Below are 49,379 nucleotides of genomic sequence, written 5' to 3'. Positions count from 1 at the left end.
ATAGTTATAAATTCAGAGTCCTCATTAATTTGCTATATCTAAAAATTCCTAAGAAATAATGCGATATGGCGATATTTGCTAGATATCGATAAAGGTTTACAATAGCGACAATTTTTGTTTTAATATTTATTAAATGGAACTTTGTTTCGCATAGCAAAACATACGTATATGTTAGCTAATTAATGAATGCCCTATATTTTCTCTGATAGCTTTAAATATAAGGTATTGAAAGAAAAAGAGAAAGTAAGCTAAGGTTTATTTATTGACAGAATTACTATATTATTACTCGTCTGTAACGTATTTATGTATAAATACGGATATTGTTAAACGTACAAAATCGACCACTTCAAGGATGAATTCAATGCTTAATTCTTTAAAATCCCCATTACTTTTGTCAGCTATGTTGAGTGCTGCCTTAGGTCTAACTGCATGCTCATCTCCAAGCTCAGAGGGCAGTGATACTGCATCTGCAGATAGTGCGGCAACAGATACTGCAGTAGATAAGCTTGATACTAAGTTTTTGACCATTGCTACTGGCGGTGCGTCTGGCCCTTACAACATCATCGGCACCTCATTGTCTGAAGTCTATGTCAAAACCTTTGGCGTAAACTCAAAAACACAAACCACTGGCGCATCAGTCGAAAACGTCAATCTATTGACCCAAGGCAAGGTCGATATGGTCTTGGCACTAAGTGACGTAGTGACAGATGCTGTCGAAGGTAAAAACAACTTTGAGCAGCCAATCACTAACATTCAGCAGATTGCTGTTTTGTACCTAATGTCGTGCAAATCGTAACCTCAAAAAAATCTGGTATCAAAAACATTGAAGATTTACGAGGCAAGCGCATTGCGGTAGGGGATCAAGGTTCTGGTACAGAAGTAAATGCTCGTACTTTACTAGAAGGGTTTGGTATCACATATGATGATGTCACCGTTGATTATCTAGGCTTTGCTGAAGCTGCTGATGGTATGAAAGCAGGTAAGATCGAAGCGGCATTCTTTAGTAGCGGCCTACCAAACTCATCTTTGATGGAGTTAGAACAAGGCTTAGATTTGCAGATTGTCACTATCAACCAAGACAAGCTAAAAGAAATCATCGCGACCAAGCCTTACTTCAAAACCTTTGAGATTCCTGCTGGCACTTATGGCAACGAAACAGCCGTACCAACTGCCGCAATCATGAATGCACTATTGGTTAGCTCTGATCTATCTGAAGCGGATGGTTATAAACTAACCAAAGCATTGTTTGATAATTTAGATGGTCTAAAAACAGCTCACCAAGCGGCCAATGATATCAGTCTAGAAACCGCTCGTGATGGCATGGTAGCCCAATCCATCCTGGAGCTAAAAAAATACTATGACGAACAAGCAGCCAAGTAATTCATTATGGTTATCAACTGGCGCGGCATTTATTGCAGCGCTGGTTTTTTTTACGCTATGGTTAGGCTCTACGCTTCAGTCTGTCGTTGAAGTGCGAGTCGCAGGCGTAGACGGTGCTGATGATAAGGTTTGTTATTTCACTGAGCCTGATTTTCAGCTACGTTGGATACATTCTGTAGAAAAACAGTGGTGGGAAGAACAGTATCAACGCATAGACGGCAGCAGTACAGCAGGTGCGGAGCTGTTACTGACCACGACCTATTTTGAAGCGTTCGGTGCAGGGACGCCCTCAACTGAACCGCTCGCTCCCATACAAAAGCCTGGCTATCTGGGTTATCAAATTAACGAAAAACTGCCTCGCCTTAATTGGGTCGTATCTAGACTGACCAAAGGTGAAATGGATTATGGTGATCATCGTTTCTTGATTCACCAGTGGGTGCCAGACTATTCTGAAGTGGTGATCATGCCTAAGACGTATGATTTAATTGATAGATTTAAAAAGGACTTTTGTCATGAACTCCCAAGTGACGGATCAAGGTAGTGTGACTACCATGCCAGATGCTCAAGTTGATAACGATGCTGAGGCGGATGCGGTCAACCGAGCAGTATTGGAAAAATATGACCGAGAGTCAATCACGCGTCATATCACTCAAGGACCAGTAAAATATTTCATTGCTGGCATTTGTATACTCTATTCACTGTTTCATTTATATATCACTTTTAATCCAATGCCAGCACTGTTACAGCGCTCTGTACACGTGGGTGTTGGTTTTGCATTGATATTCCTAATTTTTCCAGCCAGCAAAAAAAGCAGTCGCAAGCGAGTGGCATGGTATGACTGGATTTGGTTTGCCTTGTCTCTATCCGGTATGGGCTATCTCATTTATGAGTATCAAGATATCGTTACCTCGCGTGGCGGTATGGCCAATCAGGTCGATGTGATATTTTCTTTGATTACGGTAGTCTGCGTGTTAGAAGGCAGTCGCCGTATTACTGGTTGGATTTTGCCAATCTTGGCCGGCATATTTTTGGCTATCCATTTGTTAGTCATTTAGACTTTATGCCTGACAGACTTTTGACTCGCCCTTATGATATGGGTGATATCTTTGGTCAATTATTCTTAAAAACAGAGGGTTTGTACTCTGTTGCGATTGGTGCATCGGTCACCTTTATCTTCTTGTTCATTCTGTTCGGTGCGTTTTTAGCACGTTCAGGAATGGGGCAGTTATTTAATGATTTGGCATTGGCTATCGCTGGTCATAAAAAGGGCGGACCTGCAAAAGTAGCAGTCATCTCTAGTGGCTTTATGGGCAGTATCAATGGCTCAGCTTTATCAAATGTGGTTAGTACGGGTGCCTTTACTATTCCGTTAATGAAGAAGGTCGGCTATCACAAAGATTTCGCAGGTGCAGTTGAAGCCAGTGCCTCGGTTGGTGGACAGATTTTGCCTCCGATTATGGGTGCCAGTGCTTTCATTATGGCTGAGACAACAGGCTTGCCGTATAGCACGATTGCCTTAGCAGCATTATTGCCAGCGATATTATACTATTTAGGCGTCATTGCGCAGGTGCATTTCCGTGCTGGACGTCGAGATCTAAAAGGTATTGCTAAAGAAAATTTACCAGCGGTAAAAGAAGTATTAAAAGCCCGCGGTCACATGCTATTGCCCATTGTCTTTTTGATTTTCTTATTGATCAGAAACGTACCTGTGGGATATGCAGCAGCTTATACCATTGGCTTTACCGTTGTGATCAGTATGCTACGTGCCGAAACTCGCATGAGCTTTTCTGATATTTTGGGTGCATTAGAAGATGGTGCGCGCCAGTCATTAGCGGTCATGGCTGCTTGTGCGGTCGTTGGTATTATCATTGGGGTTGTGAGTCTGACCAGTTTTGGTACGGTAATGACGTCCTCTATCGTCACGCTAGGCGCAGGATCACTATTCTTTACGCTTATCTTAACGATGTTGGCATCAATGGTTTTGGGCATGGGATTACCCTCTATTCCTGCTATATCATTACGGCGACGATGGCTGCGCCAGCATTGGCCGGTTTTGATATTCCAATCTTGTCAGCGCACATGTTTGTTTTCTATTTTGGTATCTTTGCCAATATTACACCGCCTGTGTGTCTCGCAGCCTTTGCGGGTGCAGGTATATCCGGTGGAGATCCGATGAAGACAGGGTTCTTGTCCCTCAAACTTGCTCTCGCGGGATTCATCGTGCCGTTTATGTTTATTTATAATCCAACGATGTTGATGATAGATCCAACCGGCCTAGCAGTCACGGCAAAAGATTTCCCGCTGCCACCTATTGTAGATATCATTACAGTAGTAGTGACTTCGGTGACGGGTGTTATTGCGCTAAGCTCAGCACTTGAAGGGTACTTCAGAGGCAGTATGAATACGGTAACTCGTGTCATCTTAGCTATTGGTGCTTTGCTATTGATTTATCCTGAGATTACGACTGGTATCGCAGGTGGTATTATTGTCCTTGGTATTGCTGCATTCAATATAAAAACAGCTGGAAAGCCAACGCCAACTTTAACCGTGTAAAGCGTTAGGTTTAATCCTTTGACAATTTATTAAAGCTAAAAAAAAGGGTGAATAACAAATTTGTTATTCACCCTTTTTAATATTCTCGAGATGTCGTAATAACTGTCTTAGCTACTGTTCTTAGCGGCTGTTGTTCACATCACTTTATTGCTAAATTAGCAGCCAAGTTTGCCTTCAGCTTCTAATGCTTTTTTTGCTACGGATAGGTGCTGGGCAGTCTTCGCCATAGTACTGACGATCTGCAAAGTAGCTTGAGCGTACCATTGGACCTGCCCAAATGCTAAAGAAGCCAATCTTTTTACCGTAGTCCATATAGCGTTGGAACTCGTCTGGATGGACATAACGATCGACAGGCGCATGGTTTTTACTAGGCTGTAGATACTGACCGATAGTGATCATATCTACATCATGAGCTTTTAAGTCATCGAGTAGGGCATAGATCTCTTCTTCTGTCTCACCAAGACCAACCATAAAGCCGCACTTGGTGGCGATATCAGGACGACGCTCTTTATAAATCTTAAGCAAATCTAGCGAATGCTGATAGTCAGAACCTGGACGGAAAGCTTTGTATAGACGTGGCACGGTTTCGATGTTGTGGTTAAACACATCTGGTGCAGTCTCTGTCAATAAATCCAACGCAATATCCATACGACCACGGAAATCGGGCACTAGGATTTCAATCAAGCAGTTTGGGCTAAGCGCTCTTGATTCGTTTAGCACTTCTACAAAATGTCCCGCACCGCCGTCTTTTAGATCATCACGATCGACAGAGGTGATTACGGCATATTTGAGCTGTAGACCTTGAATGGTTTCAGCGGTATGACGCGGCTCATCCTTGTCTAGCTCATTAGGACGACCATGACCGACATCACAGAACGGGCAGCGACGCGTACAGATATCACCCATGATCATAAAGGTGGCTGTACCATCAGCAAAGCACTGTGGCAGGTTAGGGCAGGCCGCTTCTTCACAAACGGTATAAAGCTTTTGCTCACGCAAGGTTGCTTTGATACGAGCAACTTCAGCAGGCGAGGACATTTTTACCCGAATCCAATCAGGCTTTTTCTTTGCCTCGACAGTCGGGATCACCTTAATTGGGATACGGGCAACTTTGTCATAGCCTCGTAGCTTTTCGCCTTGGATGGCTTTTTTTGGTTTGGCTTTAGCAGCAGGTACATGCGTTTGTACGGCAGTTGTCATAATGGAATTATCTCTTAACCCTTTATACTATAAGGTTTATGGAATTATCAGAATGTTTTATAAGTGGCGATATTATAGCAGAAATTTGGCAGTCAATTTTGGAACAATATCGTTAAGATTACTACGATTGCTCTGACAACCATAGTTTTAAATATCTATGTTAATCTCTAACTCATTCAGTACATCTATAGCGGCGCGAAACGCTTCTTGGGTGGCGGGTGCACCGCAGTAGGGCAAGCTATGCATTAATACTTCTCGAATCTCAGCGACACTGGCACCATTATTGATCGCGCCTCGAATATGGCCTTTTAACTCAGTTGGGCTTTTTTGGGCAATCAAAAAAAGCAATCGTGATTAATGAGCGATATTTGCGCGGCAGTACTGAGTCATCTTGCCATGTGCTGCCCCAAGCGTGTTCAATTATCCAGTCTTGTAGCGGCTGGGTAAATCCTGTGGCAGCATCAAGTGAGCGTTTGACATGTTGCTCACCCATGACCTCAGTGCGTACTTTTAGCCCATTGTCATAGTTGGTGCTATCGTCCATATCGGCATCCTTAGTATTTATTGAAGGTATCTCTTACAGAGTTGCATAACAGTCATATGGCGACTGCGCGTGCATAAAGCAAGTAATCATTATTAACAATAATCAATGGGACATCACTGATAATGGGGCATGCAACGCTATTGTAGAGAGCACTATTTTTATAATAAATGTTCGATATGGCCTTACTATCCGCCTTTTACTGGCTGAGCCATTAACATTTAGAGCGTTTTAAGCTATGATTGCACCAATAATTATTCCCTATAGTATATCGACGCAGGCAGTCATGCTGACTACCCACGTAATGTGCTAAACCCCAACTAACGAGGACGACTATTGTGTTAGAAGCTTATCGTAAACATGTCGAAGAACGTGCTGAGCTAGGAACGGTTCCGCTACCACTGAACGAAAAACAAGTAGTAGAGTTGGTTGAACTCCTAAAAACGCCACCTACAGGTGAAGATGCGTTTTTGATGAACCTGCTAGAAAATCGTATCCCTGCTGGTGTTGACCAAGCAGCATATGTTAAAGCAGCATTTTTGGCCGCTATCTTAAAAGGTGAAACCTCATCACCACTTATCAGCAAGCAAAAAGCGGTTCAAATCTTAGGCACCATGCAAGGTGGCTACAACGTTCAGCCATTGGTTGCAGCACTAGATGACGCGGAAGTGGCACAAGATGCAGCTGAAGCATTGAAAAAGACTTTGCTAGTATTTGACGCGTTCAATGACGTGACTGAAAAAGCAGAAGCGGGCAACACCATCGCAAAAGAAGTGGTTCAGTCTTGGGCTGACGCAGAATGGTTCTTGAATCGCCCTGAAGTACCAAAGAAAACCACTTACACGACGTTCAAAGTCACTGGTGAAACCAACACGGATGACTTGTCACCTGCGCAAGACGCATGGAGCCGTCCTGATATCCCATTGCATTCACTAGCCATGCACAAAAACTCTCGCGACGGCATCAATGCTGACGAAGAGGGTGTTGTTGGTCCAATGAAGCAAATCGAAGAATTGAAAGAAAAAGGCCATCCGTTAGCTACGTGGGTGACGTCGTTGGTACTGGTTCTAGCCGTAAGTCTGCAACTAACTCAGTATTGTGGTTGATGGGTGAAGATATCCCTAACGTGCCAAACAAACGTGGCGGCGGTCTCGTACTTGGTAACAATATCGCTCCTATCTTCTTTAACACGATGGAAGATTCTGGCGCATTGCCAATTGAAAAAGTGGCAGTTGATAACCTAAACATGGGTGATGTATTTGACATCTATCCGTACGAAGGCAAAATCACTAAGCATGATTCTGACGAAGTATTGTCAACGTTTGAATTGAACTCACCAACATTGCTTGATGAAGTACGTGCTGGCGGCCGTATTCCATTGATCGTTGGTCGTGGTTTGACTAACCGTGCTCGTGAATACATGGGTCTTGGTCATTCTGACGTATTTGCTAAGCCAGAAGAGCCAGCTGATACTGGTAAAGGCTTTACGCTAGCCCAGAAAATGGTTGGTAAAGCTTGTGGTCTGGCGGGCGTACGTCCAGGTATGTACTGTGAGCCTAAGATGACTACGGTCGGTTCTCAGGATACGACTGGTCCGATGACGCGTGATGAGCTAAAAGACTTGGCATGTTTGGGTTTCCAAGCGGATCTCGTGATGCAGTCATTCTGTCATACTGCCGCTTATCCAAAGCCAGTTGACGTTGAGACTCAGCACACACTACCTGACTTTATCATGAACCGTGGCGGCGTAAGCTTACGTCCAGGTGATGGTATCATTCACTCATGGTTGAACCGTATGCTACTTCCAGATACCGTTGGTACTGGTGGTGATTCGCATACTCGTTTCCCAATGGGTATCTCGTTCCCAGCGGGTTCTGGTCTAGTTGCATTCGCAGCGGCAACTGGTGTGATGCCACTTGATATGCCTGAATCTGTTCGTGTTCGTTTTGTTGGTGAGCGTCAAGCTGGTATCACCCTACGTGACCTAGTACATGCTATCCCTTATCAAGCGATCAAAGAAGGTTACTTGACGGTTGATAAGAAAGGTAAAATCAACGAGTTCAACGGCCGTATTCTTGAAATCGAAGGTCTAGAAGATTTGACTGCTGAGCAAGCGTTTGAATTGTCTGATGCCTCAGCTGAGCGTAGTGCTGCTGGTTGTACCATCACTTTATCTGAAGCATCAGTGACTGAGTACCTAAATTCAAACATCACGCTGCTTAAGTGGATGATTTCAGAAGGCTATGGCGATGCACGTACGATCAGCCGCCGTGTTGAGCAAATGCAAGAGTGGTTGGCTAACCCAAGCCTCATGCGTGCTGACGACGATGCTGAATACGCGATCGACATCACTATCGATATGAGCGAAATCAAAGAGCCTATCCTTTGCTGCCCGAACGATCCAGATGATGCAAAAACGCTAGCAGACGTGGCTGGTGATACCATTGATGAAGTATTCATTGGTTCATGTATGACCAACATCGGTCACTTCCGTGCCGCTGGTAAATTGCTACAAGACGTACCAGCAGGAAGCCTGAAGACTCGTCTATGGATTGCACCACCTACTAAGATGGATGCACGCCAGTTGATGGAAGAGGGTTACTACAACATCTATGCACAAGCCGGCGCTCGTACTGAAATGCCAGGTTGTTCACTATGTATGGGTAACCAAGCACGTATCGCACCGAAATCTACTGCGGTATCGACCTCAACTCGTAACTTCCCGAACCGTCTAGGTCAAGGCGCTAACGTATACCTAGCTTCTGCAGAGCTTGCAGCAGTCGCAGCGGTACTTGGTAAATTGCCGACTAACGATGAGTATCAGCAGTATGCTGGCATGCTAAACAGCATGGGTGATGAAGTCTATCAATACATGAACTTCGATCGTATGGAAGACTATACTGAAGAAGCAGACAAGATCAACGTTGCTCAGTTGACCTAATCTTGGTTGCAGCTTAAGCAAAACGTTTTTAAGCTTTAATAATAGAATAACCCCGTATCGTCATGATGCGGGGTTTTTTATTGATGACTCTAAGAAAACTAGTATTTATTTACAAACTTTTATTGAGTATCTATAATCAAAGCTAATTGTTGATAATTTTCACTAACGATTTCTACTTTTCACGACTGAGATAAAAAGCCCTATGGAAAATAATATTAAGCTTGATAAAGCGACTCCGCCGCCACTGCCCAGATCTACGATGGCTAACAATCATAATGCTGAAGCAAATTATGGAATCATTGATTGGTTCAAAAAGTGCATGAGAAATTATGTCAATTTCTCTGGTCGGGCACGCCGTAAAGAGTTTTGGTATTTTTCTTTGGTATATATGATCTTGGCAATTTTTGCGATGATAATAGATGCAATTATTTTTGACGCAGAAACAGGGCCTGTTATATAGTTGTAGCGCTTGGTCTTGCTTTACCCAGTATTGCTGTTGGTATTCGCAGGTTACATGATACGGGTCGCTCAGGATGGTGGTTTTTAATATCCTTAATACCACTGATAGGCGGCATTGTGTTTCTTGTATTTTGTGCTAATGATACTAAGCCTGAAACCAATCAATGGGGCCCGCCAGCAAAATAGTCTGGCCTAGGATAAAGTCGGTTTTTGATAAATCTGTTTACGTCTGTATAAATGTACTGGCTGATTTTCTACGCTATGTTATGTATAATATAGGGGCAGGCGGAAACCGTGGCTCTGCACTTTATTTATCTTTTCTAACTCGGGACGGACCGATACTTTGACATGCACCTTGCTGTTTAAATACAGGTGCTTTGGAGTCTTGGTTGATGACCTTATCACCGCTTAAACGTCGCTTAATTTATGTGACCGCCTTCGAAATTATCGCGATTATCTTATCTACCCTTATATTGATGAAACTCAGTCACAGTGATGCATCAGAATCCTTACCAATCGCCGTAATGATGTCGGTAGCAGCCGTCGTTTGGAACTTTATATATAATACCGCTTTTGAAGCGTGGGAACGTCGCAAGCGCATTGTACGTCGCACGTTATGGATACGCAGTGTTCATGCTTTTGGTTTTGAGGGTGGGCTGGTGTTAATCTGCTTGCCACTTTATATGATTTGGTACGATGTTGGTCTAGTAAAAGCCTTTATGATGGAAGTAGCGCTACTGCTATTTTTCTTAGTTTATACGTTTACGTTTACTCTGATCTTTGACAAGATATTTACGTTACCTCATCATTCTAAACCCGCTACCGCTTCTTAATTAAAGGCATTGACAAAAAAAGGGCTACCATATTGGCAGCCCTTTTTTGATGGCATTATTGTTTATCTTGTTATTTACCTTGATATACCGGCTTACGCTTTGCGATAAAGGCGCTAACCCCTTCGATAAAGTCATCAGTTTTTGCCATTACTGTCTGTTGCTCTACTTCCGTATCTAACGCTGCGCTCAAACCAGCGAAGGCGTGTACGTTGAAGCTCTCTTTCATAGCGGCCAACGCTTTGCCTGGTAGTTGGCTCAATCGTAGCGCCAATGCTTGGACGGTGGCTTCTAGCTCGTCAGCACTAACCACGTTGTTTACCAGATTTAAGCGCGCCATATCTTCTGCTTTTAGCTTATCACCTAGCATTACAAGCTCAGTGGCTTTTGCGGCACCAACCAATTGGTTTAATAAGTAAATACCACCTGCATCTGGAACTAGGCCAATATTAACGAACGCTTGTACAAACTTTGCATTGTCTGCGGCAATTCGAAAGTCACAAGTAAGCGCCAAGTTCATGCCAGCACCTGCCACAGCGCCTTCTAATTTAGCAATAATCGGCTTATGGATATGACGTAACTTTAAGCTGACTTCGCCTGCGCCTTCTACCATACCTCTCAATTTGTTTGAAACAACATTCTTGTCTAATCCTTCAGACAACATCTCTTTAATATCGCCGCCGCTTGAGAAGTTACCACCAGCCCCTTGCAAAATAATCACCCGTACTTGATCATCTGCAGCCGCTTTATCTAGCGCTATCAAGACTTGGTTTTTTAAAGGTGTGCCAAAAGCGTTTAAGCTTTTTGGATCGTTAAAGGTAATGGTAGCAATGTGCTCTGCAACTTGATAATCGACGAGAGACTGTGACATTTGAGATTTCCTTATTTTAAATGGCGGTTTTAATATTTTGTATCAATGACAATACTTTGAGATAAAGGTAAAAATGGTTCAATGCTGATTACTATAGCAGCTTGCTATGATTATAAAAGCGTGTTTTGTGGGCGCTTAAGACACATCTACATACTGGTAAACTTTCCTATTCTATCGTAAAAGCTGATGCTAGCTAATGAGACAAAACGACTGGCTCGTAAAAAGGCTATGACCTAAGGGGCTAATGGATTATGCTAATATGCTAGGTTGAGCGTAAAAGAGTCGTAAAAGACACAAGGGTACGCTCGAAATTTTCATTGATCAAACAAGGATGTGGTTATGCCAACTATCACTGTAAATAACGCTGATATTTATTACGAAGACAGCGCACCGAACGACACAACAAAGCCCGTTATCGTATTTGCTCACGGTCTACTGTGGAGCTCGCAGATGTATGACAAGCAAGTGGAGCATTTTCAAACAGACTATCGCTGTATTGCTTTTGATTTTCGCGGGCAAGGTCAGTCGCAGGTTACTAAGTCTGGCTATGATATGGAGACGCTGACTGACGATACGCTTGGCTTGCTTGCAGCGCTTGGTATTGATAAGTGTCACTTTGTTGGGCTATCTATGGGCGGGTTCGTGGCTCAACGTATCGCGCTCAAACGCCTGAGCTGCTATTGTCATTAACGCTGTTAGAAACCTCTGCTGACCCTGAAGATCCAAAAAATATCCCTCAGTATCGCAAGCTAGTGAAAGCGATTCGCTGGTTAGGTATGAAGCGTGTGAGTAATAAAGTGATGCCAATCATGTTTGGCAGTACGTTCTTGGCAGATAAGCTGCGTAAATCTGACCGTAAGCAGTGGCTAACGATGCTACAAAGCAATCGCAAGGGCGGCGTGGTCAAAGCAACAATGGGCGTGATTGAGCGTACAGGTACTTATGAGCAGCTGGGTGAGATTACAACGCCAACACTAATTGTGGTAGGTGATGAAGATGCCGCCACGCCTTATGCCAAATCTGAACGCATGCATTTTGCTATCGCTGGATCCAAGCTTGCTATTATCAAAGGTGCCGGTCATACATCGACAGTAGAAGAGCCTGATCAAGTGAACCAAGTACTTCGTCAGTTTTTGGAAAGTTGTGCTTAATATAGATATTGTTCGAGAGCTTTGAAGCCTTATATCTATAGAAGTCCTAAGCAAATCTCTATATAAAAAAAAGCCGCTACCTGTATTTGATAGCGGCTTTTTGTATGGTGTAAGTTGTTAAATGGCAGTCAGCCATCATCAGAGATGAAAGCTACATTCGTGAGCTGTATTGGCTATGTCCGTCATCAATGGTACCAAAGGCTTCTGCACGATTAACAATTTCAGTCGCCCAAGCACGGTGCGTCGCAGGCTCTAGCATCGTATTATTGTACTTGAATACCGCTTTGGCCTCAGAGTGAAGGATCGCTTGTGCTTCATCTAATGTACTCAATGGCACACAGTAAGCTTGCTGTACTAGGGCGATTTGGCTTGGATGAATGACAGTTTTGCCTACCATCCTAAGCTGACATCTCGATTCAGCTCTTGCATAAACAGCGTCGGCTGATCTAAATACTCAAATACTGGCGCGGTAAGATAAAAACCATGCGGCACAAAACAGCCCAGCATTTGATAAGCCAACGTACCGATAGGCGAGTCATAGACAATACTGTTTTTTGGGCGGCGTAAGCGCAATGCTGCGAACAAGTCATTACCGCCGATACGCAATGCAAAAACTGGTTGGCTAAACGCTTCTTTAAAAGCGATGGCAAGCTCCTGATTGTGATGCGGATTAAACAGCGCTGCGGTTTCGAGCGTCGGCATAAGTAGTTGATCTACTTTTAGGTTCTGACAAGCCATGCGCCAGTTAGATAAGCTATACATATCAACTTTTGGCATAACGAAACCATCGATGAGGTCAATATGGGTATAGTCAGCCAGTTGCTGTAGCATCATCGGGCTACGTGGACGTATAAAAACCAGTGGACGCGTCGGATGCTGAGCATGAATCTTTGCTGATTTAGATGGCGCATTAATGCTATTCACATGCTCAGCCCAAGTATCCAGCAGGGTGCGCAAACGCTCAAGCGCCAACTCTACATCCTGCTGACTGACCGCATCCTCTAGACAGATAATAATACTATTAATCGTCGGTAGTTTGTCCCGCTTGATGACTTGCCAAATATCTTGGCGAGTCGCAGGCATGTATAAGCTAGCACCGAGCTGATATGGATGGTGCGTGTGCGGTTTGACCATCGCATGACGCTCAGTGATCAGATGCGCATAAGATTGGGTATCATTGTAAAGTTCTGACTCGGTTTTTAGCATATCTGACATAATTGGCATCATAAGTAGAGGGTATAAGAGAACGGAAAAGAAAGTATTTAATACCGTTAAATGTATTAAGTGTCTTGGGAGCGCTGCTTGATAAGCGTGATGGCTTGATAAGGCAGTATTTTATCACCTAATACACTGATAGTGATATTTCGTTGTGCACATAAATGGCGTAGCAATATGGTATCAGGGTGCTCAGCAGTGGCGAGCAATATACGTTCGGGATCACGGCGTAATATGGCACGTGTTGCCTCGGCAATAGTCGGCTTAATACGGTTGCGATTAACGATATGATAATCTGCTGCCAGCGTCTCTATCAATGCAGCCGTCTGGTAGCGTGGCTGCTGGTAAGTCGGTAAACGCGTTGGAGTTGCAACCAATGATCGTCTCACGGCATCGATACGCTCGATAAATGCCAAGCTATGATCTACCTCAATTAAATCATCATAAAAGACACTGCGATGCAGGCCTGATAACGGCTCCGTGTATAAGCTACGCGAAATTAATCCTGATACGGTGCTGTTTAACAAACCCGATGGATTAACCAATCTTCTTCGCTAGCCGCCAGCCAAGCAACGCCAGCCGGATCGGCAAGAGTCAGTAGCGGAATGACGTCAGCGCCTTGATGAAAAATGTTGGCAAAATTAACATGAGTAGAATCGCTAAACGTCTCTAGACTACGAGCCAACTCTTGATAAATAGCGCCTTTACCTGTCCAACCATCGACGAATACGATTGGACTGTTTGGATAAGCATCCAGTAGCATTTGCAAAGCCACTGGATCAAGACCACGATCGCGAATGATACTGATGCCATAATGTACACTTGGCAAGCGATAGCTACTGTCTGTATCCGACAGCGCACGCTGCAATAACACACCAATTGGCAGACCAGCTCGCACCAAACTGACCAAAACCAGTGGATGCTCATCACTCACATTCTGCTGAAAAACATGATGTAGCGTATGAGACAAATGAGCGATATCAGTCGCGGTCCTTGTTGACCCTTGCTCTAACGCCTGTATGTATAGCTGCTCATGCATTGCAGTAGGTGCTTGCTCTAAGGTCAGCATGTCAGAGTAATGGCGTTGTCCGCTTTGAATAAGCGCTTCTTTTTGACTGACTGGCACATCGGCAACCGCGTCCTTATCCACCATATCGAGTAGGACGGTGACATCGCTTGCAAGATAGCTGCCTGAGCCATAGTTTTGCAGAGTAGCTCTTTTTATCTGTATATTAGGTAAAGTCATAGTATGAATAATAGCACTCGGAATGATAACAATGGGATTGTGTGGCTGTTGTTGAAACTGATGGTTTAGCCTGATGGCTTAGACTGACGATTTAGACTGATATTGCTCATGCAGTTGGCCATGATTGGGCATACCGTACCAGTCCAATAACTGCAAGAAAGGCAAATCAGCTAAGCTATCACCAAAGCCAAAACTGGGACGCTGATGGTCTAAATGATGCTCTAATAAAAACTGTACCGCATGACGCTTATGAACCGCATGGGGCAATATCGCTAGGTATTGGCATTCACATGAACATAGAAATCTTGATCAAAATCACGTATCAGAGTGGGCAGTTTCTCAGCTAAATCTACGAGCGCTTGATGATCTTTCTGCGCATGTTTGACAGCCAGATAAATGGTTAGCTCTTCATCAACAGAACCATTGTTAAAGCTATCGATATGCGGTGTGAATACTAAATGACTTTGCTCGCTTTGACTATGACTGGCAAATAATTCGCTTAACTTATTAAGCTTATTTTGCAATGGCGCGAGCTTACTATACATATGCTGCTGCCAACTGCTCAGCAGCGCTCCATCAGACGTTAAAATAATCGCCCCATGAGTTAATACTTGCCAACTATCAAAGGGCAGCTTAACGCGTTTTATTTCACTACGATCCCGTGCCGTCACTACAACTAATTCAGTACTAGCAAGTAACCAATTAAAAAAAGGTTGCTTGGCGCTGGCTCATAAAGCTTAAAGGTTCGTCTTGCTTATTGACCGTCGCACATACCAAAGATTCAGGCTCAGTAGTGGGTAAGTCCCATGTATCAATTTTGCGCTGGGTTTGGAATAGTGTGTCGTCCAAATCCATCAAGGCATAAGCTTAATAACGCCTGGGTTAGCTTTAAAAAATGAGGTAGTCATGGTGTCGTCCGTAAATAATAGGTTTGAAAGTTAGAGAGCAATTTAAAGACTAGGGCTCACCACCAGCACGTTATCCAAACCTCGCCACATAGCATCCACACTATCAGCTGATGTTTCTATACACAACACAATCAAATCCCAATCACTAGGCTCAACGTTATAAGCAAAATTGGTCATACCAAGCCCGTAATTATCGCTAAAGCTCAGCATCGTGTTAATCGCTCCACCAAGCGCAATCGGTGAACGGGTTAATGCGCTAAAATTAACCATGGACTTTGTATCTCCGCTCAGTTTTTTAGACTCTATTTCAAGCCATTCAGCCAATAGAAATGGCAACCAAACAAACTCATTGCTACCCAATACTAGGATTCTTTTTGGTAGCTGAGCAACATCAAATTTTTTCTTGGCCATTGAAGCTGGTAAATGTAGCCTGAAAACTTGAAAGATAGTTATCAAACCCATCTGTACTGTCTAGTGTTGGAAACCTACCCCAATTACCCGTATCACCGAGCGCCTGACTACCAGCGGCAGTAGTATCAACCGACGGCATCGTAATAGGTTCAGGATTAAGTGCATCTGTCCATTGCCAGGCACCAGACAGTAAATGATGTCGATGAAACTCAATACCAGCGAGACGATCTGCCATACGTGCAGGCTTAGCATCTGACTGTGGATTAGGTGTTTCTTGATCTAATGACCAGTCGACCAATGTTGTCAGATGCACCTGTTCTAACTGGGTCAGTCCTGCTTCACGTAGGGCCGTGACGACATTAACACAGGTATTGCCCGTTGAGGCTTCATCATCGACCATAATTAATGTTTTACTGGCCAGTAGCTGCATTTGAGTAACGCTATCTTTGCTCTGATAAATCAAATGCTGGCTGGCATGACTGTGATCTTCACAAAATGTCGTCAGCAAGGAGTCAGTACCATTTGCATCACTACTTTCATCGTGCTGTGCATGACGCGTAGAGTTCAATAGCAGGGCTTGAGGATAGCGCGTTTGTAGCGCTTGATGGACACCAGCAGATAGACCTACCGCGGTCTCTGCCATACCAATGACTAGTACTGGTTCAGCCAAGTCACTAGGCACTAAGTTAGCCAAATCAGTGAATGCCTCTCGCATGATGCTTGGCGCAACGGGAATATGACGACCTAGCACTTTTGAGACAAACAGAAACGCCCGTTTTGTTGATACGCTGTGCAAATCCTAGCAAATCTTCTAATTGATAACGGTCGCGTTGTTCTGCACCATTTTTATTAGTGGCTGATTTATTGGTGGCTGAGTTGGTTTGATAAGTTAGATCTAGCGTACCACGGGGTAGGGTGATGGTCGTACTGTGTTGCTCATTTAACATTCATATTCCTTGGCGCTTTTATTTGTATGTCGTCGTAGATTTTTAACCCTGACAGCCAACCAGCCATAAGGCACTGCGACTTTGCTTGCTTAGCTGAGGTGTGGTAAGAGGCGTAGCACTGGTCAAATCAGTCGTGTTCTCCAAGCTGATGCCAGCGATCGCCAGTAGGCAGATAATAACTGAAATTTCACTGCATAGTTCATGTTTTGTGCATGTTCATGAACCAGACTGGATGTGACCATACCGACGACCTCTCCAGTCGGCAATAATAAAGGACTACCACTAGAACCGGGCTGAATGGGTGCGGTGAATTGCATATGACGGATATCGTTATTTAAACCTGTCAATCCTGATATACAGCCTTGAGTGACTTGCAGTTGGCTACTCAGTCCTGATAACGGAAACCCCAGTGTGGTAATGGTCTCACCCAATATATCAACACATTGCTGCGCCAATGGGAGGTAGCTAGGCAAAGGATCACTAACTCTAATAATAGCTGAGTCGCTTCCGATATCGCTGAGTACGACTTGTGCCTCGCGATCAGGCTGACCTTGCTGACGTACGCCAACCATCGCTGCTGACTCAATCACATGATAGCAGGTGAGCAAATGATAGGGAGCAATAGCAAACGCTGTTCCTGTCCAAGTTTCGCCTGCTTGTACATGACGGGGAGGGCGAGCTTCGTTGTTTGGTTGAGTACGCTGCTGCTGTTGAGCTTCTTGAATAAGCGTATGTGTGCTAGGTGGACGAACATCCAGACTAACCTGTACATGATGTTCAAGGCTCGCTAAGCCATGCGTTGATGCCTCGCCAAGCGCTCGACATTTGAACTGTCCATTACGTTGATATATTTCTAATATAATCGCCGCTTTGATATGCCGCTCGTTTGTTGTGAAGTTATAGTGAATATCCCCGTTGTTGAGCGTGAGGCTTACGTCGTTTAACTCTACCGCTGGCAAGTTTAGGCTTGGCTCATGATAAACATAAGCAATCAGTTGTAAGAAACTAACATTATTTTTATTAAATAGCTGGGGTAAATCTAACTGCCATGTACTTGGATTATCCTTGTTATCGAGCTGAGCCCAGTCTTTAGACTCATGTAAATAAGCAGGACTACAAACGGCTTTACGATAGGCATCTAATGGCAACCACAATAGCCCAAGCTGCTGTCCAAATCCCAATGATTTAGTAGTAGAAAATGCGATCGAACACTTTGTATTTTCGATAACCGTATTGGCTCCTAGCACTAATTCGACTTGCTTCAACATCACATTTCCTTAGTTTATTTGCGTGATTATAATTATTTTTATTGTTTAATGATTTTATCCTTGAGACTAAAGTCTGACTATACAAAGGGTTTTGATTTTGTTTTAAACCTACTATTCCAAAAAGAAAAAAACGCTAATGGATGTTTTAATAAACAATTAAGATTAATTGCATAATAGATATATCAAGATATATAGGTTTAAATAGTTTCAAAATCCCTTTTAATAATTAATTCCTTTTAGAAAATAATGATGAGGTTTTATAGTCTAGCCATTTGTCGGTTAATGTAGCCACTTATCGGACAAAGCCATGTAGTGTATTGCTACAAAACCAAATTCCAGTGATAATACAATCAAAATCTATTGCTATTTAGTAACTCTACTGTGACCAAGTGTTATCTGTAAAGTTTAAAAATAGTATTTGATTTAAACCTATTAATTCTAATCTTATTTTCAAGCTTGCTACTGTTTCTCGATTAATGAATTTCTAGTAGTTAGAGCACTTGTATGCTTAATAACTACAAAAATCGAAATTTCATCTACTGAAGATATTTCATTTCTTATAATATAAAAGATATACAAAAACTATTGTGTGGTTGATGTCTGAATATTTTTTTATATTGTGAGAAAGTCAGTTGGTGGACCTTTGAAACGTTATTCACATTAGTTTATCTAGATAGCTTGATATAAGAAAGCGTAGCAGTATTTTAAGAAAAGGAGTGCTCTGTGAAATTCTCTTGTGCATTAGAAACGTCTTCTGAACGTATTCGTCTGGTCAATGTTATTTCGCCGCTTATCAAAGCAGGTTATCAGCTAGTCTCCCAAAAGCAAGAACCTTCAGAGAATGGTGGTAATATCATTCATGTGATCGCAAGAAGCCTGGGCTCTAAAACGCAGGAAGATCTAATCGAGGATTTATCTTCAATTGAAGGTTGTACGCTTTTTAATCTAGAAATAGAAGAAGAGGGTGGCTCGTCAGCTGCCCCTGCAAAAAAAGACATTAGATGAAAAAAAGCGTCTTATCAGCCATTGGTGCTTATTACCCTAAAATAGCAGATATTGTCAGCCAGTATGAGGATAGTTTACCTATTGAGCGACGTGTGACTGCATTGCAGGAGTTGGGTCGCAAGGTTGGCGGCGGTATTTACCAACGTGATTATTCACTTGGTAGTCCACTAAAGATGCCTACTACGATCACTCGTGAGCTTGTACCAGCACTAAAAGGTCTGTCTAAAGTTAAAGCAAAGAATAATGTGATCTATTTAATCAAATGTCCATTCTGTAAGTCGTCAGATCATACTCACTCAGGATGCCATTTTATTGTGGGCTATATAGAAGGCTTTTTGGCAAGCAACCCTGCTATAGATGTGGTTCAAGTTGAAGAGACTAACTGCGGCGCAGGCAGTACCAATATTTGTGAATTTACCATTGGGTAAGAAAAACTGCGTGTAGATAATTTCATGTCTATGCAAAAAAATCAACGAGCGAATGACGCACCATGTTGCAATAAAAGTAACGTTATTTGACTCAATTCTTATGATAGATAAAAGGCAAAAAAATGATGGAAGTTGAATATAACTTACTTTTGGTGTTGGTCTCATACGCCATTGCAGTATTTGGTTCTTATGTTGGCTTAAACCTTGCCATTCGAGTACCTTCTGCTAAGCCAGGAACAGATTTGTATTTTTGGGTAGCGTTATCATCGATTGCTATCGGTGGTGCGATTTGGTCTATGCATTATATCGGTATGATGGCAGTAGATATGAAGATGCCTGTGACTTATGACTTGGGTCTGACAATTGTCTCAATGCTACTCGCGATTTGTTTCGTTGCAGTCGGTATTGTCATCGTAGGTCGCGGTGAACCAAGCGTTGCTAAGTTAATCGGTGGCGGCGTACTTACTGGGCTAGGTGTTGCAGCCATGCATTATACCGGTATGGCCTCTATGCAGATGGACGCTACCATGTCATATAATATACCGCTGCTTATCTTATCGATTGCAATTGCTATTGCAGCCGCTATTGCTGCGCTATGGTTGGCATTCAATCTACGTGGTACATTACAGCGTTTTGGTAGTGCCTTCATCATGGGTCTTGCTGTTTGTGGTATGCATTACACTGGTATAGCCGCGATGGAAATGACGATGACTGATCACTCGATGTCTATGGATTATACGCATGCAGGTGCCATCTCTTCATCAATTATGATCTTCATCGGTTCAGCAATCGTATTGAGCTTACTATGGGTCATTGCTTCTAAAAATGCACCTAAGCAAGCGACACTAGCATTTGGCGAGTAATTTTAAACGTTCATTTTTAATACTTTTCAAGAATGACCAGACATAAAAAAGTTTTTAGATATTAATCTAAAAACCTTTTTTTGTGTCTGTTCAAATCATCTGCTAACCACGTGCATGCTTAGCAGACTATTTATTCATCATCCTTTTCAATTTTGACACTCATCATAATAGAGCGTACTTGGCATGGTTCAATATGCTGAATATTGGTCTCTAAGTTAGATCTCTCTGATAGCCCCAACCAGTAAGAAAATCCGACTTGCGTCAAATCAATCCCACTATGAGAAGTATAACCAATACCACCTGATGGGCGGCTATTAATCTCAAGGACACGGTGCTGACCGCTATCATCAGCTTTGGTTTGTACACTGACGATACCATCACAGCCAAAAGCCCTAATCAGTGGGATTACGACATCCATGACAGACTGCTCATAACCAACATGTTGTATTTTTCCTGTTTTATGACGAGTGACAGCAGCTAGGACTTCGCCATATTCGCAGACCACATCGATAGAGTATTCTTGCCCTGATAGATAAGGCATGAGCAGCATTGGAACAGGGCGCTCGTGTACCATTTGACTGTTAGTATAGGCACTTACAAACTGGGCTGTATTGATTTTTTTCTCTTCAGTGAAATATAAGTGCTCAAAGCTATCGTACTGCTCGCCATATTCCTTACCCGTATCTAATCGCCAAAACCCTTGTGCGAAAATACCGACGACAGGTTTCACACATAGAGGTTGGTCACCATGCTCAGCTAATAAAGCCTCAAGCTCAGTAGTATTGTCAAAACGCCATGCGTCTGCCACTGGAATATTATGAGTGTGGCAATGCTGCATAAAAGCAAATTTATCATCGATTGACTCTAGTGCCGCTACGCTGGTTGCGCCCGTCAATAAGCGAATACCAACAGCGTCAAATTTCTCACGATGCATTTCATAATCGATACCATTGCGTCCAGTCAGCAGCACTTTTACGTTATGCTTTTGAGCTTGATCCAATACGAACTGCCAGCGTGGTATAGCAGGTTCGCTAGTCATTTGGGTATCAGTATCTACAATCGAGTCAGATGGCTCGCGATAAACCATATCGGCGAATTCAAAAATTTCAGGTCTATCATGACGGTGTGAGGCAATAACTTGAAAAGTGTTGTTTGATTTGCTCTTTAGACTTTGTAAGCTCTCCAACATATCACGCTGGCTAGATTGACCTTCAGCTAACCACGCCGCTACTGGTATTGAAGGGTTACTATTGTCAGCAAGATTATTCATAATTCTCTCAGCGTTATCATTAGGTGTAGGGGAGTGGGCAAGTCAATATTGCTACTGTAAATCTAGTAGTAGTAGCAAAGGTATACGGTTTAATAGGACATATTATATACAAATGATATGCGTTATAAACGCCTCTAATAAAATAGTCATAAGGATTTGTAAGGATAACTTTATCGCTTATATCGCGATTGTCTGGTTCAAAAAAATTCATAATATCCATGCTACTATATGATGACAGTCAGCATGAAAATGACAACAGCATAATAAATAATCTAAAGGACGTATGATGAGTCAAAACCAACCTCAAAAACTAATTGCAGGTGCCAATGCGCCACTACCGACTGACAATATTAGCATTCGTATTTTAAGCCAAAACGCCATTGATTGTGCCGCTTATCGCCTGACTAATGACGGCAAAGTACGCGGTGATGGAGACATGATATTTTATGGTCAGACACGTAGCGATGATGGTAGCCTTAGCTTTCGCGGTCATGACAGTGATGGGTTTTTTTGATATTAATTTGTCTGCACAGCCTGCAAGTATTGAGAAAATTGCCCTAGCGTTCTCTAGTGCGCAAACACTATCGCAAGTTGGCGATGTGGATATTCAAGTATTACAGGGCAGTCAAGTGCTGATGACCTGTCAGCTGAGTAGCGCTGGACGTAATGAAAAAGCCATTATATTGGCTGAATGCTATCGCAGACAAGGAAACTGGAAATTTCGTTTTATCGCCCAAGGATTTGAGGGAGGGTTAAAACCTTTGTCTGAGCATTTCGGTGTGGAAATCGCTGATGACGCGCCTGCCCAAAATCATAACCCTGCACCAAGCCAGCCTCAACCTATCAACACTCAGCGACCAATCAATACGCAAAAAGCAGGCAGCACGTCTCAAACTAACAACCCACCACCGATTCCTACCAATCCTTCGATTAATCTTAGTAAAATAACATTAACTAAAAACCAATCTAGCATCAATCTTAAAAAAACGTGATGATTTTGGAAAAATTTCGGTCAATTTAGATTGGAACCAACGCCCGCAAAGTGATAAAGCCGCGCCCAAGAAAGGCATACTGGGAGATCTGTTTAAGCAGCATCAATCAAGCGGTATCGATCTAGATGTCGGCGCTATGATTCATCTAAAAAATGGTGAAAAAAACCCTTATTCAAGCGTTGGGTAATCGTTTTGGTAGTTTACAATCAGCGCCTTATGTTTGCCTACGTGCGGATGATAGAACGGGGCAGGTAAGCGGCGGTGAATGGCTAGATATTAACGGTCAGCAATGGTCACAGATTGAAGAGGTGTTTATCTTTGCGTTTATTTATGAAGCGCGCCCAACTGGGAAAAAACCGATGGGGTTGTGACTATCCATGTACCCGATCAATCACCGATTGAGACACGTTTGACCGAAGGTGCAGGTAATCTACCCATGTGTGCCATTGCCCGTTTAGTCAATCAACAAGGCAGTATCAATGTTGAGCGTATCAACCAATACTTCAAAGGTCACCAAGAAATGGACAAAGCGTTTAATTGGGGCTTTAGCTGGAAGCGTGGACGTAAATAGTATTCTTAACTATAGATAACAAGCATAAAAGAGCGGCCCAACTATTGATAGATGGGCCGCTCTTTTTTTGAAATAAACTATTTAACTAGATTGGTAATAATCCAGTTAAGTCTCAAGTCAATTATGCATGCGGTGTGATAGCAGGCATTAAGTCGTGGAAAGTACGGCCAGAAGCTGTCTCGCCAATCGCATGCATTTTCCATTCATTGTTATGACGATAAACCTTTGCCATTACCATCGCTGTATGTCCACCTTGGGCAGACAAGTTATAACGTGCTACTTCGCTATTGTTATTGGCATTAACGATACGGCAAAACGCATTTTCTACGGTCTCAAATGTTTGACCAGTAAAGCTATTGACCGTAAATACCAATGAAACCACATTGGCAGGTACTCTTGAGAGATCGACATTGATGACTTCATCATCGCCATCACCGTCGCCAGTACGGTTATCACCAGTATGCACGATACTGCCGTCTTTCGATTTTAGCTGACTGAACCAAATGGCATCGACCGCTTGTTTGTTAGCATCGAACATAATGCATGAAGCATCTAAGTCGATAGAGTCGCCACCAGAACCACCGCCGAATAATTTTCCTAAGAAGCCACCTTTTTTATCTTGTGGCCCTTGCGCAACATCCCAGCCTAGACCTAGTTTAACTTGAGTCAGCTCGCCACCAGCCTCTTTGCTAGGGAGATTTTTTGACCTTTTTGAAGACTAACTGCCATGTGAGTATCCTTATAATAATTGTGGGTAAAACCGTTGAAAAATAACGCTAAAAAGTATTATAAATTGCGAAAGGTGTTATAAGATATTGTCTAAAAAGCCACCACCGCCGCCACGTCCGCCTGAGCTACTACCTAGGACGCTTTGTATCCAACCTTGATAACTGTCACGATTGCGTGAACAAATAATGACTTTGCCACTTCCGGAGAAGTTCAGAACCATACCTTCGCCACTAGTAACAGAGTTGATAATATTGCTCATGATGCCTTTTTTTCTTACTGGTCGAAACTGACAACTTGTATTCAAGATTCGAGTCCCAGCAGACCACATGACCGTTATCAATAATGACGTCTTTGTCTGGTGTGACATCAATCTCAAACAACGAGCCAAAACCAGATACCACGACTTGACCTTGGCCTTGAGTCTGCATCACCATAAAGCCGCCTGTATCACCGAATACTGCACCGCCTAAATTGCGCTGAATATTGGCTCTGATATCGACGCCAGTTTGAGCCGCGACAAACGCACCATCACTCAATGTATACTGCTGCTTGCCAACTTCTATGATTTGCATATCACCATCGAGCGTGGGCGCAAGCAAACAGTCGCCCTCACCATTAACCGCTTCAATCTGCTGTTGAAACAACGATTCATCGTTTGCAAAGCGGCGCATCAGTGACTGCATCAGGCCACCTTGTAGCTTACCTTTTAGCTCAAGATTGGACTCCATCATCACCATTGCATTGGCTTCACAATAAATTGAATCGCCTTTTTTTAAGATTACAATGCAAAAAAAGGTTCAATAGTACCGATTAAACTGAATGTTGCGGCCATGGCTTGCAAATCCTTATTCTAATATCTTTGTTAAATGCTCTTAATGTGTGCCTTTGCTTTTTTTCTCTATAAACTTTAATCATAAGCCAATTAAAATCAAAGCCATCAAATGCGTTAAAGGGGCACACTTGATGGCTTATTAGATCATAACCAAACGTCTGATTATGATAATTGCTTGCTAAACGTTTATGTTAATTTTAACGCTAAACATTTACGCCATAAGAGGCTGCTAATGGTCCAAGACCACCGCTGAAGCCTTGACCAACCGCACGGAATTTCCAATCACCGCTGTGACGATATAATTCACCAAAAATCATCGCTGTTTCAGTGCTGCCATCTTCTGATAAGTCGTAACGAGCGATTTCAGATTCGCCATTGTCGTTTACGACGCGGATATAAGCATCACCAACTTGACCGAAGTTTTGGTTACGTGCTTGGCCTTCATAGATGATTGCACAGATAGCTACTTTGTTGACGTCAGCTGGGATGCTCGCAAGATTGATTTTGATTTTCTCATCATCGCCATCGCCTTCGCCAGTACGGTTATCACCAGTATGCTCAACAGCGCCGTTGTCTGATTTTAAGTTATTGAAAAAGATAAAATCTTGGTCGTTACGGACTTTGCCTGCTTCGTTAATCAAGAAACCGATTGCATCTAAATCAAACTCTTGGCCGTCAGTGCACGTGGATCCCAGCCTAGGCCGACTGTAATGTTAGTTAAACCTGGCGCTTCTTTTGATAAGTTTACGTTGCCGCCTTTTGTTAAGCTAATAGCCATACAAATATCCTTTGGATTAATAGTTAAGTGGATTGATTGATAAAAAAATAAACTAAAAGTTGTGCAGTGACTGATACCTCAGAGCAAATAATAAAAACTTACCTGTACGCTATGCCCTGCATATCATTAGGTTTTACTATACTAAGCGTTTGCTCACTAAGCAAGGCGTATTTTGTGCGCTTACTATATGCTTACTAAGGGACATAATACTTCTGTATCTTTGATAATTTCTAATCAACTTAGCAATAGTCGTTAAGATATTGTTATGAAAAGTAATGTTTCATACAAAAGGGATTTAGCACAAAGGTAGCTTAGATAAAACAATCGCTTTAAAAAGCACCGACTGACTATATGGGCTTAGAATAAACTAACTCATGGCTTAGGTATGCTTCGCAGCTAGTATGAGAGCATGGCATTATATAAAAAAACCTATTTAGATAAATATACATGTATCTCTTATTCTGCAAAAACCGACCAGCCAGTTTTTTTTGTACGAAGCGCTCTAGTGCTTTTAGTCCAAGCTTAGAGTTACCTACATGATCAAGCCCTGGTGACCAGACAGCGATAGAACCTTTACCAGGTGCTATCGTCAAAATACCGCCACCAACACCACTTTTGCCTGGTAAGCCCACACGGTAAGCAAATTCGCCAGAGCCATCATAATGACCACACATCATCATCAATGAGTTAATACGGCGTGCTCGTTTTTCATTGATTACACGTACTCCTGAGTGCTTATCAACTCCGTTAGACACTAAATAAAGACCGGCACTGGCCAACTGTTGGCAGTTCATTGCAATTGAGCACTGATGAAAATACGTACCTAATACATTATCCACATCGTGTCTTAAACGACCAAAGGATTTCATAAAGTGCGCTAGAGAGGCATTTCGGTCCTTGTGCGCCATCTCAGAAGCCGCTACTTTATGATCAAAGCGAATTGACTCATCATCTGCAATGAGGTGAACAAACTGCAGGATTTCACCCAGTGTTTCTTTGGGTTTATGCCCCATCATAATAGCATCCACCACGGCGATTGCCCCAGCATTGATAAATGGGTTGCGCGGTCGGCCAGACTCGTGCTCGAGCATCACAATTGAATTAAAGGGATCGCCAGATGGTTCACGCCCGACATGTGTCCAAAGTGTATCGCCTAGCTTGCCAAGACCAATGGTTAAGGTAAATACCTTAGAGATACTTTGGATGGAAAACAGAGTGCTTGCATCACCTGCTGCATACATATGCCCATCAGGAGTCGCTACGGCTATACCGAACTGGTTCGGGTCGACATGAGCCAATTGCGGGATATAATCTGCTACTTTGCCGCGGTCAGTTTCTCTTGCCATCTCTGCGGCAATATCATCAAGAATTTTTTTGCATATCGTTTATAGGGTCTTATTTCGACAATTTATTTAAGGACGAAGATTTTAACCGAAGATAGGGTGATAGTAACAGGGCAAACGTAACTTTAACCATTGATTGTCTCAATTATGGGTTATTCCGATATCTTGGGGCTTCAATATGACCTGATAGGGTGGCAAAAACAGTAAGGCAAAATTGTCAAAAAAAGCAGGCCATACCTGATGATATGACCTGCTTAGATGTATAACTAGATACAGACTACACTGAGAACACGCCTTAGTTTAGGCTTGCTTTCTCAGCTTTACGATGTTGAAGTGACGCTAGCAGCGCCCAACCAATAAAGGCAATACCAATCAGACCAGTGATAATCTCTGGCACATGGAACTTCACTGACAATAGCATAATCAGTGCCAATGCGCCGATTGCATAATGTGCGCCATGCTCAAGATAGATGAACTCATCAAGCGTGCCTTTGTCTACCAAGAAGATAGTCATAGAACGTACAAACATCGCACCAATCGCAAGACCTAACATGATAACAATCACGTCATTGGTAATTGCAAATGCGCCAATCACGCCATCGAAACTGAATGAAGCATCTAGGACTTCTAAGTATAAGAAACCAATGATACCGCCCTTCATAATGGCACTGGTCGCCGCAGCGCCCGAACCATTCTCTTCGTTTTCTAGGTCTTCTTCCAGATCGCCCTCAAGCATACCCGATACAACCTGTACACCCAGATAAACCAAGATACCCCAAACACCTGCAATTAGGACAGCGCCTGACTGCTCTGCATTAGCCCACGATACCGCAATCATCAAGACGATAAGCGCTACAAATACGCTCATGGCATCGACTTTGCCTAGCTTGGCTAAACGGCTCTCAAGCCAGTCAAACCAATGTACTTCTTTGTCATCAAAAATAAAGTTCAAGAATACCAATAGTAGGAAAATTCCACCAAATGCTGAGATTTCCGCATGGTGTGCCATCAGTCTTGCTGAGTACTCTTCAGGCTATATAAAGCCAAGTTGATGACTTCCATCATACCAAGGTCGGCAGTAACCGCGACGATGACAATAGGGAAGACCAATCGCATACCGAATACGGCGATTAGGATACCAACGGTTAAAAATATCTTTTTCCAAAATTCGTCCCAGCCCTTAAGGACTGAAGCATTGACCACCGCATTATCAAAAGATAATGAAATCTCCATGACGGCCAAAATAGCGGTAATAGAAAGAGTGGCTATCATGCCACCCATACCGCCATGTGAATATCCCCACCATGCTGCTATTGCCAAAGCAATTGCGGTAAAGATAAAGTCTAAATAAAAATGTCTCATGACACATCCTGTATGGTTGCGTAAAGCTAAGGTCTACCTAGTATAGGCATGAACCGCAAAAAAGCGGTTATTACTAACCACTTTTTATGCATAATTTTAAACGAAACGTAAAGCATTACTAGTCATTTGGCCATTAAAAATTGTGACTATTTGCAACGATGGCGGTTTGCTATTTTGGACGTGATGACAGTGACTAATAACAGACTAAATACCAGTAAATAATGGTTCTAGATATCGACACCGTATTGCTGACACATCGCTTGCAAACCGCCTGAATAGCCTTGACCAACAGCACGGAATTTCCATTCGCCGTTGTGACGATATACTTCGCCAAACACCATTGCTGTCTCTACAGAGTAGTCTTCTGCTAGATCAAAACGTACGACTTCAGTACCTGTTTCTTCATTAACAACACGGATAAAGGCGTTGGCGACTTGACCAAAGTTCTGACTACGCGCTGCAGCGTCATGAATAGTCACTGTCACGACTACTTTATCTACGTCTGCAGGTACTTGAGTTAGGTTTACTTTGATAACTTCATCATCACCGTCGCCTTCGCCAGTACGGTTGTCACCAGTATGCTCAACAGCGCCATTGTCAGACTTCAGCTGATTGTAAAAGATAAAGTCATGATCGCCGCGCACTTTGCCTGCGCCATTTAGTAGAAACACGCTAGCATCAAGGTCGAACTCAGCACCAGAGGTGGCGCGCTCATCCCAGCCAAGACCAATAAGTAACTTGGTTAAATTTGGGTCAGTTTTCGTTAGCGATAAATTACCGCCTTTATTAAGTGATAAAGCCATGGTGTTATCCTTTTTATTAGACGTTAGTGGTTTTATAGGTTATCGAAAAAAGGCGATGCTTACGCAATAACTGCGCAAATCCATCGCCTAGTAACGCTCTATCATAGCAACAAAAAAAATGGCCCAATCAAAGCTGATTGGGCCATTGTTATATTTCATATACATTCGGCAAAAAACAGAAGTTTCAGGTACTTATATTGCCTTATAAATCTATATTCTTGTTTATCAAAATCCTGTTTACGGACTTTAGATTCTAAACTATAAATCTAAAATTTCGAATTATAGACTTTGACGATGACGAATCTCAAAGCTTTGATGAATCGGCTTTTTGATGTTGAAATCAAAGCCAATGGTCTTTTGTGTGATATCAATGATGTCATAACGCTGAGTCAACTGCTCATCTAACTCAAAACGCGTAAAGTTGTTAGAGAAGTATAAGACGCCATCAGAGGTGAGGCGGTTCATGGCACGATTAATCAGTGCAGCATGGTCACGTTGCACATCAAAAGTACCTTGAAACTTCTTAGAGTTTGAGAAGGTCGGTGGATCAATAAAGATAACATCGAACTGTTCGGTATTGTCTTTAATCCACTCAAAGATATCGGCAGCAACGAATTGGTATTTATTGCGGCTAACGTCCAAACCGTTCAAGACAAAGTTTTGTTTACCCCAATCTAGATAGTTCTGTGACAAATCGACGCTAGTGACTTTTTTTCGCACCAGCAAGCGCTGCATGCACACTTGCAGTACAAGTATAAGCGAACAAGTTAAGTACGGCTTTACCGCGGCTGTTGTCCTTGATACGAGCACGCATATTACGGTGATCGATAAACAGACCAGTATCTAAATAATCTGTAAAGTTGACATACAGATAGGCACCATCTTCGCGCGCAACATGAAACTTGCCACGTTTTTCTGTGGTGTTCTGCTTGCTGTACTGATCGTTGCCAGACTGACGGGCACGCGTTTTGATAAAGATCTGTTCACGGTTAATATCAAAGACTTCACGGATACCATCAATGCCAAGTTAAAGCGCTTTTTCGCAGTCTCAGGTGGGATGGTCTTTGGTGGTGCATATTCTTGCACATGAGCATAATCACCGTATAAGTCGATCGCGACTTTGAAATCAGGTAAATCAGCATCGTAAACACGAATATTGCTTACGTTGTCTTTTTTTGGCCAGTTTCTTGAGTTTAGCAAGGTTTTTTTGCAGACGGTTAATGAAGTCTTGACCATCTTCTACTTCAATCTCGCGTTTCTCAAAACGACTAACAAGATTGCCCGTTTGCCCAGCGATAAGCGTTCCGTAGCGGAAATAGACGGTGATAGCACCATTATGACAGCGTAAGGTTTTTGGTTCTTTAATCGGTAGAATATCTACTTGTTCAACATGAGAGGCCAATATGCCAAGCATCGGTCAATGCCACTACCGGCAAAGCTGTCTTGCAATATCAGCCCAATCGCTTGGTACAACGGCTTAATCATTTCTTCATCACCCAAACGCTCACCATACGGTGGTTGGTAATGACCAAAGGATTGCTCAATCGACCATCATTAACCAATGGCTTAAGGACATTACTAAGTTGATCAAGCGCACGATGCTCGATATCGAGTAGCGGTAAAAGGTCTTGTAAACCTGCGGCAATAAGGTTTTTCTCTGTGGCAAGAATCGCACCACTATCAGCATCAAAGCCCAGCATAAGCGGCAACGTATCAGGCTGCTCGTTGGCAATCTCTAATGCTTCACGGAAACGCGTTTGAGCATCATCGATCATTTCTTGCCATAACGTCTCGTCATGATGCTGCCACTGGTAAAAGCCAAATTGATTGGCAGCTTTGTCGATACCCACGGCATAGTCGCAATGCATCAATAACGCTTCGATAAGGAACGTTCCAGAGCCACACATTGGGTCAATTAACGCATTATAGAAAGGTGCGTCACCAGCTTCGTTTTTCTTGTGCCAACCAGCACTATAGAGTAGGGCAGCTGCTAAGTTTTCTTTTAATGGTGCTTCTGTCATGGCCACACGGTAACCACGGCGATGCAAACTGGTACCGGATAAATCTAGATATAGCTCGGCTTGCTTATCATTGATGGTTGCAAAAACAGAGAAGTCTGGGTTTTTGCTGTCGACGTTAGGACGGCTGTCATAAACTTCGTTAAAGGTATCGGCAATTGCATCTTTGATACGTAGCATCGCAAACTGCTGACTGACAGCGACACGCTTATCGACAGACAGACGAATAGCAAAGGTTTGCTCTAGCTAAATTGCTCAGTCCAATTGACCGATTTTGCCAAGCCGTATAGCTGCTCCGCAACGTCGTATTCTGCATTGATGTTTTTACGTTTAATCAGCATCAATACCCGCGAGGCCACGCGTGACCATAGGCAGATGGTATATAGCTCACGTAAGCCACCAGTTACGGCTAGACGGCCGGTACTTTTGATTTCGCTGTCAATGCCAAAGCTAGTTAGCTCAGTCTGCAGTGGTGCCTCAAGCCCATCGGCACAGGTAATAATAAGATCAAGCGAAAACTCTGGTGAAGCTGCTGTTAGAGATGCGGGCGCGGTTTGTTCGGTCATACGGGTACCTGTGGGCTAAATTGACAAAAAAAGCAAATAATAAGATAATCGGTGTAACCGGCAATTTTACCATAATTCACAGTAGGATGGTTCAAAGTAGCCGTGTTTAAGATTTTAAGATGTGATAGCTAAATACGTGACAATAAATTCTCTACTCACCCTTCGTCAGTGGTAATTCCTCTGGGACGATTTGAGTAGTGGTTGCAAAGGGTTTGGTTGCAATAGGGTAGTCAACATCCTTTGGCATTAGCAGTCGCATATGCGGATAGGGCGTAGAGATATTAGCCGCGTCAAACGCGATTTTAATCTCTTCTTGTAGCACTTCTTTGATTTTGGGTATGCGGGCAACGGCTGCTGGTTTGACCCAAAAGCGTACGATAAAGAACACCCCGTACTCACCAATTTCTGCCACGGTCGCTGAAGTCTCAGGACGATTAAGCACCGCATCGGTATCGCTAAGTACTTGCAAAATTTCCTTACGAGCCGTTTCTATATCATCTTCGAACGCGATACGTACGCGAATATCAAAACGGATAAAGTTTTTGGAAGTCAGGTTAATCACCTCAGACGAGGCAACGTTGGAGTTTGGGATAATGACAGTGATGTTGTCTCGAGTGAGAATATGAGTGGTGCGTAAAGCAATAAGTACCACCCGCCCTTCATTATCATTGATATGAATCCAATCACCGACTTGAAAAGACTGCTCAAGCAGAATGGTGATACCAGCGATAAAATTAGCAAGGGTAGACTGAGCGGCGAAACCAACCGCCAAACCAACAATACCCAAACCTGCTACTAACGATACGATGTCAAAGCCAAATTGCGCCATGACGCTGGCAAGCCCGAGTACCAATAGTAGTACAGATAAAATATTTTTGAGTAGCTGCTCTATGGAAGCGTTGAGACCATAGTGCTGTAGGACTCTGTGAATGATTTGTCCTGATGATGCCCAAAGTACGTAATAGATACCTGCCCAAGTGCTTGCCTTCGCGGTGGCTTTGATGGTCTCTGGTTCAAAGTTTATCTGACTCATAATCGCTATCAGACTGGCGACAATCCAGACATAGCGCAAAACTGAACGGACAATCTTAGTGCGGCGCTCATTTAGTCTAATTTTGGCTTGGCTTTGTCTAAGAATATAATTGGCCAACCAATAAAAAATCCCAATACCGCAAGCAGTATTAGGATTTTGATGCCAGTGCTCGCCAATTCTACTGCTTGAGAGGACCAATTAAGTGACTCTTCATCTATAGAGCCGCCGAGAGCAAGATATAGGCTAGTATGTAAGTCGCGAACGATCTCTTCAAAAAAAAGTCGGTAACACTAGCGATTGGCATTTTTTTCGTCCATGCAGGATGTGTTTGTACAAAAAGTTGTAAACGAATATCTATTTATAAATTACCTCAAGTCGTCAAGGCAATCAAATAAAGTAATGGTTAAGACTAGTTACTATTAATTTAAAGGCATTGCTGATTTGAGGAGTTAGCTAAAGGGTCGATTAAGAATTATCCTTTTGGGTATCTAGAGATTGGAAAGGTATCTCCATTTTGTACTGCACATCACGTAACGCCGTACGTAGTCCCTCTAGTATCGTCGGATGATAAAAAGGGGTGTCGAGCATATCTTTGATGCTCAAATCATTGGTAATCGCTGTAGCAAGTATATGACCGATATATTCAGCATCAGGACCGACCATACTGGCGCCTAAAATTCTGTCTGTCTTTTTGCAGCCATAGATATGTAGTAAGCCGCAGTTGACACCCATCACACGGCTACGTCCTTGATTATCAAAGCTCACACTACCGATAACAAATTCGAGTTCTGAATCTTTTTGAATCTCTGGTAGCGACATACCAACATTGACGATTTGCGGTGAGCAAAATACGATAGAAAACGGCGTCGCAGGTGGGCGAATATAGGCCGCTTCTGTATTTTCGCAGACTATACTACCTGCACTATAGCTTCATCGCTGGCCACATGCAATAACGGAATATTAGCATTGGCATCACCAACGATATAGACGTTTAAGTCGCCAATCTGACCTGTTTTTTTACTTAAATCTTTTGGACGGTTCTTATCGTCTAGCTCAACACCTAAGTTTTCGACACCTAGCTGCTTAATATTGTTGCGACGACCAGTAGCAACTAAGACGTACTCGCCTTGCCATTGCTGAGACTCACCAGCACTGTCTTCATATTTGATAAACGCATTTTTATTACCTTCATCTGCTTTTGTGCCTACATCGGTAATTTCGCTGCCTAGATGCATGGTCAATTCATGACTTAAGCAATCCATGGCTTTATTATTAATATTATCATCTTTTAGACCAGCCACTTGTTTGGCACGGTTTAGCAGCGTGACTTCTACACCTAAACGTGTGAATGCTTGTGCAAGCTCTAGACCAATAGCACCAGCACCGACGACAGCCATCGTTTTTGGTAAGTCTTCAAGCTCAAAGACACTATCAGACGTTAGCATGGTATCACCAAGCTTATCCGCCCATCCATCAGGAATAAACGGCGAGCTACCTGTGGCGACAATGATTTGCTCAGCAGCAATCAGCTCATCATTGACCTCGATTAGCCCTTGCTCATTGATACGAGCACGACCGTCGATTTTCTTATGATCAGGCCAGCTGTCTACTTGTTTTTTAATGTAGCTGGCAAAATGACTGCGTTCGTCACGTACACGCTCCATGACGCGTTTTCCATCTATTTGCGTGGTTGTATGAATACCAAATTCAGCAGAATGGTTGGCATCGTGTGCGCGATCCGCAGCTGCAATTAGCAGCTTACTAGGCATACAGCCGACCGCAATACAGGTCGTGGTCCAAAATCCTTCATTAATAATGATTACGTCATCTTTGATTTTACTCGCTTGGCGAAAAGCATTTTGACCTGCGGTACCCGCGCCAATAATAGCGACAGATACTTTGCGCGTGACTTCTTTCGGCGTATCGTCGGTGGTCGTGCCAAATTGTTTATTCATATTATTCTCTAATAGAGGCAAAGTTATACTCAGTAATAGACTGAATGCTTGGCTTATATTTTTTTATTCGGTTTTTATCGTTTTTATGATGAATATTGACTTAATTATAGTGCCAATAATACTGATTTAAGTACATAACCAGTAATTATGGCGCCAATATAGTCAGTAAGCGACTGGTATAGTCTTTAGCACGTAAGTTACGCTGCGCATGAGTCAGCTCGCTGTCTTTATTGAATACAAATGCTGAACGTACAAGGCCTAACGTAACTTTGCCATACATATTCTTTTCTTTGATAACGTCAAAATACTGGCATAGCTTTTCATCAGCGTCACTGATGAGTGGAATCTGTAAATCATACTTGTCGATAAATTTTTCATGAGATTCAACGCTGTCACGAGAGACGCCGATAATGTCGTAGCCCAATTCGTCAAAATCATGAAGGTGCGAGGTAAACTCTGTTGCTTGTGTAGTGCAGCCTGGCGTATTGTCTTTGGGATAAAAATATAAAATCAAGCCTTTATCAGTATTAGCGACCATTTCTTTTAAATTGATTTCATCATGAATAAAATTGCCAGCAAGCTTGCGTACTATGGTTACTGGAAAATCAGGTAGGTGAATGGTTTCTGTTGTTGGCTTGGCCATTGTAAAATCCTTATTAGTTTTAGTTATGTGTATTGGCTTAATGATGGTTCTATTTATAGTGTTCTTATTATAGGCAGATTAGTAGAAATAAATAATCAGTTTTACACTTTGCCCATTCATTGGCAACAAAAAAAGACTGGCAATAGCCAGTCTTTTGTATATCAAACGATTAGAAGTTAAGCAGGTTTTTGCGGCTTCTTCAAATCCAAACCAACGGTGCACTGCTGCAAATCTTTTTGCATCGCTTTCACATATGGCAGGTTAGAAGGGTCTTTCTTGTCTTGTGCGTAGCTTTCGATTTCCCACATTTGACCGATAGTCATGTTGCTGCGCACACCAATAGTACAGTTACATAGTTTGGTTGCGTTGCTTTTGTCAGCGACTTTGTATTTGACTGCGCCATTGACACATGAATTGATATTGTCTTGCTTAATGTCAGCAGCGTTGGCTTGTGGCATGGCAAACAGGGCCGCTAAGGCTAGGGGTAGTACTGGCAACAACTTCATAAATTTCCTCTTACGGGTAGCGTCAATTTTTTTTATCTTTTGCTCAATGCAAAGTCAACTCATCAATATATGAGTGACCGATATCGTCAGGTACATCTTTCGATAAATATAATCGTTCATACGATAGCAAGTATGTCGATTAGAATACAAGAACGACGTGCTGTGTTAATGCAAGCGAATGTTGCGCGAATGTTGATGGGTGTCACCATTCCACGCAATATTTAGCGTTGATACATAGTCGGTTCGATATGATTTAAACATAAGGAAGGATAGTGGAATAAGCGCGCCTTATACTGTATCCAGTCTATATAGGACCGACTAAAATTAATTAAGACTGATAATGAGTAGGGTCGGTTACGCCAGCTTGGGCAAAGCCCTGACGACGCAGTGCGCAGCTATCACAAACACCGCAAGCAAGACCATTGGCATCTGCACGATAACAAGAAATCGTCTGGCCGTAATCGACACCTAATGACAGACCAAGCTCAATAGTTTGGGCTTTTGATAATTGCTGCAATGGCGTTTGAATCGATAAGCGATGGCCAGTGACGCCTGCTTTTGTCGCGAGATTGGCCATATGTTCAAAGGCAGCTATATACTCTGGGCGACAATCAGGATAGCCAGAATAGTCAACTGAGCTGACACCGATGACGATATGATTGGCATCAGCGACTTCGGCGACTGCTAACGCATAAGATAAGAAGATAGTGTTGCGCGCAGGCACATAGGTATTTGGGATAGCGTCGTTATCAATCTCATCGCGTTTTTTGCTAGGGAATTTGTCCGAATCACCGTCTGGCACGATCATGCTGTGATCTGTTAATGATGAACCACCCAGTTGTGCGATATCAATATCAATAATTCTATGATTGACACCTGCTGTCTCAGCGATAGTTTTTGCGGCGACAAGTTCACTATTATGACGTTGACCATAGTTAAAGCTGACTGCTGTCACTGATGCATAGCGCGCTTTTGCCCAATATAAGCAAGTCACCGAGTCGAGACCGCCTGATAAAAGGACAACCGCATTTTGGCTTTTGGTAAGAGCAGCTAAGTCAGCATCTGATACTTGATTAGGAGTGTTTTGCAAAGTAACGTTAGTCATAGTGGTATCTATTATTGGTTTACGAAAACGGCTATTTTAGCAAAAATACGCTACTACAGAACCACGAAGCGACCAATCACCCGTCACTAAGCTACTAAAGCAAATTTAAACAACATCGTAATAAAATAAAGTCGGTATTACTGTCATCTTTTCAATCTGTTAGCAATATTTGTTATAATCGCAGCTTTTAAAGTATCAGTCACCTGACGCCGGTGATAATGCTTTAAAAGCCTTATCGAAAATCGCTTTATAGTAAAATCACCCTTATAAAGATATTGAGTAACTTATGACCACAGCAACCTTATTTACGCCAAACATTCCTTCTCAAGCTAATGATGTATCTGATGCAATGAGCTTTGATAGTCAGGCTTTAGACACCGATACTGATAGTAGAGAGTACGATGACGTCTCTGAAGATGGCAATGATGAGGACATGATTGACGAGCAGTTTGCCGATGCGCAAGCACCTACCGAGTCAGCGTACTTTCGTAAACTACAAAAGAAGCTGCGTCGCCAAGTCTCTTGGGCAATCCGCGATTTCAACATGATTGAAGATGGCGATGTGGTGATGGTCTGTGTTTCGGGTGGTAAAGACAGCTATACCTTACTTGATATTTTATTGCTGCTAAAACGCATTGCACCGATTCATTTTGATATCGTCGCGGTGAATCTTGATCAAAAGCAGCCAGGCTATCCGGAAGACATCTTACCTGCGTATCTAAACGAGCAGGGCATCGCCCACTATATTTTAGAAAAAGACACCTATAGCATCGTCAAAAGCGTGGTGCCAGAAGGCAAGACTTACTGCTCGGCGTGCTCACGTCTGCGCCGCGGTTCACTATATGGCTTTGCTAAACAAATTGGCGCGACTAAGATTGCCCTTGGCCATCACCGTGACGATATGTTGGCGACCTTCTTTTTGAACTTATTTCATGGTGGTGCGCTCAAATCAATGCCGCCCAAGCTACTGAGTGATGACAAGCAAAATATGCTGATTCGCCCATTGGCTATGTCGAAGAAAAAGACATCATTGAATATGCCAAATTAAAGGAATTTCCAATCATTCCTTGTAACCTATGTGGCAGTCAAACCAATCTACAGCGTGCCATCATCAACGATATGCTGCGTGAATGGGATGACGCTCACCCGCAGCGTTTGGCTTCTATCTTTAAGGCAATGCAAAACGTCGCGCCATCACAGTTAGCTGATCGTGAATTGTTTGATTTTGAAACACTCAGTCTTGATCGCGATAATGATGAGCGTTTATTTGAAGGCGACAATATTCAAGCTGGGCAGACGGATAGTTTGGCTGAGATTGGTTTACCTGTATCGCCAAGGACGCAAACGTTCAATCCTAAGTTCGCTAGTGACAAGCCTTATTCCACAGAGACGGACAAAGCCGCGCAAAACGAGCGTAAAGCACAGAAAATCCCAACGATTAACCCTGTGATTTAGTAGTTATGAATCAGGGTCATATTAAATAGTACCTATTCATTAGTAGAATATTAAATAGCTCAAAAAAACCAGCCGATCTCTGACGAGTGGCTGGTTTTTTTATGTCTGGATGCTACTAACAGCATTAACTTTTAGCAAAGACAGGTAAAGGTTTAAAGCTAACCTCTGAGCGCGGAAGCTTGGCGACATCTTGCATACGCCAATCATCTTTACCGTCATTGCTAACCTGAAGGTAATACTTGGCTTTTACAGGGTCAATATCGACTTGTGCGCTGTATTTATTGCCCTCAACATGCTTAAGGACAACATCGCGGTCTTTTTTTGATATCCGTTGCATGAGAAATAGACAGCTCCAACGTATCAGGATAGGTAAGTGGTGTGCCGTTTAGCAGCTTGCCTGACTGGACGCTTTGCTCAGGGTAGTTAAGATAAAACACAATATCGCCATTTTCTGCAAATTGCATTTGTCCATGCAAGTCTAAGTCATACGTGAGCTTGTCACGAGACACATCATGATAGAGCGTTTTGCCATCCATATACCAGTCGTCACGTACCACGCTATCACGGATCTGGTAAGAGTAATAAACAAACCAGATACAAGCGATCACGACCGCAGCAGGCATGCCAATCACAAAGATAACGACCATGTAATTTTTATACCATGGCTGTTTATCTTGATGTTTAAAGTTCGGTGGTGGAGTAGACATAAAATACCTATGCATCAGATACGCATTCGATAGATATCTGTTCATTAGACATCTACAAATGGTATCAACGGATAATTTGGCAGCTAAGCACTGCCAGTTTAATAATAAAGCATTTATTCGATAGCCTTTAGCTAGAACGGCAAACTATTTACCTAGTTGCACTATTTACAGACTACCGAATGACATACATGAAATTAAATAATGGGTATGTTAATTGTTTACTGACCTTGGGTCGTAAAGATATTTTGCTTACTTACCTTGTACTTGCCATTTTCGCTGCTCACGTTTAGAGTCACAGGTGTTTGGCCAAACTCGATCACATCAGGATCGCCATAAATACTCACTGGCATATCAAAGCTTTCGCCTGCTTCTAGTGGCACATCGTTAAAACGCAGCTCTAAGCTCAGTCCCTCTTGCGGTGCAAGCGTTATCGTGTAGGTATGAGCATCCTGTGTCTTATTGGTTAGCTTGACGATATAGCTGTTTTCGATCATGCCTTGATTGTTGATAGACGATAACTGATTGCGGTCACGGCGGATATCAATTTCCAAGGGCACGCGATCGGTTAACGCATATATCACACCGCCACATAGTACGGCTAATAATGTCAAATAAGCAAATAGTCGTGGGCGCAGTACGCGGCTTGGCTCTTTTTCTGCTAACTGACGTTCGGTCGTATAACGAATCAGTCCACGCGGATAGCCGACCTTGTCCATCACTTCGTTACAGGCATCAATACAAGCTGCACACTGGATACAGCCAACTTGCAAACCATCACGAATATCGATACCAGTAGGGCAGACCTGCACACACATGTACATTCAATGCAGTCGCCAGGTGCTCTGGATTTGTGCCTTTTTTACGGGCACCGCGTGGCTCACCGCGTTCATAATCATAAGATACGATCAATGTGTCTTTATCAAACATCACACTCTGAAAGCGGCCATAAGGACAAATCTGTACACACATCTGCTCACGCATGTAGCCTGCATTGGCATAAGTAGCGAAGGTAAAGATAAACATTGAAACCCATACCCATGTTGGCCAATCAGGGAAAGGAATCATTCCTATTGACTGCCAGCTGTGATATAGAGAATCTGTACCTGCCACATAACTAACAAAGGTCGCTGCTGTAATCACAGAAAGCAAAAACCAAATTGAATACACAACCGTACGTTTGAATACTTTGCTCGCGCTTAATGGCGCTTTATCAAACTTGATACGCTTATTACGATCGCCAATCACCCACTTTTCAACATATTGATATAGATGCGTCCATATCGTTTGAGGACAGGCGTAACCGCACCAAACGCGTCCAGCATATACCGTCACCATAAACAGCGTAAACGCGGCAATAATGGCAAAGGCAGCAATAAAATAAAAATCTTGCGTCAAAAACGTCATGCCAAAAATATAGTAATGCTGCGATGGCACATCAAACCATATTGCTTGTCTATCATTATAGCGCAGCCATGGCAAAAGTAAAAAAAAGCCGCCAAAAGAGCATACATCGTGATTACACGAATATTTTGATAAAAACCTGTGACAAACCTCGGGTGCACGCGATGCTTGGTTGCATCAAGATCGACTTGTTGTACAGGGATTTTATTGGGTTGTTGTGCTGACATAAACGTGCCTCTTTAAAAAAAGAATCAGTCTGCTGGCATGATGAACAAACACCTCTAGCGTCGAGGTATATGAGTGTATGATGTTATCAATGTCAGTAAATAGCGGATAAAAAAATTCGATAAAAAAACTTTCTAATCTGCTTACCAAATGATCGATTGTAAATATAGTCGGTTCAACATAACCTTGATACAGGCAAAGGGGAGTAAAGGTACTACAAGTAGTAGCTAAACAAGCCTGTATCTGATTTATGCGAAACTGATTATCGTGTTATGTGATTGAGTCAGAGCGATATAAAGCCATGACCAATAGACTATTTTAAAAAATAGCTATTCTAACATTCTCCCTACTAATAATGGGGTGATAATCGTAAAAAGCAACGAATATATGAGAACGATTTCTAGTGTCGATAGCCACTCATCATTGTCATTTCTAAATAAAAAACAATACCGCTATACGCAAAAGGGAGAACTGCAATAACAGTTCTCCCTTCATTAAATCTCGTCCATATTCAGTACAGTAACAACGTCTTAGTTAGCAGTTGCTTCTTCAGTTGCTACAGGCTGAGTAGCTGCAGTAACTGGTGCTGCTTCAGGTGACTTGCCTGTTTTATCTGATAGTGAGTAGATATAAGCAGCAAGTAGCATGATACGCTCGTTACCTAGCTTAGTTTCCCACTGAGCATAACGCCAGCACGGCCATAACGTAATGTATTACGTACAGTCTCACGCTCACCGCCATATAACCAGATATTGTCAGTCAAGTTCGGTGCACCTGCTGAAATCATACCTTTACCGCTTTCAGAGTGACATAGTGCACACTGCTGCTTAAAGATAGCTTCGCCTTGATTAACCAAAGTTTGGTCAAGTTCACCGTTACTCTTACTACCGTTGTTTGGAGATAGTGACAATACATACTCAGATGCTGCACGTACACCGTCTTCGCCAATCTGATCGCGCCAAGCAGGCATACCACCGATACGACCATTGTGTAGCGTGGTCAGAATGTTGCTAGCTTCGCCGCCATATAACCAATCATTGTCTGTTAGGTTAGGGTAGCCTGTCGCACCTTTAGCGTTAGAGCCATGACATACAGAACAGTTCTGTAGGAACAAGCGGCTACCAACTTTTAAAGCATTTGGATTTTCAGACAGTTTCTCGACGTAAGGAGCAAGTTCTGCAACTTTTTCGTCAATTTTAGTCTGTAGATCTGCTGGTGGGTTTTCGCTACGACGCATGGTCGCTTGTAACTCGTTTAGCGTACCAAGTGTCGTAGTCGCGCCTGCAGCGTCTGCTTTTACCAAAATGCTTTTTTTCAAAGTTATCAGTAAATACTTTGTTGTTCTGTTCAAGTTCACTGAACAACTCGTTTTTAGAGGTCCAAGGTACCGTTTCGCCATCGACTTCTACTGTGGCAATACCGTCCCAATGCTTAGGGAACATGGCTGGGAAAAACACCCAGTAAGCGATGCCCCAGACGATTGAGCCAAAAAAATATCACTAACCACCACTTGGGCAGGGGTTTGTCGTATTCTCGGATGCCATCATATTCATGACCTGTTGTACCGTCTTCTTCTACTTCTGGCTTGTACTTTAGAACCATCAAAAGGACGCCAAGAATAAATAGCCAACAAGCAAAACTAAATACAGTGATCCAAGAACTCCAAAAAAATGTCATCGTTTATCCTTATTGCGCTGCTCTTCAGACAGAGACTTTATATCCTCGTCATCAAGCGCAAGTTGTGCATCTTCTTCGAAGCGTTTTTTGTTTTTTGGCGAATACGCCCACCATGCAACGCCTACAAAGGCAACAAAGGCAGAAACGGTCGCAATTGTTTGTAATTCACCAATACCCATTAGCGCTGTCCTTCCATTGCGGTACCTAACTGCTGTAGATAGGCGACCAAAGCGTCAAGCTCAGTAGCGCCAAGCACTGCATCTGGAGCGCCTTCAATATCTTCTTCAGTATAAGGAACACCGAAGCGATCGCGGAATAGGCGCATTTTAGCTTGAATGTTTTCGCCATCTACTTCGTTAGTCGCTAACCAAGGGAAACCTGGCATAACTGACTCAGGCACTAGCGAACGTGGATTGATCAAATGTTGCTTTTGCCAATCTTCAGAATAACGGCCACCAACACGTGCTAAATCTGGTCCAGTACGTTTCGATCCCCATAAGAATGGATGATCCCACGTCGACTCAGCGGCACGTGAATATGGTCCGTAACGTTCAACTTCTGCACGTAGTGGGCGAACCATTTGAGTATGACAAACGTGACATCCTTCACGAATATAAATATCACGACCTTCAAATTCAAGCGCTGTCCAAGGCTCCATTGCAGGAAGGGGAGCGTTCACCCCACCTTCTTCAGGACCCTTGTTGTCATAGATCAATGGCACGATTTCAACGAGCGTTGCAAAACTAATAGCAATCACGATACCAATGACTAACAAGCCTGTATTTTTTTCAATAATTTCATGCGGTGTACCAGCCATGATCGCTCCTTATACGTTAGCTGTCGAAGGTTTTTCGACACTAGGTTCATGATCCGTTGGATCAGCGACATCTACAGGCTTACCTTCTGGCATTTTGAGTGTTTTATAGCAGTTATAAGCCATTACAAACATACCCGATACATATAAGAAGCCACCAAATGCACGGCCAATATATGGGAAATGCGAGAATTCAACAGTATCAACGAAGCTATATACCAAAGTACCGTCTGGGTTAGTAGCAAGCCACATCATGCCTTGGCCAATACCTGAGATCCACATAGACACGATATAGAAGATCGTTCCTGCAGTCGCTAGCCAGAAATGCGTGGTGATTAAGCTGATAGAGTACATCTTCGGTTTGTTATAAATACGTGGTAACAGTACGTATAGCGAACCAATCGTAATCATACCAACCCAGCCAAGTGCGCCTGAGTGTACGTGACCAACTGTCCAGTCAGTGTTATGCGATAGCGCATTCACTGTTTTGATAGACATCATTGGGCCTTCGAACGTTGACATCGCGTAGAACGACAATGCAACAATCATAAAGCGAATGATCGGATCGGTACGCAGCTTATCCCAACTACCTGATAGCGTTAGTACACCGTTAATCATACCACCCCAAGATGGTGCGAATAGGATGATTGAGAAGACCATAGCAAGAGACTGCGTCCAATCAGGAAGCGCTGAATAATGCAAATGGTGACCACCAGCCCACATATATGAAGCAATCAATGCCCAAAAGTGAACGATAGACAAACGATAAGAATAGATAGGACGGCCAATCTGTACAGGAACGAAATAATACATCATTCCAAGGAAGGCTGCCGTTAAGTAAAAACCTACCGCGTTATGCCCGTACCACCACTGCACCATCGCATCAGTTGCACCGCCAAATAGCGAGTAAGATTTGAACGCACTAACTGGAATCGCCATGCTGTTTACGATGTGTAGTAATGCAATCGTAATGATGAAAGCGGCAAAGAACCAGTTAGCCACATAGATATGTGAGGTTTTACGTTTGATGAGCGTACCAAAAAATACAATGGCATAAGAGATCCATACCAAGGCAATTAGGATATCGATCGGCCACTCAAGCTCAGCGTATTCTTTAGTTGAGGTCAAACCTAGAGGAAGGGTAATAACAGCGGATACGATAACCGCTTGCCAACCCCAAAAGGTAAACCAAGCCAAATATGGCGCAAATAAACGCGTCTTACAGGTACGCTGAACGATGTAGTAAGACGTTGCGAACAGGGCAGAGCCACCGAACGCAAAAATCACCGCATTGGTATGCAGTGTCTTAAACGACTAAAGGTCAGCCATGGAATGTCAAAGTTGAGTGCTGGCCATGCTAACTGTGAAGCAATGAACACACCAAGACTCATGCCGACGATGCCCCAAACGACAGCCATGATCGTAAAAAATCTTACGATAGTAATTTCATACTCACGGTCAACTGGGGCGACTGCTGTGTTTTGTAAACTCATTGGATGATTCCTTTACAGCCCGAATTATCAACAGAATTAACCAACAATCTATGTTGTCTGCACTATAAACACTCTCAAATTTGTATTTATACTAGCGCCAACACATGTTGTTTTTTTGGCTTATTTAGCGTAATGACGTCATTAACTACCGATTTAGGCCCTTACTGTCTATTAGTTAATACTAATAAATAGAAATAGGCATTTCATACACTTTACTTAAAGTCAATCGATAGTAGGATTGTTAATAGATCATCAAGGTAAATAAGAAGACGCGCCGTTTTGAGCATCAAACATCTCATAAGGCTAAATATGTATCTTAATTATTACGAAAAAATCTGTACTAATGAAGATAGATACCCATATCTATAGGGCTATTAAAACGCATTGACCATAGATGTATGCTAGCGGCGGCTGACAAAAAAACACGATTATGTAATGTTTGGTTAAAACTCCCGACTCTGTTTAAGGGTATTGTAACGCAATCCTAATTAAATATCATCAGAACTATGCGCCAAAATACAAACTCTTTGGTATAAATGTTAGCGAGCAACTTATTATTGCTGTGCTACTCCTCTATTTTATACACAATTTTGTCACTATTCTAGATGCTCATTTTGATTGAATAGGGGAAGCGCTCGCTAGACATAAGCGTAGGCCTGCAAAGAAGTTTTGTAACAATAATATTGCTGAGCCGATAAATAGGTTTTACTTCTTATCAAGTCGCCCTTTATAATGAGGCTGAACGTCATTAATGGCTATGTATTGCATAGGTCTATTGATAGCAATCATTTTAATAATTCTAATAGTTAGGCCAACAGCGCCTCAAATGGTATTGGTCTGACAGAATATCAATTAAGGATAATATAATATGGCAGTTTTTTTTGACAGATGAATGGTTTGAGCAAGTAGAAAAAATGGGCAACGAAGCAGGTGAGTTAAATTTACCACCAGTACTTGCCAATATGGTCGTCAACCTAAAAGTGGCTGAAGCTGATAAAACTATCGAAGCCAATTTTGCAAATGGTTTGCTGCATCGTGGCTTAAATGATAATGCAACGACGACGCTGCTATTAGATCGCGATATCCTACAGTCTATCATCACTGATTTTGATACCAACCAAATCATGGGTGCGTTTATGAGTGGCAAAATCCGTGTCGAAGGCGATATGTCACAGCTAATGGCCGTACAGACTGCACGTCCAAGCGCAGAGCAAAAAGAGCTATATACTCGCATCAAATCAATGACGACGATGGCTTAATCATATACCTATACGATTTTTACGTTACGTTTTGCATTGAAAGAATTCATAAGACACAGAAAAGCCCCTAATTCATATTAGGGGCTTTTTTATTGCGTAAGTACATAAGTAAGCATGAAAGCTAGAGAAGATTTCTCAAACAGGCTAGCTAGCTTTTGATTGCTGCGTCACATTTGATTGGTTTTCTTTGTATATCGCTGCTTGTAGCCATACGTTCGCTTGAACGTAGTCATGTACTTTAATACTATTAGTTTCAGCAGTATTAAGCGCACCGATACGCACTACAAAAGGATCTGCATCTTGCTCACGTAGCGTTACCACATCAAACAATATGATAGATTTACCGTTAAACACGGTTTCTTGCTTGCCAAGCACTTGCCCCTGACACCAAGCTTCATCTTCTTGTCCTAGCGTATCGCCAAACAAGTAAGCGCACATATGGCCTAAATTAATCTCAACAGGTGCCATTTGCTCTTTGGTTTCAGGTTTCCATTCACTGATTTGCTCTTGCAGATCATCAGGGATTTTTCCGTCATTTGCTGCCACGATGTCATTAAAGGCACGGTGATAACGGATAGACTCTTGATCTTCTACCATGATGACTTCGTTTTGCTCGCTTAGCTTAATTTCATGCGCCCAAGCACTAAAGTTGACATAATAAGAGGTGTCGCGCTGATATAGATGACGGTTGGTCGTATAGAGTTGATCAAACGCATAAATAATGCTGCCATCAGCAGTACGTAAGCGCAACACGGCATCATGCGAGTTGTCATTAGCGATGACACGCTCAATTTTGCAGTTCAATCCGTAAGGACTATCGACACAAGGATAGGCATTGATAAAGCATTCTGGCTTACCATCCTTCATCGCGAGCACTTGATTAATATGACAAGGCTGATCTTCTGATAGAAGCAGGCAGCTATCTTTTGCACTGACGTTGTTATTCAGGCCTTTAGGCATCGCGGCGACTTCAATCATTTTTTGTAGCCATTCAGGCACATCATGACTCATATCATTGGTCAGAATACGCCAGTGATCGGCGTGACCTGCAGACTGCTCATCGGTCAACGTGATCTTGGTGGGAGATTGAATGTTTTTGTATTGATAATTTATGGTCATGAAAATACTCAAAATTAAGTCAGCGTGAGGTTTGTATCTAATACTATATTTGCTTGTGTACCATCCAACATTTTAAATGATTGGTTTATGATGGTCAGCAGCCTAGCCAGTAAAAGATCAGAAACCTCAATGAGGGGTTAATGACAATTGTCTTTAGCATATAATATATAGGTATTGGTACAGCTAATAGCAAGCCCCCTATAAAAAAATAATAACAAAACCCAGTTTTTTTGGTAAAAAAATACTCTCAGTTGTTGCTAATGACTGGCACATATCAGCTAGTTTGTGTCAAACTAGCTCCCTTTTGACAGCTGTTATTGGCTCGTCTGACACCCTGTTTTTGTGTTTGATTTATATGTGAGTAGTAGCAACTGTATGATGCATTTACTACTGCTCGTTATGCAACCTATATAAAGTCGCACGTAGATAAGATAAAGAGTTTGAATATGTTTCGTCCTTTAGCGTTATTTATCGGCTTACGATATACCCGAGCAGAACGTAGTAATGGCTTTATCTCCTTTATATCTCTCATCTCGATGATTGGTCTGACGCTTGGGGTTGCCGTATTGATTACGGTGCTATCAGTGATGAACGGCTTTGACCGTGAACTGAAAACCCGTATTTTGGGAATGGTACCGCAGGCTACTGTGGTCTCATCAGAAATTATTGGCGACTGGGAACAGCTAGCTGATAAGATCAAAGAAGACCCAGAAGTGGCAGCTGTGGCGCCATTCATTCAACTGCAAGGGATGCTGACATCAAATGGTCAGGTCGCAGGTATCATGGTGACAGGCGTCGAGCTGAATATGAGAAAAACGTCTCCATCATTAACGAGCATATGATTGAAGGTAGTATTGACACCCTGAAAAGTGGTGACTTCAGTATCGTGTTGGGCGAGGAGATGGTGCAGTCTTTAGGTCTGCAAATAGGGGATAAAGTGACGCTGGTATTGCCAGAAGCGTCGCCATCACCAGCAGGCGTGATACCGCGATTTAAGCGATTTACTCTGACAGGTATCTTTACGATCAGCCAGAAGTAGACAGTCTCATGGCGTTTATCCCGATGGGAGATGCGGCAAAATTACTGCGTTTGCCAGAAGGCGCGCAGGGCGTACGCATGAAGCTTAACGACATCTTTACTGCGCCGATAGCTGCGGAAAAAGCGGCTGCTATCGCACCTGAAAAGCTATATCCAAATGACTGGACACAAACTCATGGCAATCTGTTTGGGGCTATTCAAATGGAAAAAGCCATGGTCGGGTTATTACTATTTTTGATTATCTTAGTTGCTGCTTTTAACATTGTCTCAAGTCTGGTCATGCTAGTAACCGATAAAAAAGCAGATATCGCAATCTTAAAAACCTTTGGTGCGTCTCCTCGTTTGATTACGCAAGTCTTTATGGTCCAAGGTGTGGTCATCGGGGTTATCGGTACTATCGCTGGTACGATACTGGGTGTGATATTTGCACTTACGGTCAGCGATATTTTAGGCTTTATTAACCAAGCCTTTGGTCTGAATCTATTTGATGCGTATTTTGTCAATTATTTGCCATCGCAGTTGCGTTTGTTAGATGTGGTATTAATCACAGGTGCATCGTTTGTATTGAGCTTTTTGGCAACGATTTATCCAGCGCGCCGAGCGGCTAAGATTCAGCCTGCTCAAACGCTACGCTATGAGTAATCGCAAACGCCTAAACATCGAAATAAATAAAATAAAGGAAGCGCTATGTCTGCCATTTTAGAGGCGACCAATATCAATAAGATATATGATGAAGGCGCGGTCAGTACACAAGTATTGACTGGTCTTGATCTGACTGTTCATGCGGGTGAGCGCATCGCTATCGTTGGAACCAGTGGTTCAGGTAAAAGTACGTTGCTACATTTGCTTGGTGGTCTAGATACGCCAACCAGTGGTGAGGTTTGGTTGCATGGTCAGTTATTAAATAGCATGAATGAAACTGAGCGAGGAGCAATGCGTAACAAGCATTTAGGCTTTATTTACCAGTTTCACCACCTGTTAGCAGAGTTTACAGCAATCGAAAACGTAGCCATGCCATTGCTGATGCGTCCAGAAGTATCAACGACTGATGCTCGCAAGCAAGCGGTTGAGATTCTAGAAAATGTCGGTCTTGAGCATCGTTTGATGCATAGGCCAGGTGAGCTATCAGGTGGCGAACGTCAACGTGTGGCAATTGCACGCGCGCTAGTGACTAAGCCATCGCTTATTTTGGCGGACGAGCCAACAGGTAACCTAGATTATGACAATGCACAAAGTGTCTTTGGCCTGTTATCAGAGCTACAAAGCACCATGCAAACCGCGCTACTTATGGTGACGCATGATCGCAATTTGGCGGCGCTTGCTGACCGTCAGTTGTTGCTACGCAATGGGCATTGGGAACAGTATTAATAATTTTTTTATATTAGGTTGAAAAACTGACCGAAACGCCATCTATTGGCGTTTGTCATGGATGTGATGGCTGTCATATTCAAGAGTTATTGTTGTATTA

32 protein-coding genes and 19 pseudogenes are annotated in these 49,379 nt (G+C 42.8%); 20 read left to right on the top strand and 31 right to left on the bottom strand.

Going from position 1 to position 49,379, the window contains the following annotated elements:
- Nucleotides 1-361 precede the first annotated feature (361 nt).
- From TT11_RS14445 to TT11_RS14435, 3 genes and pseudogenes are all read left to right on the top strand, one after another.
- A pseudogene (locus TT11_RS14445) lies at nt 362-1,380 on the top strand (TAXI family TRAP transporter solute-binding subunit).
- Entirely contained in the window at nt 1,358-1,921 is a 564-nt protein-coding gene (locus TT11_RS14440) for a DUF1850 domain-containing protein (RefSeq protein ID WP_261870945.1), read from the top strand. Before TT11_RS14445 ends, TT11_RS14440 begins: the two are co-directional and overlap by 23 nt.
- A gap of 10 nt (nt 1,922-1,931) precedes the next feature.
- A pseudogene (locus TT11_RS14435) lies at nt 1,932-3,933 on the top strand (TRAP transporter permease).
- A gap of 174 nt (nt 3,934-4,107) precedes the next feature.
- Here TT11_RS14435 and lipA read toward each other — a convergent pair.
- Nucleotides 4,108-5,133: a lipoyl synthase gene (gene lipA, locus TT11_RS14430; protein WP_261870944.1), complete on the bottom strand. Its 1,026-nt coding sequence runs from the start codon at nt 5,131-5,133 to the stop codon at nt 4,108-4,110.
- Between the two features lie 147 nt (nt 5,134-5,280).
- Nucleotides 5,281-5,677 (bottom strand): annotated as a pseudogene (locus tag TT11_RS14425) (carboxymuconolactone decarboxylase family protein).
- A gap of 335 nt (nt 5,678-6,012) precedes the next feature.
- Between TT11_RS14425 and acnB the strand changes: the two are divergent.
- The 4 genes and pseudogenes from acnB (at nt 6,013) to TT11_RS14405 (ending at nt 9,907) form a co-directional block, all read left to right on the top strand.
- Nucleotides 6,013-8,615: pseudogene (gene acnB, locus TT11_RS14420) on the top strand (bifunctional aconitate hydratase 2/2-methylisocitrate dehydratase).
- 202 nt (nt 8,616-8,817) lie between these two features.
- Complete coding sequence (locus tag TT11_RS14415) at nt 8,818-9,075, top strand: DUF805 domain-containing protein (protein ID WP_261870943.1); 258 nt, start codon at nt 8,818-8,820, stop codon at nt 9,073-9,075.
- Entirely contained in the window at nt 9,072-9,260 is a 189-nt protein-coding gene (locus TT11_RS14410) for a DUF805 domain-containing protein (protein ID WP_370587863.1), read from the top strand. Before TT11_RS14415 ends, TT11_RS14410 begins: the two co-directional genes overlap by 4 nt.
- Nucleotides 9,261-9,466: 206 nt before the next feature.
- Nucleotides 9,467-9,907 carry a PACE efflux transporter gene (locus TT11_RS14405; RefSeq protein WP_261870947.1) on the top strand — a complete coding sequence of 147 codons (441 nt, stop codon included), beginning with the start codon at nt 9,467-9,469 and terminating at the stop codon, nt 9,905-9,907.
- Nucleotides 9,908-9,977: 70 nt separating this feature from the next.
- On the opposite strand, the gene TT11_RS14400 is transcribed toward TT11_RS14405, so the two are convergent.
- Complete coding sequence (locus TT11_RS14400) at nt 9,978-10,775, bottom strand: enoyl-CoA hydratase/isomerase family protein (RefSeq protein WP_261870942.1); 798 nt, start codon at nt 10,773-10,775, stop codon at nt 9,978-9,980.
- Between the two features lie 339 nt (nt 10,776-11,114).
- On the opposite strand from TT11_RS14400, the gene TT11_RS14395 reads away from it, so the two are divergent.
- Entirely contained in the window at nt 11,115-11,465 is a 351-nt protein-coding gene (locus TT11_RS14395; RefSeq protein ID WP_261870941.1) for an alpha/beta fold hydrolase, read from the top strand.
- Nucleotides 11,384-11,926, top strand: coding sequence for an alpha/beta hydrolase (locus TT11_RS14390; RefSeq protein ID WP_261870940.1), 543 nt, complete (start codon nt 11,384-11,386; stop codon nt 11,924-11,926). Before TT11_RS14395 ends, TT11_RS14390 begins: the two co-directional genes overlap by 82 nt.
- A gap of 151 nt (nt 11,927-12,077) precedes the next feature.
- Here the strand turns inward: TT11_RS14390 and TT11_RS14380 are convergent.
- The 7 genes and pseudogenes from TT11_RS14380 to TT11_RS14340 all read right to left on the bottom strand — a co-directional run bounded on the left by TT11_RS14380 (nt 12,078) and on the right by TT11_RS14340 (nt 17,921).
- Nucleotides 12,078-13,009, bottom strand: a pseudogene (locus TT11_RS14380) (HpcH/HpaI aldolase/citrate lyase family protein).
- Nucleotides 13,010-13,206: 197 nt separating this feature from the next.
- Nucleotides 13,207-14,387: pseudogene (locus TT11_RS14375) on the bottom strand (cysteine protease StiP domain-containing protein).
- A 78-nt stretch (nt 14,388-14,465) separates the two neighbouring features.
- Nucleotides 14,466-14,654: a hypothetical protein gene (locus TT11_RS14370; RefSeq protein ID WP_261870937.1), complete on the bottom strand. Its 189-nt coding sequence runs from the start codon at nt 14,652-14,654 to the stop codon at nt 14,466-14,468.
- 5 nt (nt 14,655-14,659) lie between these two features.
- A complete protein-coding gene (locus TT11_RS14365; protein ID WP_261870936.1) occupies nt 14,660-15,058 on the bottom strand; it encodes a hypothetical protein in 399 nt (132 codons plus the stop codon).
- 31 nt (nt 15,059-15,089) lie between these two features.
- Nucleotides 15,090-15,245: a hypothetical protein gene (locus tag TT11_RS14360; RefSeq protein WP_261870935.1), complete on the bottom strand. Its 156-nt coding sequence runs from the start codon at nt 15,243-15,245 to the stop codon at nt 15,090-15,092.
- Nucleotides 15,246-15,337: 92 nt separating this feature from the next.
- Nucleotides 15,338-16,653 (bottom strand): annotated as a pseudogene (locus TT11_RS17475) (phosphoribosyltransferase domain-containing protein).
- A 122-nt stretch (nt 16,654-16,775) separates the two neighbouring features.
- Nucleotides 16,776-17,921 carry a serine protease gene (locus tag TT11_RS14340; RefSeq protein ID WP_261870931.1) on the bottom strand — a complete coding sequence of 382 codons (1,146 nt, stop codon included), beginning with the start codon at nt 17,919-17,921 and terminating at the stop codon, nt 16,776-16,778.
- A gap of 723 nt (nt 17,922-18,644) precedes the next feature.
- On the opposite strand from TT11_RS14340, the gene TT11_RS14335 reads away from it, so the two are divergent.
- The 3 genes from TT11_RS14335 (at nt 18,645) to TT11_RS14325 (ending at nt 20,217) form a co-directional block, all read left to right on the top strand.
- Entirely contained in the window at nt 18,645-18,926 is a 282-nt protein-coding gene (locus TT11_RS14335; protein WP_261870930.1) for a hypothetical protein, read from the top strand.
- Nucleotides 18,923-19,354 (top strand): hypothetical protein, encoded by a 432-nt coding sequence (locus TT11_RS14330; RefSeq protein ID WP_261870929.1) that lies wholly within the window; start codon nt 18,923-18,925, stop codon nt 19,352-19,354. The genes TT11_RS14335 and TT11_RS14330 overlap by 4 nt, the downstream gene beginning before the upstream one ends.
- Before the next feature lie 122 nt (nt 19,355-19,476).
- Nucleotides 19,477-20,217 carry an MHYT domain-containing protein gene (locus tag TT11_RS14325; RefSeq protein ID WP_261870928.1) on the top strand — a complete coding sequence of 247 codons (741 nt, stop codon included), beginning with the start codon at nt 19,477-19,479 and terminating at the stop codon, nt 20,215-20,217.
- 130 nt (nt 20,218-20,347) lie between these two features.
- Here the strand turns inward: TT11_RS14325 and TT11_RS14320 are convergent, their stop codons facing one another.
- On the bottom strand, nt 20,348-21,487 hold the full coding sequence (locus tag TT11_RS14320; RefSeq protein WP_261870927.1) for an ATP-grasp domain-containing protein: 1,140 nt from the start codon (nt 21,485-21,487) through the stop codon (nt 20,348-20,350).
- A 286-nt stretch (nt 21,488-21,773) separates the two neighbouring features.
- Between TT11_RS14320 and TT11_RS16735 the strand changes: the two genes are divergently transcribed.
- The 4 genes from TT11_RS16735 (at nt 21,774) to TT11_RS16720 (ending at nt 23,050) form a co-directional block, all read left to right on the top strand.
- Nucleotides 21,774-22,001 (top strand): TerD family protein, encoded by a 228-nt coding sequence (locus tag TT11_RS16735; RefSeq protein WP_305080000.1) that lies wholly within the window; start codon nt 21,774-21,776, stop codon nt 21,999-22,001.
- The gene (locus tag TT11_RS16730) at nt 21,979-22,479 is read left to right on the top strand and encodes a TerD family protein (RefSeq protein WP_305079999.1); all 501 of its coding nucleotides are present in this window, start codon (nt 21,979-21,981) and stop codon (nt 22,477-22,479) included. The genes TT11_RS16735 and TT11_RS16730 overlap by 23 nt, the downstream gene beginning before the upstream one ends.
- Before the next feature lie 152 nt (nt 22,480-22,631).
- Nucleotides 22,632-22,850 (top strand): hypothetical protein, encoded by a 219-nt coding sequence (locus TT11_RS16725; protein ID WP_305079998.1) that lies wholly within the window; start codon nt 22,632-22,634, stop codon nt 22,848-22,850.
- Nucleotides 22,847-23,050: a hypothetical protein gene (locus tag TT11_RS16720; RefSeq protein ID WP_305079997.1), complete on the top strand. Its 204-nt coding sequence runs from the start codon at nt 22,847-22,849 to the stop codon at nt 23,048-23,050. Before TT11_RS16725 ends, TT11_RS16720 begins: the two co-directional genes overlap by 4 nt.
- A gap of 121 nt (nt 23,051-23,171) precedes the next feature.
- Here TT11_RS16720 and TT11_RS14310 read toward each other — a convergent pair.
- The 13 genes and pseudogenes from TT11_RS14310 to queC form a co-directional block, all read right to left on the bottom strand.
- Nucleotides 23,172-23,779: pseudogene (locus tag TT11_RS14310) on the bottom strand (TerD family protein).
- Nucleotides 23,780-23,855: 76 nt separating this feature from the next.
- Nucleotides 23,856-24,611: pseudogene (locus TT11_RS14300) on the bottom strand (TIGR00266 family protein).
- A 203-nt stretch (nt 24,612-24,814) separates the two neighbouring features.
- A pseudogene (locus tag TT11_RS14295) lies at nt 24,815-25,389 on the bottom strand (TerD family protein).
- A gap of 347 nt (nt 25,390-25,736) precedes the next feature.
- Complete coding sequence (locus TT11_RS14290; protein WP_261870924.1) at nt 25,737-26,735, bottom strand: glutaminase; 999 nt, start codon at nt 26,733-26,735, stop codon at nt 25,737-25,739.
- Between the two features lie 292 nt (nt 26,736-27,027).
- A pseudogene (locus TT11_RS14285) lies at nt 27,028-28,094 on the bottom strand (DUF475 domain-containing protein).
- Nucleotides 28,095-28,321: 227 nt separating this feature from the next.
- Entirely contained in the window at nt 28,322-28,897 is a 576-nt protein-coding gene (locus TT11_RS14280; RefSeq protein WP_057760825.1) for a TerD family protein, read from the bottom strand.
- 279 nt (nt 28,898-29,176) lie between these two features.
- Nucleotides 29,177-31,481: pseudogene (gene rlmKL / locus TT11_RS14275) on the bottom strand (bifunctional 23S rRNA (guanine(2069)-N(7))-methyltransferase RlmK/23S rRNA (guanine(2445)-N(2))-methyltransferase RlmL).
- Between the two features lie 151 nt (nt 31,482-31,632).
- Nucleotides 31,633-32,818 (bottom strand): annotated as a pseudogene (locus TT11_RS14270) (mechanosensitive ion channel family protein).
- A gap of 161 nt (nt 32,819-32,979) precedes the next feature.
- Nucleotides 32,980-33,333, bottom strand: coding sequence for a hypothetical protein (locus TT11_RS14265; protein WP_261870923.1), 354 nt, complete (start codon nt 33,331-33,333; stop codon nt 32,980-32,982).
- Between the two features lie 89 nt (nt 33,334-33,422).
- The gene (locus TT11_RS14260; protein WP_261870922.1) at nt 33,423-34,469 is read right to left on the bottom strand and encodes a dihydrolipoyl dehydrogenase; all 1,047 of its coding nucleotides are present in this window, start codon (nt 34,467-34,469) and stop codon (nt 33,423-33,425) included.
- Between the two features lie 145 nt (nt 34,470-34,614).
- Nucleotides 34,615-35,112, bottom strand: coding sequence for a peroxiredoxin (locus TT11_RS14255; protein ID WP_102093622.1), 498 nt, complete (start codon nt 35,110-35,112; stop codon nt 34,615-34,617).
- Between the two features lie 176 nt (nt 35,113-35,288).
- On the bottom strand, nt 35,289-35,618 hold the full coding sequence (locus TT11_RS14250; protein WP_057760815.1) for a hypothetical protein: 330 nt from the start codon (nt 35,616-35,618) through the stop codon (nt 35,289-35,291).
- Nucleotides 35,619-35,946: 328 nt separating this feature from the next.
- Complete coding sequence (queC, locus tag TT11_RS14245; protein WP_101205716.1) at nt 35,947-36,723, bottom strand: 7-cyano-7-deazaguanine synthase QueC; 777 nt, start codon at nt 36,721-36,723, stop codon at nt 35,947-35,949.
- Between the two features lie 349 nt (nt 36,724-37,072).
- Here queC and ttcA point away from each other — a divergent pair.
- A pseudogene (gene ttcA, locus TT11_RS14240) lies at nt 37,073-38,178 on the top strand (tRNA 2-thiocytidine(32) synthetase TtcA).
- A gap of 124 nt (nt 38,179-38,302) precedes the next feature.
- Here the strand turns inward: ttcA and TT11_RS14230 are convergent.
- From TT11_RS14230 to ccoN, 6 genes and pseudogenes are all read right to left on the bottom strand, one after another.
- Nucleotides 38,303-38,885 (bottom strand): annotated as a pseudogene (locus tag TT11_RS14230) (FixH family protein).
- A gap of 218 nt (nt 38,886-39,103) precedes the next feature.
- Nucleotides 39,104-40,513, bottom strand: a pseudogene (gene ccoG / locus TT11_RS17470) (cytochrome c oxidase accessory protein CcoG).
- Between the two features lie 528 nt (nt 40,514-41,041).
- Nucleotides 41,042-42,188, bottom strand: a pseudogene (locus tag TT11_RS14210) (c-type cytochrome).
- On the bottom strand, nt 42,185-42,367 hold the full coding sequence (locus TT11_RS14205) for a CcoQ/FixQ family Cbb3-type cytochrome c oxidase assembly chaperone (protein WP_010199605.1): 183 nt from the start codon (nt 42,365-42,367) through the stop codon (nt 42,185-42,187). The pseudogene TT11_RS14210 and the gene TT11_RS14205 overlap by 4 nt, the downstream one beginning before the upstream one ends.
- Nucleotides 42,367-43,005: a cytochrome-c oxidase, cbb3-type subunit II gene (gene ccoO, locus TT11_RS14200; RefSeq protein ID WP_057760802.1), complete on the bottom strand. Its 639-nt coding sequence runs from the start codon at nt 43,003-43,005 to the stop codon at nt 42,367-42,369. The genes TT11_RS14205 and ccoO overlap by 1 nt, the downstream gene beginning before the upstream one ends.
- A gap of 9 nt (nt 43,006-43,014) precedes the next feature.
- Nucleotides 43,015-44,495 (bottom strand): annotated as a pseudogene (gene ccoN, locus TT11_RS14195) (cytochrome-c oxidase, cbb3-type subunit I).
- A 914-nt stretch (nt 44,496-45,409) separates the two neighbouring features.
- Here ccoN and TT11_RS14190 point away from each other — a divergent pair.
- Entirely contained in the window at nt 45,410-45,754 is a 345-nt protein-coding gene (locus TT11_RS14190; RefSeq protein WP_261870946.1) for an SCP2 sterol-binding domain-containing protein, read from the top strand.
- A gap of 144 nt (nt 45,755-45,898) precedes the next feature.
- Here TT11_RS14190 and TT11_RS14185 read toward each other — a convergent pair whose 3' ends face one another.
- Nucleotides 45,899-46,873 (bottom strand): hypothetical protein, encoded by a 975-nt coding sequence (locus tag TT11_RS14185; protein WP_261870916.1) that lies wholly within the window; start codon nt 46,871-46,873, stop codon nt 45,899-45,901.
- A gap of 446 nt (nt 46,874-47,319) precedes the next feature.
- Between TT11_RS14185 and TT11_RS14180 the strand changes: the two are divergent.
- Nucleotides 47,320-48,553 (top strand): annotated as a pseudogene (locus TT11_RS14180) (lipoprotein-releasing ABC transporter permease subunit).
- Nucleotides 48,554-48,598: 45 nt separating this feature from the next.
- On the top strand, nt 48,599-49,279 hold the full coding sequence (gene lolD, locus TT11_RS14175) for a lipoprotein-releasing ABC transporter ATP-binding protein LolD (protein WP_057760792.1): 681 nt from the start codon (nt 48,599-48,601) through the stop codon (nt 49,277-49,279).
- Nucleotides 49,280-49,379: the final 100 nt, after the last annotated feature.

This window comes from Psychrobacter sp. JCM 18901 (genome assembly GCF_000586435.1).
Taxonomy (GTDB): domain Bacteria; phylum Pseudomonadota; class Gammaproteobacteria; order Pseudomonadales; family Moraxellaceae; genus Psychrobacter.
Note: the sequence above shows the minus strand (reverse complement) of the source record. Positions and strands in the feature narration are given on the sequence as shown.

Bases quoted from the DNA above. Each gene is read 5' to 3' on its own strand.
- TT11_RS14205 (WP_010199605.1), bottom strand. From the start codon at position 42,367: ATGGGTATTGGTGAATTACAAACAATTGCGACCGTTTCTGCCTTTGTT.
- TT11_RS14405 (WP_261870947.1), top strand. From the start codon at position 9,467: ATGACCTTATCACCGCTTAAACGTCGCTTAATTTATGTGACCGCCTTC.
- TT11_RS14395 (WP_261870941.1), top strand. From the start codon at position 11,115: ATGCCAACTATCACTGTAAATAACGCTGATATTTATTACGAAGACAGC.
- TT11_RS14250 (WP_057760815.1), bottom strand. From the start codon at position 35,618: ATGAAGTTGTTGCCAGTACTACCCCTAGCCTTAGCGGCCCTGTTTGCC.
- TT11_RS14290 (WP_261870924.1), bottom strand. From the start codon at position 26,735: ATGGCAAGAGAAACTGACCGCGGCAAAGTAGCAGATTATATCCCGCAA.
- TT11_RS14320 (WP_261870927.1), bottom strand. From the start codon at position 21,487: ATGAATAATCTTGCTGACAATAGTAACCCTTCAATACCAGTAGCGGCG.
- TT11_RS16735 (WP_305080000.1), top strand. From the start codon at position 21,774: ATGAGTCAAAACCAACCTCAAAAACTAATTGCAGGTGCCAATGCGCCA.
- TT11_RS14185 (WP_261870916.1), bottom strand. From the start codon at position 46,873: ATGACCATAAATTATCAATACAAAAACATTCAATCTCCCACCAAGATC.
- TT11_RS14255 (WP_102093622.1), bottom strand. From the start codon at position 35,112: ATGGCCAAGCCAACAACAGAAACCATTCACCTACCTGATTTTCCAGTA.
- TT11_RS14265 (WP_261870923.1), bottom strand. From the start codon at position 33,333: ATGTCGCTACCAGAGATTCAAAAAGATTCAGAACTCGAATTTGTTATC.
- TT11_RS14190 (WP_261870946.1), top strand. From the start codon at position 45,410: ATGGGCAACGAAGCAGGTGAGTTAAATTTACCACCAGTACTTGCCAAT.
- ccoO (WP_057760802.1), bottom strand. From the start codon at position 43,005: ATGGCTGGTACACCGCATGAAATTATTGAAAAAAATACAGGCTTGTTA.
- queC (WP_101205716.1), bottom strand. From the start codon at position 36,723: ATGACTAACGTTACTTTGCAAAACACTCCTAATCAAGTATCAGATGCT.
- TT11_RS14330 (WP_261870929.1), top strand. From the start codon at position 18,923: ATGAAAAAAAGCGTCTTATCAGCCATTGGTGCTTATTACCCTAAAATA.
- TT11_RS16730 (WP_305079999.1), top strand. From the start codon at position 21,979: ATGACAGTGATGGGTTTTTTTGATATTAATTTGTCTGCACAGCCTGCA.
- lolD (WP_057760792.1), top strand. From the start codon at position 48,599: ATGTCTGCCATTTTAGAGGCGACCAATATCAATAAGATATATGATGAA.
- TT11_RS14325 (WP_261870928.1), top strand. From the start codon at position 19,477: ATGATGGAAGTTGAATATAACTTACTTTTGGTGTTGGTCTCATACGCC.
- TT11_RS14415 (WP_261870943.1), top strand. From the start codon at position 8,818: ATGGAAAATAATATTAAGCTTGATAAAGCGACTCCGCCGCCACTGCCC.
- TT11_RS16725 (WP_305079998.1), top strand. From the start codon at position 22,632: ATGGTGAAAAAAACCCTTATTCAAGCGTTGGGTAATCGTTTTGGTAGT.
- TT11_RS14280 (WP_057760825.1), bottom strand. From the start codon at position 28,897: ATGGCTTTATCACTTAATAAAGGCGGTAATTTATCGCTAACGAAAACT.
- TT11_RS14260 (WP_261870922.1), bottom strand. From the start codon at position 34,469: ATGAATAAACAATTTGGCACGACCACCGACGATACGCCGAAAGAAGTC.
- lipA (WP_261870944.1), bottom strand. From the start codon at position 5,133: ATGACAACTGCCGTACAAACGCATGTACCTGCTGCTAAAGCCAAACCA.
- TT11_RS14400 (WP_261870942.1), bottom strand. From the start codon at position 10,775: ATGTCACAGTCTCTCGTCGATTATCAAGTTGCAGAGCACATTGCTACC.
- TT11_RS14340 (WP_261870931.1), bottom strand. From the start codon at position 17,921: ATGTTGAAGCAAGTCGAATTAGTGCTAGGAGCCAATACGGTTATCGAA.
- TT11_RS14440 (WP_261870945.1), top strand. From the start codon at position 1,358: ATGACGAACAAGCAGCCAAGTAATTCATTATGGTTATCAACTGGCGCG.